Source organism: Metabacillus sp. YM-086 (assembly GCF_048059995.1).
GTDB classification, from domain to species: Bacteria; Bacillota; Bacilli; order Bacillales; family Bacillaceae; genus Metabacillus; species Metabacillus litoralis_B.
Genome location: NZ_JBLUOI010000006.1, coordinates 1 through 57,671, shown reverse-complemented (window position 1 = coordinate 57,671; position 57,671 = coordinate 1). Strand labels below are relative to the sequence as shown.

General features: G+C 35.5%; 59 protein-coding genes (1 of these 59 running past the window's edge). All 59 read right to left on the bottom strand.

The features are described 5' to 3' along the window. A protein-coding gene (locus tag ACEWK1_RS04295) for a YlzJ-like family protein (RefSeq protein ID WP_121661454.1) crosses the window boundary here: on the bottom strand, positions 1-113 show its 5' portion. The gene continues 112 nt to the left of window position 1, outside the view; 113 of the gene's 225 nt are visible here — the first part of the coding sequence; the start codon lies at positions 111-113; its stop codon lies off the left edge, out of view. Next, on the bottom strand, positions 113-847 hold the full coding sequence (locus ACEWK1_RS04290) for a ClpP family protease (protein ID WP_121661453.1): 735 nt from the start codon (positions 845-847) through the stop codon (positions 113-115). Before ACEWK1_RS04290 ends, ACEWK1_RS04295 begins: the two co-directional genes overlap by 1 nt. 128 nt (positions 848-975) lie before the next feature. Then, positions 976-2,646: a ribonuclease J gene (locus ACEWK1_RS04285; protein ID WP_396653763.1), complete on the bottom strand. Its 1,671-nt coding sequence runs from the start codon at positions 2,644-2,646 to the stop codon at positions 976-978. Positions 2,647-2,863: 217 nt separating this feature from the next. Then, a complete protein-coding gene (gene dapA / locus ACEWK1_RS04280; protein ID WP_121661451.1) occupies positions 2,864-3,742 on the bottom strand; it encodes a 4-hydroxy-tetrahydrodipicolinate synthase in 879 nt (292 codons plus the stop codon). A gap of 97 nt (positions 3,743-3,839) precedes the next feature. Continuing rightward, positions 3,840-5,057 carry an aspartate kinase gene (dapG, locus tag ACEWK1_RS04275; protein ID WP_251401729.1) on the bottom strand — a complete coding sequence of 406 codons (1,218 nt, stop codon included), beginning with the start codon at positions 5,055-5,057 and terminating at the stop codon, positions 3,840-3,842. A gap of 69 nt (positions 5,058-5,126) precedes the next feature. Continuing rightward, positions 5,127-6,170 (bottom strand): aspartate-semialdehyde dehydrogenase, encoded by a 1,044-nt coding sequence (asd, locus tag ACEWK1_RS04270; protein ID WP_121661449.1) that lies wholly within the window; start codon positions 6,168-6,170, stop codon positions 5,127-5,129. Between the two features lie 127 nt (positions 6,171-6,297). Beyond that, entirely contained in the window at positions 6,298-6,900 is a 603-nt protein-coding gene (locus tag ACEWK1_RS04265) for a dipicolinate synthase subunit B (RefSeq protein ID WP_121661448.1), read from the bottom strand. Next, a complete protein-coding gene (gene dpaA / locus ACEWK1_RS04260) occupies positions 6,897-7,799 on the bottom strand; it encodes a dipicolinic acid synthetase subunit A (RefSeq protein ID WP_121661447.1) in 903 nt (300 codons plus the stop codon). Before dpaA ends, ACEWK1_RS04265 begins: the two co-directional genes overlap by 4 nt. Before the next feature lie 219 nt (positions 7,800-8,018). Continuing rightward, positions 8,019-8,279: a YlmC/YmxH family sporulation protein gene (locus ACEWK1_RS04255; RefSeq protein ID WP_066337647.1), complete on the bottom strand. Its 261-nt coding sequence runs from the start codon at positions 8,277-8,279 to the stop codon at positions 8,019-8,021. A gap of 87 nt (positions 8,280-8,366) precedes the next feature. Then, a complete protein-coding gene (locus tag ACEWK1_RS04250; protein ID WP_121661446.1) occupies positions 8,367-9,608 on the bottom strand; it encodes a M16 family metallopeptidase in 1,242 nt (413 codons plus the stop codon). Positions 9,609-9,638: 30 nt separating this feature from the next. Continuing rightward, positions 9,639-10,619: a polysaccharide deacetylase family protein gene (locus ACEWK1_RS04245; RefSeq protein ID WP_251393916.1), complete on the bottom strand. Its 981-nt coding sequence runs from the start codon at positions 10,617-10,619 to the stop codon at positions 9,639-9,641. 132 nt (positions 10,620-10,751) lie between these two features. Continuing rightward, entirely contained in the window at positions 10,752-12,872 is a 2,121-nt protein-coding gene (gene pnp, locus ACEWK1_RS04240; protein WP_121661444.1) for a polyribonucleotide nucleotidyltransferase, read from the bottom strand. 155 nt (positions 12,873-13,027) lie between these two features. Then, positions 13,028-13,297, bottom strand: a complete 270-nt coding sequence (rpsO, locus tag ACEWK1_RS04235; protein WP_026559305.1) for a 30S ribosomal protein S15 — start codon at positions 13,295-13,297, stop codon at positions 13,028-13,030. A 122-nt stretch (positions 13,298-13,419) separates the two neighbouring features. Further along, on the bottom strand, positions 13,420-14,367 hold the full coding sequence (gene ribF / locus ACEWK1_RS04230; RefSeq protein WP_416635750.1) for a bifunctional riboflavin kinase/FAD synthetase: 948 nt from the start codon (positions 14,365-14,367) through the stop codon (positions 13,420-13,422). A 66-nt stretch (positions 14,368-14,433) separates the two neighbouring features. Continuing rightward, positions 14,434-15,354 (bottom strand): tRNA pseudouridine(55) synthase TruB, encoded by a 921-nt coding sequence (gene truB, locus ACEWK1_RS04225; protein WP_251393912.1) that lies wholly within the window; start codon positions 15,352-15,354, stop codon positions 14,434-14,436. Between the two features lie 127 nt (positions 15,355-15,481). Beyond that, positions 15,482-15,838, bottom strand: coding sequence for a 30S ribosome-binding factor RbfA (rbfA, locus tag ACEWK1_RS04220; protein ID WP_098796336.1), 357 nt, complete (start codon positions 15,836-15,838; stop codon positions 15,482-15,484). 17 nt (positions 15,839-15,855) lie between these two features. Next, positions 15,856-16,134, bottom strand: a complete 279-nt coding sequence (locus ACEWK1_RS04215; RefSeq protein WP_121661441.1) for a DUF503 domain-containing protein — start codon at positions 16,132-16,134, stop codon at positions 15,856-15,858. After that, a complete protein-coding gene (gene infB / locus ACEWK1_RS04210) occupies positions 16,131-18,314 on the bottom strand; it encodes a translation initiation factor IF-2 (protein ID WP_416635749.1) in 2,184 nt (727 codons plus the stop codon). The genes ACEWK1_RS04215 and infB overlap by 4 nt, the downstream gene beginning before the upstream one ends. Before the next feature lie 19 nt (positions 18,315-18,333). After that, on the bottom strand, positions 18,334-18,639 hold the full coding sequence (locus ACEWK1_RS04205) for a YlxQ family RNA-binding protein (RefSeq protein ID WP_098796333.1): 306 nt from the start codon (positions 18,637-18,639) through the stop codon (positions 18,334-18,336). A 4-nt stretch (positions 18,640-18,643) separates the two neighbouring features. Next, positions 18,644-18,916: an RNase P modulator RnpM gene (gene rnpM, locus ACEWK1_RS04200; protein WP_121661439.1), complete on the bottom strand. Its 273-nt coding sequence runs from the start codon at positions 18,914-18,916 to the stop codon at positions 18,644-18,646. A gap of 13 nt (positions 18,917-18,929) precedes the next feature. Continuing rightward, entirely contained in the window at positions 18,930-20,063 is a 1,134-nt protein-coding gene (nusA, locus tag ACEWK1_RS04195; RefSeq protein WP_121661438.1) for a transcription termination factor NusA, read from the bottom strand. Positions 20,064-20,197: 134 nt separating this feature from the next. Beyond that, entirely contained in the window at positions 20,198-20,668 is a 471-nt protein-coding gene (rimP, locus tag ACEWK1_RS04190; RefSeq protein WP_121661437.1) for a ribosome maturation factor RimP, read from the bottom strand. Positions 20,669-21,065: 397 nt separating this feature from the next. Continuing rightward, positions 21,066-25,379, bottom strand: a complete 4,314-nt coding sequence (locus ACEWK1_RS04185; protein WP_416635748.1) for a PolC-type DNA polymerase III — start codon at positions 25,377-25,379, stop codon at positions 21,066-21,068. A 167-nt stretch (positions 25,380-25,546) separates the two neighbouring features. Beyond that, positions 25,547-27,250: a proline--tRNA ligase gene (locus ACEWK1_RS04180; protein WP_416635747.1), complete on the bottom strand. Its 1,704-nt coding sequence runs from the start codon at positions 27,248-27,250 to the stop codon at positions 25,547-25,549. A gap of 31 nt (positions 27,251-27,281) precedes the next feature. Next, a complete protein-coding gene (gene rseP / locus ACEWK1_RS04175) occupies positions 27,282-28,541 on the bottom strand; it encodes an RIP metalloprotease RseP (RefSeq protein ID WP_121661434.1) in 1,260 nt (419 codons plus the stop codon). A gap of 15 nt (positions 28,542-28,556) precedes the next feature. Next, positions 28,557-29,708, bottom strand: a complete 1,152-nt coding sequence (dxr, locus tag ACEWK1_RS04170; protein ID WP_121661433.1) for a 1-deoxy-D-xylulose-5-phosphate reductoisomerase — start codon at positions 29,706-29,708, stop codon at positions 28,557-28,559. A gap of 68 nt (positions 29,709-29,776) precedes the next feature. Next, positions 29,777-30,568 carry a phosphatidate cytidylyltransferase gene (locus tag ACEWK1_RS04165; protein ID WP_121661432.1) on the bottom strand — a complete coding sequence of 264 codons (792 nt, stop codon included), beginning with the start codon at positions 30,566-30,568 and terminating at the stop codon, positions 29,777-29,779. A gap of 17 nt (positions 30,569-30,585) precedes the next feature. Next, positions 30,586-31,365 carry an isoprenyl transferase gene (locus tag ACEWK1_RS04160; RefSeq protein WP_121661431.1) on the bottom strand — a complete coding sequence of 260 codons (780 nt, stop codon included), beginning with the start codon at positions 31,363-31,365 and terminating at the stop codon, positions 30,586-30,588. 285 nt (positions 31,366-31,650) lie between these two features. Continuing rightward, positions 31,651-32,172: a ribosome recycling factor gene (gene frr / locus ACEWK1_RS04155; protein ID WP_373995113.1), complete on the bottom strand. Its 522-nt coding sequence runs from the start codon at positions 32,170-32,172 to the stop codon at positions 31,651-31,653. Between the two features lie 38 nt (positions 32,173-32,210). Then, positions 32,211-32,933, bottom strand: a complete 723-nt coding sequence (pyrH, locus tag ACEWK1_RS04150) for a UMP kinase (RefSeq protein WP_098796322.1) — start codon at positions 32,931-32,933, stop codon at positions 32,211-32,213. A gap of 277 nt (positions 32,934-33,210) precedes the next feature. Next, complete coding sequence (gene tsf, locus ACEWK1_RS04145; protein WP_121661430.1) at positions 33,211-34,092, bottom strand: translation elongation factor Ts; 882 nt, start codon at positions 34,090-34,092, stop codon at positions 33,211-33,213. A gap of 213 nt (positions 34,093-34,305) precedes the next feature. After that, positions 34,306-35,007, bottom strand: coding sequence for a 30S ribosomal protein S2 (rpsB, locus tag ACEWK1_RS04140; protein ID WP_066337690.1), 702 nt, complete (start codon positions 35,005-35,007; stop codon positions 34,306-34,308). Positions 35,008-35,241: 234 nt separating this feature from the next. Beyond that, positions 35,242-35,760, bottom strand: coding sequence for a helix-turn-helix domain-containing protein (locus ACEWK1_RS04135; protein WP_416635746.1), 519 nt, complete (start codon positions 35,758-35,760; stop codon positions 35,242-35,244). Between the two features lie 12 nt (positions 35,761-35,772). Continuing rightward, positions 35,773-36,075, bottom strand: a complete 303-nt coding sequence (locus ACEWK1_RS04130; RefSeq protein WP_098796319.1) for a hypothetical protein — start codon at positions 36,073-36,075, stop codon at positions 35,773-35,775. Between the two features lie 100 nt (positions 36,076-36,175). Further along, complete coding sequence (locus ACEWK1_RS04125; RefSeq protein ID WP_121661428.1) at positions 36,176-36,943, bottom strand: FliA/WhiG family RNA polymerase sigma factor; 768 nt, start codon at positions 36,941-36,943, stop codon at positions 36,176-36,178. 103 nt (positions 36,944-37,046) lie between these two features. Continuing rightward, entirely contained in the window at positions 37,047-37,547 is a 501-nt protein-coding gene (locus ACEWK1_RS04120) for a chemotaxis protein CheD (RefSeq protein WP_121661427.1), read from the bottom strand. After that, positions 37,537-38,178, bottom strand: a complete 642-nt coding sequence (locus ACEWK1_RS04115; RefSeq protein WP_121661426.1) for a chemotaxis protein CheC — start codon at positions 38,176-38,178, stop codon at positions 37,537-37,539. The genes ACEWK1_RS04120 and ACEWK1_RS04115 overlap by 11 nt, the downstream gene beginning before the upstream one ends. An 11-nt stretch (positions 38,179-38,189) precedes the next feature. Next, positions 38,190-38,654 carry a chemotaxis protein CheW gene (locus ACEWK1_RS04110; RefSeq protein WP_251393905.1) on the bottom strand — a complete coding sequence of 155 codons (465 nt, stop codon included), beginning with the start codon at positions 38,652-38,654 and terminating at the stop codon, positions 38,190-38,192. A 119-nt stretch (positions 38,655-38,773) separates the two neighbouring features. After that, a complete protein-coding gene (locus tag ACEWK1_RS04105) occupies positions 38,774-40,801 on the bottom strand; it encodes a chemotaxis protein CheA (protein ID WP_121661424.1) in 2,028 nt (675 codons plus the stop codon). 86 nt (positions 40,802-40,887) lie between these two features. After that, entirely contained in the window at positions 40,888-41,988 is a 1,101-nt protein-coding gene (locus ACEWK1_RS04100) for a protein-glutamate methylesterase/protein-glutamine glutaminase (RefSeq protein WP_121661423.1), read from the bottom strand. Between the two features lie 6 nt (positions 41,989-41,994). After that, positions 41,995-42,861, bottom strand: coding sequence for a MinD/ParA family protein (locus tag ACEWK1_RS04095; RefSeq protein WP_121661422.1), 867 nt, complete (start codon positions 42,859-42,861; stop codon positions 41,995-41,997). Positions 42,862-42,865: 4 nt separating this feature from the next. Then, positions 42,866-44,026, bottom strand: a complete 1,161-nt coding sequence (flhF, locus tag ACEWK1_RS04090; RefSeq protein WP_251401708.1) for a flagellar biosynthesis protein FlhF — start codon at positions 44,024-44,026, stop codon at positions 42,866-42,868. Further along, positions 44,023-46,059, bottom strand: a complete 2,037-nt coding sequence (flhA, locus tag ACEWK1_RS04085) for a flagellar biosynthesis protein FlhA (protein WP_416635745.1) — start codon at positions 46,057-46,059, stop codon at positions 44,023-44,025. The genes flhF and flhA overlap by 4 nt, the downstream gene beginning before the upstream one ends. A gap of 132 nt (positions 46,060-46,191) precedes the next feature. After that, the gene (flhB, locus tag ACEWK1_RS04080; RefSeq protein WP_121661419.1) at positions 46,192-47,271 is read right to left on the bottom strand and encodes a flagellar biosynthesis protein FlhB; all 1,080 of its coding nucleotides are present in this window, start codon (positions 47,269-47,271) and stop codon (positions 46,192-46,194) included. Beyond that, entirely contained in the window at positions 47,258-48,049 is a 792-nt protein-coding gene (fliR, locus tag ACEWK1_RS04075; protein ID WP_416635744.1) for a flagellar biosynthetic protein FliR, read from the bottom strand. Before fliR ends, flhB begins: the two co-directional genes overlap by 14 nt. A 1-nt stretch (position 48,050) precedes the next feature. Further along, positions 48,051-48,320 (bottom strand): flagellar biosynthesis protein FliQ, encoded by a 270-nt coding sequence (gene fliQ, locus ACEWK1_RS04070; RefSeq protein WP_098796307.1) that lies wholly within the window; start codon positions 48,318-48,320, stop codon positions 48,051-48,053. 15 nt (positions 48,321-48,335) lie between these two features. Next, the gene (gene fliP, locus ACEWK1_RS04065) at positions 48,336-49,001 is read right to left on the bottom strand and encodes a flagellar type III secretion system pore protein FliP (protein WP_098796306.1); all 666 of its coding nucleotides are present in this window, start codon (positions 48,999-49,001) and stop codon (positions 48,336-48,338) included. Beyond that, positions 48,994-49,686 (bottom strand): flagellar biosynthetic protein FliO, encoded by a 693-nt coding sequence (locus tag ACEWK1_RS04060; RefSeq protein WP_416635743.1) that lies wholly within the window; start codon positions 49,684-49,686, stop codon positions 48,994-48,996. Before ACEWK1_RS04060 ends, fliP begins: the two co-directional genes overlap by 8 nt. 13 nt (positions 49,687-49,699) lie before the next feature. Further along, positions 49,700-50,062, bottom strand: coding sequence for a response regulator (locus ACEWK1_RS04055; RefSeq protein WP_098796304.1), 363 nt, complete (start codon positions 50,060-50,062; stop codon positions 49,700-49,702). A gap of 25 nt (positions 50,063-50,087) precedes the next feature. Continuing rightward, a complete protein-coding gene (gene fliY, locus ACEWK1_RS04050) occupies positions 50,088-51,347 on the bottom strand; it encodes a flagellar motor switch phosphatase FliY (protein WP_416635742.1) in 1,260 nt (419 codons plus the stop codon). Beyond that, a complete protein-coding gene (gene fliM, locus ACEWK1_RS04045; RefSeq protein WP_121661415.1) occupies positions 51,337-52,335 on the bottom strand; it encodes a flagellar motor switch protein FliM in 999 nt (332 codons plus the stop codon). Before fliM ends, fliY begins: the two co-directional genes overlap by 11 nt. A gap of 35 nt (positions 52,336-52,370) precedes the next feature. Continuing rightward, the gene (gene fliL, locus ACEWK1_RS04040; protein ID WP_251401692.1) at positions 52,371-52,799 is read right to left on the bottom strand and encodes a flagellar basal body-associated protein FliL; all 429 of its coding nucleotides are present in this window, start codon (positions 52,797-52,799) and stop codon (positions 52,371-52,373) included. After that, on the bottom strand, positions 52,792-53,013 hold the full coding sequence (locus tag ACEWK1_RS04035) for a flagellar FlbD family protein (protein WP_121661413.1): 222 nt from the start codon (positions 53,011-53,013) through the stop codon (positions 52,792-52,794). The genes fliL and ACEWK1_RS04035 overlap by 8 nt, the downstream gene beginning before the upstream one ends. Positions 53,014-53,063: 50 nt before the next feature. Beyond that, complete coding sequence (locus tag ACEWK1_RS04030; protein WP_416635753.1) at positions 53,064-54,515, bottom strand: flagellar hook-basal body complex protein; 1,452 nt, start codon at positions 54,513-54,515, stop codon at positions 53,064-53,066. Between the two features lie 144 nt (positions 54,516-54,659). Continuing rightward, positions 54,660-55,034 carry a TIGR02530 family flagellar biosynthesis protein gene (locus ACEWK1_RS04025; RefSeq protein ID WP_416635741.1) on the bottom strand — a complete coding sequence of 125 codons (375 nt, stop codon included), beginning with the start codon at positions 55,032-55,034 and terminating at the stop codon, positions 54,660-54,662. 12 nt (positions 55,035-55,046) lie between these two features. Next, positions 55,047-55,469, bottom strand: a complete 423-nt coding sequence (gene flgD, locus ACEWK1_RS04020) for a flagellar hook assembly protein FlgD (RefSeq protein WP_416635740.1) — start codon at positions 55,467-55,469, stop codon at positions 55,047-55,049. Positions 55,470-55,480: 11 nt separating this feature from the next. Then, positions 55,481-56,872, bottom strand: a complete 1,392-nt coding sequence (locus tag ACEWK1_RS04015) for a flagellar hook-length control protein FliK (protein ID WP_251393897.1) — start codon at positions 56,870-56,872, stop codon at positions 55,481-55,483. 15 nt (positions 56,873-56,887) lie between these two features. After that, complete coding sequence (locus ACEWK1_RS04010) at positions 56,888-57,493, bottom strand: MotE family protein (protein WP_121661409.1); 606 nt, start codon at positions 57,491-57,493, stop codon at positions 56,888-56,890. Positions 57,494-57,504: 11 nt separating this feature from the next. Beyond that, positions 57,505-57,669 (bottom strand): flagellar FliJ family protein, encoded by a 165-nt coding sequence (locus tag ACEWK1_RS04005; RefSeq protein ID WP_416635752.1) that lies wholly within the window; start codon positions 57,667-57,669, stop codon positions 57,505-57,507. Positions 57,670-57,671 lie beyond the last annotated feature (2 nt).

The following is a 57,671-nucleotide window of genomic DNA, read 5'->3' as shown; positions in this document are numbered from 1 at the left end:
GATTGTTGAACAAGCAATTGTATCCCATTCATTTCAATGACTGATTGCTTTTTATATTCTTCTTCTGTATGAGGAAACATAAGTTCCTCTGGCATCATTGTGTAATATATCATTATTGAAGCACCTGATCATCGTCAGTTTTATCGAGTAAACTATTGAGCTTTTTAATTGCTTGTCCAACCCCACCTACTTCGTTTATCAAACCATATTCCACAGCATCCGCACCAACGACATTCGTTCCGATATCACGAGTTAGGTTTCCTTTCGAAAGCATAAGCTCTTTAAATTTTTCTTCACTAATATTTGAATTCTTTGTCACAAAATTAATAACACGCTCTTGCATCTTGTCTAAATATTCGAAAGTTTGCGGAACCCCAATAACAAGACCAGTTAACCTTACTGGGTGAATGGTCATTGTTGCAGACTCAGCGATGAAAGAATAATCACAAGATACTGCAATTGGAACCCCAATTGAATGACCACCACCTAAAACAATTGATACTGTAGGTTTAGATAAGGATGATAGCATTTCAGCTATCGCAAGTCCCGCTTCAACATCTCCACCAACGGTATTAAGTATAACTAATAAACCTTCAATATTTGGATTTTGTTCAATTGCAACAATTTGAGGAATAACATGTTCATACTTCGTTGTTTTGTTTTGTGGTGGTAGTTGAATATGTCCTTCAATTTGTCCCACAATTGTTAAACAGTGTATTTTTGAATCGTTTCCCATTTGAGGAACATTCGTTTGTCCTAATTGTTGAATTTTTTCTACAATAGAGGTCTCTTTTCCTTCTGGTTTTTCAGTAGCCTCATTTTTTATGTAATGATCATGATTTGTCATGCTAGCCATCCTTTCCAATTTCATTCTTTCTGTAGTATTGACAACCTCACTATTTTCATACAAATGAATAGAAAAGAACCAAAACAAAAAGCATTGAAACTACTCAATGCTTTTTAACTAACACTAGATTAAATTTCCATGATAATTGGAAGAATCATCGGTCTTCTCTTAGTTTTTTCATATAAAAATTGATTTAATGATTCACGGATGCTCAGTTTAATTGAAGACCATTCAATAGAGTGTTCTTGCATACTACGTTCTACGATGTTTGAAACTACTTTAGTTGCTTCTCCGATTAGTTCCTCAGATTCTCTTACATATACGAATCCTCTTGTGATAATCTCAGGACCTGAGGTTATCTGCTTTTTCTGCTTATTAAGTGTGACGACTACAATTAAAATGCCATCTTGTGATAATAATCGGCGGTCTCGAAGAACGATATTACCAACATCGCCAATCCCTAAACCGTCAATCAGAACGTTCCCCGAAGGAACTTTTGCACCGGTATAAACATTTTGTCCTTTGAACTCTACTACATCTCCTTTATCAACTAAGAAGATATTTTGAGGTTCAATACCAACCTGTTTTGCCAGTTTTTCATGAGCCTTTTGCATTTTAAATTCGCCATGAATTGGTATGAAATATTTTGGCTTCGTTAAATTAAGCATCATTTTTAATTCTTCCTGATGCCCATGTCCCGAAACATGTATTTGTTTTTGTCCAAAAATCACATTGGCTCCCGCTCTACTTAATAGATCAATTGTTTTAGAAAATACCAGTTCATGACCCGGTATTGGTGTTGCAGCAATTAGGACGGTATCTCCATCTGTTACATTCACCAATTTATGTGACTGCTTAGCCATTCTAGATAAAACAGCAAGTGGCTCACCATGATTACTTGTTGTTAATATGGCCACTTCATTTGATTCATGTTTATCAATTTCATTTACTGAAATGAAGAGTTCTTCCTCTTCAACAGAGATGTAGCCGAGATTTATCGCTAAATTTAATATGTTTTTCATATTTTTTCCAACAACAGCTAATTTACGATTGTTTTTCACTGCTGCATTAATGACTTGTTGGATTCGATATAAGTTTGAAGCGAAAACAGCAACTATTACTCGTCCATCTGCATTGTACATAACATCTGAAATTTCTCCACCTACTATGGCTTCTGAACCAGAATAACCTGGTCTTTCCGCATTTATACTATCAGATAGTAAGCATAAGACACCGTTTTCACCTAACTTAGCAATTTTGCCGATATCCATATGACTATCAGCTACTGGTGTTTGGTCAATCTTAAAATCTCCAGTATGAATAATCGCTCCCATAGAAGTCTCAAAACTAATTCCTACTGAATCGGGGATACTGTGATTTGTTCTAAAAAAAGATATTTCTGTACTTGGAAATGACAAAATCGTTTCATTATCAATTTCTTTGACAAACACAGATTGTCTCATACGATTTTCTTTTAACTTTTCTCCAACCATAGCCAAAGTAAGCTTTGTCCCATAAATTGGAACACTTAAATTGTTGAGTAAATAAAAGATGCCACCGATACTTTCATCATGACCGTGTGTTAAAAAGATCCCCTTTATTCTTTCCTCATTTTCCTTAAGGTAAGTAATATCCGGTATGACCATATCGATTCCTAACATACTATCTTCTGGATACATTAAGCCGGCATCAATAACAAATATGTCAGAATTAATTTCAACAACAAACATATTTTTCCCGACTTCTCCTACTCCACCTAGAGCAATTAATTTTATATTTTCTGTTTTTTCCATGAAAATCCTCCCCACTGAAGTACCCGTTCAACGTCACTTAGAAATATTATAACTGATGAAAGAAATGGAATACAAGGAAATTTTCGCCGTATAATATATGAGTGTTTTCCCAAGATGCATAAAATGATTTAATTTTTGGGATTAATCAGTTAATAAAGACAATAAAAAGAAGAGACACCTGTGTAAGTTTTTATTCTTACTTCAAGCATCCCTTCTTATATATTTATCTTAGGTTTTTATCAATAACATCCATTAATTCGTTTCGTTCTGAACTTGTTAACGGTAATAAAGGTAAGCGCACTGATCCAACATCCAAGCCTTTAACTTGTAGTGCTGTTTTTACAGGACTAGGATTTGGAGCAGCAAACAGTTGTTTCATAATTGGTAATAAAGTACGATGCTGCTCTGCTGCTGCAGCATGATCACCATTTTCAAAAGATGAGATCATTGCCTGCATTTCGTTACCAATAATATGTGAGGCAACGGATACTACACCATTCCCACCTATTGAAAGGGCTGGTAGAGTTAAACCGTCATCACCAGTATATAGTGCGAAATCAGCGTCGGTTTTTGAAATGATATCGGCCATAGCATCTAAATTACCGCTTGCTTCTTTTATAGCTACAATGTTTGGAATTTCCGATAACCTTACAATTGTATCTACAGTCATGCTGATCACACTTCTACCAGGAATATTATATAACATTACTGGCAGCTTTGTAGATTCTGCTATGGTTTTAAAGTGCTGATATAAACCTTCCTGACTTGGCTTGTTATAATAAGGAACAACAAGCATTATAGCATCTACACCAGCTTCTTCAGCTTGCTTAGTTAATTTAATGGAGGCTGCTGTATTATTGCTGCCTGTTCCAGCGATAACAGGAACTCTGCCATTAACTTCTTTAACAGAGTGTTTAATTAATGCAACTTTTTCCTCAGTACTTAAAGTTGGAGATTCCCCTGTTGTACCCGCAATAACTAATGAATCAGAACCATGATTTATAAGGTAATCAATCAATGTTGATGTTTTTTGAAAATCAATATTTCCATTTTTATCAAATGGTGTTACCATTGCTGTTGATACTTTACCAAAAAGACCCATTCTTACCTTCACTCCTTATGTTGCATTCTGACGTAAAATGCTTCAGCGCCATATTTCCTTATGAATCAAGGAAATTCCAAGCATTTTTTCTCTCTTTTTATTCTGATAGATCAAAAGCTTCATGTAAAGCATTGACCGCTTTTATCATATCATGTTCTTTTACAAGAACCCATATTGTTGTATGGCTATCTGCAGATTGTAGTATTTGTATCCCTTGTTCTGATAAAGCTGTTACGATTTTTGAAGTTACACCTGGAACCCCCATTATACCAGCTCCAACTGCAGATACTTTTGCACAATGGCGGTTAACGATAGGTTCATAACCTAACCCCTCAAGTATATCAATGGCCTGATTCGTTACTTCATCTGTAACAGTATAGATCACTGATTTAGGTGTGATGTTGAAGAAGTCAACACTTATTCCTTCTTTTGCCATTGCCTTAAATACTTCTGTCTGCACATCATAATGTCCTTCTTTTGCTGCTACTTTTATCTGAGTTACATTAGAAACATGAGCAATTCCGGTAATAAGGCTTTCATGAACATCACTGCCTTTTTTAGCGGAATGATTTGTCGTAACTAATGTTCCTGTTGATTTTGAATAAGTGGATCTAACTCGAATCGGCACCTCTGCTTGCATAGCAATTTCCACTGCACGAGGATGGACTACTTTTGCTCCTTGGTAAGCAAGGTTTACAATTTCAGTATACGTGACTTTTGTCAAAGGCTTTGCGTTCTCGACAATACGTGGATCTGCTGTCATTACCCCTTCGACATCTGTAAAAATATCCACATATTCTGCTCCTAATGCTGCACCAAGAGCTGCTGCTGAAGTGTCACTGCCTCCTCTTCCAATAGTCGTGGTATCTCCACTTTTTATGGAAGCTCCTTGGAATCCTGCCACAACCACTACATCTTGATTAGTTAGGATGTCTAACAAACGCTCACAATCCATTTCCAGTATTTTCGCATTTGTATGATCGTCATTTGTAATAAATCCAGCCTGTGCTCCAGTTAGGGAAGTAGCTTTAATCTTATTTTGATTTAGGAGGCTTGAAAAGACAATTGATGAAATAACTTCACCACATGAAAGTAACATATCTTGTTCTCTTTTGGAAATGTTACCAATATTTCCATACACCAAGTCTAAAAGTGTGTCAGTAGCATAAGGATCGCCACTTCTTCCCATGGCAGATACTACTGCCACAACTTTATAGCCATCATTTAATGCGTCTTTAATATGCCCAAGAGCCATTTGACGACCACGATCATCTTTGACGGATGTTCCTCCAAATTTTTGAACGATAATTTTCAACTGTAACACCTCTACTATAGACGTGAGAGAAGAGAGCTGGCAAACGACCATGCTCTCTTCCTATAAAGATTAAACTAATTGTAATTTAACTAAACTTTCAGCGATCTGTACAGAATTCCATGCAGCACCTTTTAATAGGTTATCAGAGACAATCCACATGTGGAAACCATTATCGCGGTCTAAATCTTTACGGATTCTGCCTACGAAAACATCATTCTTCCCAACACAATTTGCCGGCATTGGATATAACTGCTGAGACGGATCGTCTTGAAGAGTAATTCCATCTGAATTTTTTAGCAACTCTTTTAGTTGTTGTGCTGAAACGTCCTGAGAATCAACTTCAACATAAACAGACTCAGAGTGACCAGTTTCTACAGGTAACCTTACACAAGTTGCAGCAACATGCAACTTGGGCATAGTCATAATTTTCTTCGTTTCGTTTATCATTTTCATTTCTTCAAATGTAAATCCATTTTCTTGGAACTTATCAATTTGTGGAATCGCATTAAAAGCAATTTGATAATGCTTTTCATCACTACCTACAGGCAGAATTTCTGGAGTAAATTCTTCACCATTTAAAATAGCTTTTGACTGTTCCTTTAGTTCGTTAATAGCAGCTGCACCAGCTCCTGAAACTGCTTGATACGTTGACACAATTACTTTATTTAAGCCATACTGCTTACGGATTGGTTCAAGGGCTACAACCATTTGAATTGTTGAACAATTTGGATTAGCAATAATCCCGTTATGATTTTTTAAAGCTTCTTCGTTTACTTCAGGCACTACTAATGGAACATTTTCATCCATTCTATATGCACTCGTGTTGTCTACAACAATTGCTCCTCGTTTTACAGCTTCTGGAGCAAATTGCTTAGATACACTTCCACCTGCACTGAATAACGCAATTTGTACGCCTTCAAAGCTTTCAGGGGTTGCAACTTGAACAGTATATTCTTCATTCTTGAACATTACCTTTTTACCGGCAGAACGCTCAGAAGAAAGCAAAGTTAATTTTGAAATAGGAAAATTACGTTGTTCTAAAGTATGAAGCATTTGTTGCCCTACTGCTCCTGTTGCTCCGACTACTGCTACATGATAACCTCTTGCTTCCATTTAACACTAGCTCCTTCCAGCTATATCTTTATACTTTATATATAGCTTCAAATCTTTTACGTATTATTCTATCACATTAATTGTCGAATGGATTAAAAATTTATGATTCTTTCATTGAATTGTGCAATTAATTCTCTAAATCACGGAATTTTTCTACAACTACTGGTTGAAATTGTTTACCTTCTAAAGCTGCTAATACTGTATCTAACAATGATTCCATTCTTGCCACCATTGAATTTGGCTTTTTATCAGGCATATCCTGACCAAATGGAATAAAGTAGATATCTTTTGTTGCCATAAGACGCATTAAGTTTACACCATTTAATCCTAATGCATCATTTGTAGAGATTCCAAGTACTACAGGACGATGAGTCCGAAGAGTAGCCTTAGCTGCCATTAATACAGGAGAGTCTGTTAAAGCATTGGCAAATTTACTCATGGAGTTACCTGTTAATGGTGCGATAACCATACAATCAAGTGGCAATTTTGGTCCTAGTGGCTCTGCCGCCACAATTGAATCAATTACTTTATTGCCAGTTAATTCTTCAACTTTCTCTACCCATTCTCCAGCTTTACCAAAACGTGTAGTTGTATTTTTCACAGTATGAGAGACAACTGGTATAATGTCAGCTCCTTCATCCATTAATGACTTAATTTGTGGATATACCTCTTCATACGTGCAGTGAGAACCCGTCATTCCAAATCCTATTCTTTTACCTTCTAATTTCATGAAGAAGACCCCTTTCCATCTATTTTTAACTCACCCAAAAGTTGTGATAAAACATTTGCAACAATTTGCCCGGCTGATTTAGGTGCAACGATTCCAGGCAATCCTGGAGCCAATAATGCTTTAATTCCACGTTTTTCTGCATACCGGAAATCAGTTCCTCCTGGCTTTGATGCTAAGTCTACAATTAATGTGTGTGCCGGCATATTTGAGATTACCTTTGCTGTGACTAATAAAGATGGAATTGTGTTAATACAAACATCAATGTCTTTCACTTCTCGTTGAATATCGTCAATATGAAATGGCGTAAGACCCATTTCTGTAATTCTTGCTAGATCCGCTGTATCTCTGGCACCTACTTTTACTTTTGCACCTAGTGAGGCAAATGTTCTTGCTACACTCATTCCGACTCTCCCTAACCCAAGGACTGCTATGGTTGAGCCATGAATTGTGATATCAGTATGCTGAATGACCATCATAATTGTTCCTTCTACTGTAGGTATTGAGTTATATATTGCAACATCATCTCGTTCAAATAATTGAATTAATTTTCTATTTGTTGTACTTACAAGGTTATCTAGATATGAATTTGAGATGCCGGAATATATCGTACAATGAGAAGGTGTTTGTTCTAGTAATTCTTCTGATAAAATAACTTCTTCATTTGAAAATACAGTATCTACGACCCCCTCATGATTCGTACCGGGGATAGGCAAAATTATGGCATCTATTTCATTAAATTGAACCTCATCTATCTTGACTTTTGTAGCACCTGTAAAACCATGATCAAGCTGATCAAAACCGATGAGCAAAAGCTTTGCGTCAAGTTCAGTTAATTTACGGATAACTTCTAGCTGCCTTGCATCGCCACCGATTACAGCTACATTTAATCCAGTTAACATGTCGAAAGTTCACCTTCTTTTTACATGTGTTTCTAATTTCTTTTTTTAAATCCTAGGATAACTTACTTCAACATACTATGTAGAAATAGTTGTATGGGTGAATAAACAGAAGAAATTAAAGAAGAGTCTTTTGATGTGACGGAGATAGAAGAAGCTTAAACGAAATCAGTATGTTTCTCAAACAAAAAAAACGATTGGCTTAACACCAATCGTTAGCAATTAAGATTCAATTTTTTCAATTTGCTCATCTGGGATATCAAGAATAATCATATCTGTTCCAATCTTTTTAATATGCTGCCAAGGAACTCGGATTTCTTGTCCTTGCTTTCTTAAGCCAAACCATTTTAGCGAAGGAATAATTAATGTAGTAATTTGACCAGTTTGCTCATTAATTTCTAAATCAGTTTGGCCAAGTACTCCCAAGCGCTCAGCACGCTTTACATCTACAATTTCTTTTCCACTTAATTCACTTAATCTCATGTCCATTCCCCCTTACTATATCTTATCAATGGACCTTATAAAAAAATGCCTACATTTATTAAAAATAGTAGGCATTTTTCGCATCAATTAAGATTTTAAACTCTCTGGAAGTGTTCCATCAGGACTTATTAACGCTACAGAATAAGAATCTGTAAACAATTGGTTAGCTAAAGTATTTACACTTTCTTCAGAAACCTCATTTACTTTGTCAATGATTGAATCTAATGAACGATGATAGCCTAGTAAGAGCTCGTTTTTACCATTTCTGCTCATTCTACTATTCGTACTCTCAAGACTTAGCATTAGACTTCCTTTCATTTGTTCCTTGCTGTTTGCTAATTCTTTTGCAGTAATTCCATCCGCTTTTAAAGTTGATAATGTCTCCTGAATTGTTTCAAATAATACATTTAATTGATTCCTTCCTGTCCCACCATAAATTGTAAGGAGTCCATTATCTTCATAGGAAGAATGGTAGGAGAAAACAGAATACGCAAGTCCTTTTTGTTCACGTACATCCTGGAACAAGCGACTGCTCATACTTCCACCTAATATATTATTTAACACAATTAAGCTGTAAATATTATCATGACCAACTTCTAGACCATTATAGCCTAAACAAAGATGTGCTTGTTCCGTATCCTTTTGCTTGGCTAATTTTTGATCCAAGAACGTTGGTTTTCCAATTTCGTGTTTTTGAGCATTTGTTTCATAAGAACCAAAGAATTTCTCAACTTCTTTAATAAAGCCTTCAGATACATTCCCTGCAACAGAAACAACAACATTTTCAGGAGTATAGTGATTGTTCATATACTCTCTTAATGTATCACCGTTAAAAGATGCAAGAGTTTCTTCAGTTCCAAGAATAGGATAACCTAGTGGGTGATCACCATAAGTAGCTTTACTTAAAATATCATGTACAATATCATCAGGTGTATCATCGTACATTTTAATCTCTTCATAAACAACATTCTTTTCTTTTTTCAACTCTTCCTCATCAAATGTTGAGTTAAAAAACATGTCTGCTAGCACATCAAGCGCATAGTTAGCATGATCATCAAGAACTTTTGCATAATAACAAGTATATTCTTTAGAAGTAAATGCATTTACTTGGCCACCAATGCTATCGAATGATTCAGCAATTTCACGAGCTGATCTTGTTTTTGTTCCTTTAAAAAACATGTGCTCTAAAAAATGAGAAACTCCGTTAATTTTTGGCTCTTCATTACGTGAGCCTGTTCCAATCCATACACCAATTGCAACTGATCGAACCGTCGGGATATTTTCTAGTACAATTCTTACTCCATTTTGACAAGTATATTTTTTGATCAAAAAAGTTCCTCCTTCATGTTGCCATTCTTCTTATTTATCCTCATCTACATCTTTTATTGATAACCTTTCTTCGTTTACAAGCATTGATACTGATCCGAAGGAATATCCTTTTTGTTTAATGGATAATATTAACGTTTCAAGGCTCTCAGATGTAGAGGAAGTAGGATGCATTAAAATAAGTGCCCCATTATGAACTTTATTCATTACTCTTGAAACTAACACATGTGGTTCTGGACGCTGCCAATCAATTGTGTCTACGCTCCACATAACTGTTTTCATGCTCATTTCATCCGCAATTTTTACTACCTCATTTTTAAAGCTACCACTTGGGGGAGCGAACCAAGTTGGAGTAATATCAGTTACTGATTTTATCACTTCGTTTGTCTTCGAAAGTTGTTCTCTTATATTACCGCTGGATAATTGACTCATATCTGGATGTGAATAGGAATGATTTCCAATTTCATGGCCAGCATCTACAATCATCATTGCCATATCCGGATTTTCTTTTACCCATCTTCCTTCAAGAAAAAAGGTGGCCTTTACATGGTACTTATTAAGCGTCTCAAGCATATCAGGTATGTACTCATTTCCCCATGCTACGTTAATAATGAATGACACCATCGGTTTATCAGGATGTCCACGATAAATTGGCTCAGCAGGTAAATCTTCTAAATGAACAGAAGGCTTGACTTGTCGGTATACAAGAAGGCTTTCATCAAAGGTTCCCTTTGCTTTCATCTTCTTGTAGGACTCATCTATATCCACCTCTAAACCATTATAACCAGGCGTGGCCTTCCATACTTTATGTACTTCCGCATTTTGAGCAGGAATATTGTATTCCGGTGCTTTTGCTGCAATTTCTTCATATAAATCGTCTTGATGTTTAGACACTGTTACACTAGCATGCTTTATTTGATCAACATATGAAGATGTAAATGGATTTTGTAAAAATCCGATGCTAACAATTAAGATTAAGGCAAATCCCACGATATGAATCATTTTCCTTTGCATTCAATATCCCCCTTTTCACTAAAAAATATGTAAAAAGGGGACAAGGTAGAACAAAAAACGGAATACTATAGTAACATCTTAAATCTTTTAAATCGAAAAAGAAGACCGGATACCCTGGCCTCCTTTATAGAATCAACCTTGCTGTTCTGGTTGATTTTCTTTTTGTTCTTTCAATACTGCTTTTCTAGATAAATTAACACGACCTTGTTTATCAATTTCAGTTACCTTTACAAGTAGCTCATCACCAATTGAAACAACGTCTTCAACTTTTCCAACACGTTCCTCTGCAAGCTCCGATATGTGAACTAAACCATCTTTACCCGCAAAAATTTCTACAAATGCTCCGAACTTTTCAATTCGTTTTACTTTACCAAGATATAGTTGTCCAACAACAACTTCTCGTACAAGATCTTCAATAATTTTCTTCGCTTTTTGGTTCATCTCATCATTTACTGATGAAATGAAGACAGTACCATCTTGCTCGATATCAATCTTAACTCCAGTTTCTTCAATAATTTTATTAATTTGCTTTCCGCTAGGACCAATAACATCTCTAATTTTATCTGGATTAATCTTCATTGTTAAGATCTTAGGTGCATATTGAGAAAGCTCACCTTTTGGAGTGGAAATGGTAGCAAGCATCGATTTTAAGATTTCCATTCGACCCTTTTTCGCTTGTTGTAATGCTTCTTCAAGTATTTCTCTTGATAAGCCTTCTATTTTAATATCCATTTGTAAAGCCGTTACACCTTTATCAGTTCCGGCTACCTTAAAGTCCATATCACCAAGAGCATCTTCCATACCTTGGATGTCTGTTAAAACTGTATAGTGTTCCCCGGATTTTACTAGTCCCATTGCAATTCCAGCAACAGGAGCCTTAATCGGAACACCTGCATCCATCATTGCTAACGTACTTGCACAAATACTTGCTTGTGAAGTAGAACCGTTTGATTCAAGAACTTCTGATACTAAGCGAACTGTATATGGGAAGTCTTTCTCAGATGGAATAACTGGTTCTAATGCTCTTTCACCTAGCGCACCATGTCCAATTTCACGTCGTCCTGGTCCTCTCATAGGTCCAGTTTCACCAACACTAAATTGTGGGAAGTTGTAATGGTGCATAAAGCGCTTGGATTCCTCAATACCTAGTCCATCAAGAATTTGTACATCACCCAACGCTCCAAGTGTACATATACTTAATGCTTGAGTTTGTCCACGTGTAAACAAACCTGAACCATGTGTTCTAGCTAATAACCCAACTTCAGAAGACAGTGGGCGAATCTCATCAACACCACGTCCATCAGGTCTTACTTTTTCTTCCGTAATTAAGCGACGTACTTCTGCCTTTACAAGTTTTGATAAGATTTGTTTAACCATCTTAATGGTGCTCTCATCGGCTTCTTGAGCCTCAAATTTCTCTACAACATTGTTTTTCACAGCGCTGATCGCATCTTCTCGTGCATGTTTCTCTTGAACCTGAATAGCTTGTAATAAGTCACCCTCTGCAAACTCTCGAATTTCTTTTTCAAGATCGGCATCAAGATCGAATAGCTCAATTTCCATTTTTTCTTTTCCAACAGCTGCAGCTACTTCCTCTTGGAAAGAGATTAAACGTTTTATTTCTTCATGCCCAAACATGATAGCTTCTAACATTGTTTCTTCTGGAACTTCATCAGCACCAGCTTCAACCATATTAATGGCGTCTTTTGTACCAGCTACTACTAAATGGATATCACTTTGTTCTGCTTGTTCAACTGTTGGGTTAATGACAAATTCATTATTGATTCTTCCAACAGTAACACCCGCAATCGGTCCCTCAAAAGGAATGTCAGATACACAAAGTGCTAATGAAGATCCAAACATAGCAGCCATTTCAGAAGAACAGTCTTGATCAACACTCATCACAATACTAATAACCTGAACTTCATTTCTAAAACCATCAGCAAATAAAGGTCTAATCGGACGGTCAATCAGTCGGCTAGCTAATATAGCTTTTTCACTTGGTCTTCCTTCTCTCTTGATAAATCCTCCAGGAATTTTTCCTACAGCATATAAACGCTCTTCGTAATTAACTGTTAAAGGAAAAAAGTCTAAAGGTTTTGGATCTTTTGATGCGGTAGCAGTGCTTAAAACTGCCGTATCGCCATAACGAATCATTACAGACCCGTTTGCTTGTTTTGCAAGCTGGCCGATTTCAACAGTAAGGTTTCGACCTGCCCAATCTATGGAGAACGTTTGTTTATCTTGTCCCATATATGTAAAACTCCTTCTCTATTTAGTCACGTTATGTAATAGTATGAACCAATTAAATTCAACATATCAGTGTAGTTTTTATATGTAACGATTTTTTATAGGAATCAATTTTAAATACACTAAAAAAGCGGGAAAAAATCCCGCTTTTTTAGTAATTATCGACGTAAACCAAGCTTGTTGATTAACTCACGATAACGAGTAACGTCTTTATTACGTAGGTAAGTTAGTAAGTTACGACGTTTACCTACCATTTTTAAAAGACCGCGACGTGAATGGTGGTCTTTTTTGTGAACACGTAAGTGATCGTTAAGATTATTGATGTCCTCAGTAAGGATAGCAATTTGAACCTCTGGAGATCCAGTATCTGACTCATGTGTTTTATATTGAGCGATTAGTTCATTTTTACGTTCTTGTGTGATAGCCATCCTTTTCACCTCCTTATTATAAAAACCCCAATTACCGAGCAAACGTTGGTGAATCGATTTGCCAAGCAATGGTTTTAAACTACATCAATTAGAATACTATTTTTTCATAAAGAATGCAAGGCTTATACCATCTTTTTATGAAAGAATTGTTCGGCAGCAGCCTTGTCTTTAGAAATTTGCTCAATGAGCTCATCAACATTATGGAATTTTTTTTCACTTCTTATACGTTTATACCATGAAACTGAAACTTTTTGACCATAAATTTCTCTATTGAAGTCAAATATGTGAACTTCAATACTAGGTTTTGGGGATTTGTCGTTGTTAAAAGTTGGCTTATAACCAATATTACAAACCCCATCAAAGATAACAGTATCAATATCTATTGTAACAGCATAAACACCAGTTGGAGGTATTAGATAATGCTCTTCGACCTCAACATTAGCAGTTGGAAAACCAATTGTCCGTCCTCGTTTATCACCATGAACTACTATACCAGCAACTGAATGAGGTCTCCCTAAAAGTGTCTGTGCATACTCAACATCACCACTTCTAATAACCTCCCGAATCAGAGTCGAACTAACCTTCCGATCATGATCTGTTATTTTTTCCACAGTTGTATGTAAAAACTGCTCTCTTGAATGAAACGGAATAGTTTCCATTGTTCCTTTGCCCAGGTGTCCATATGTAAAATCAAAACCTGCTACAACATGCTTTACATTTAACTTAATAATATAATCATCCACAAATTGTTGTGGCAATAAAGCAGCAAACTCCTTGGTAAATTCAACTACGAACAATAAATCTACATCAAGATCTTGTATTAACTGTATTTTCTCTTCTAAGGGAGTAATATAATCAATATCTTCCTTTTTACGAAGAACAACAAGTGGGTGTGGATGAAAGGTCATTACGGCACTTTTCATTCCAGCTCCTTTTGCTATTTCTTTCGCTTTTGTTATTACTTTTTGATGACCTTTATGTACTCCGTCAAAATAGCCTAATGCCATGACCATTTCAGGAAAATCAAGTTGATTTAAGTTATGTGGTTGAGACAATCTTATTATTTTCACGGTAGCTTCACCTATTTTCACTTTTTGCTGTATGATTTAATTTGATAAGGTACTTCATCATACAACTTACGCTTCATTTAGTAGTACCTTAGTGGGTTTCATCAAATTTAATTTGTTGGGATGCTTTCCATAAATCGCTAAACAGCGGTCGTCATGATCATAGACAACAATTGGAACACCCACTTCAATGTCCTTAAATTGTGACGGTAATTCTAACACTGCACCATTTTTTACTTTCTCTGCTAGAGTATCATGGATTATCAGTTTCGGCAAATCATATAATGCTTCGCCTATAGGCAGCAATTTGCTTTGTAACTCATCATTTTCGATCGCATTTTCTATTTCTTCAAAAGTTAAACAGTCTTCAATTTTAAAATTTCCTGATTTTGTTCTAATTAAATGTGACATATGTGCTGGGTAGTCTAATTTTTCACCTATCATTACAGCCAATGTACGGACATAAGTACCTTTAGAGCAAGTAACACGGAACCGGAACTTTGTGAGATTGTCTTCGTTATGAACATCACCAAGAAGCACAAGCTCATTTATTGTAATGGTCCTAGCCGGCCTTTCGATCTCTATACCAGCTCTTGCATACTCATAAAGTTTTTTTCCGTTAACTTTAACAGCAGAATACATGGGAGGAACTTGCTCAATTGTACCAACCATTGAATTTAATACATGCTTAACTTTTTCCTCTGAAATAGGTGATTGTACACTTTGCCTTTTAACAATTTCCCCTGATGCATCCTCAGTTGTTGTTGAAAAACCAATCGTTACCTCAGCTTCATAGGTTTTTGTTGCAGCTGTTAAATATTCTACAATCTTTGTTGCTCTACCAAGGCATATAGGAAGTACCCCAGTTACATCTGGATCTAACGTGCCTGTATGACCGACTTTCCTTGTTTTTGCCAACCTTCGCATTCTTGCGACACAATCATGAGATGTCATACCAGCAGGCTTATTAAGTAAAAGAACACCTTCCATATTGTTCCTCCTTCATTCATTTATTAAGTATTTAGAAATGTTTAATAGTGTTGGAATAAAAAATGCTTTATGTTAGTATCTCAAAAAATAAAAGGGATAGACGAAATCGCCTATCCCAGAAAAGGAGTTAATCCTCCTCTTTATTTTCAACATTTAACTCATGAAGAAGAGTTTCAATACGATTACCGTAGTCAATTGACTCATCAAATTCAAATTGAATCTCCGGTGTTTTTCTAAGACGAATTCGTTGACCAATTTCAGACCTAATAAAACCTTTTGCTTTCGCTAAGCCTTTAAGAGTATTTTGTCTTTGCTCCTCATCTCCTAGGACAGAAATGAACACCTTTGCAATCTGAAGATCTCCAGATACACTTACATCAGTTACAGTAACAAAGCCAATACGCGGGTCTTTTATTTTACGACCGATAATATCGCCTAGTTCTTTTTTCATTTGTTCCCCGACACGGTTTGCTCTTAAGCTCATGTCAATCACCTCTTCATTTAAAACCATTCAAACGTTGTAACGGTTCTTTCTATTTCAGGAAACGAATCAATAAAGTTTAGGACATGATTTAATTCCTTTTCTGTTGAAACCTTTGAGGACGTAATGGCAACAATCCCAAATTTTGTATGCTGCCATGTGTCCTGAAAATCAATTTCTGAAATAGAAACATTGTACTTTTGTTTGATTCTTGTTAAAACTCTTTGTAAGACCGCTCGTTTCTCTTTTAATGACTGTGTATCATAAATCAAACATTCACAATCAACGTAGCCGATCATTTACGTTCGATTTCCTCCATCACATACGCTTCAATAATGTCGCCTTCTTTAACATCATTGTAGTTTTTAATTGTGATACCACATTCATAGTTACGTGCAACTTCTTTTACATCATCTTTAAATCGTTTAAGTGTATCAATTTCACCTTCGAAAATAACAATTCCATCTCTGATTAGGCGTATCCCACTATCACGGGTAATTTTACCTTCCGTTACATAACAACCAGCAATTGTACCAATTTTAGATACTTTGAAAGTTGTGCGGACTTCTACTTGACCGATAACTTTTTCTTCAAATTCAGGATCAAGCATACCTTTCATTGCGGATTCAATTTCTTCAATTACTTTATAAATGATACGGTGTAAACGGATATCTACTTCTTCGACGTCAGCTGTTTTCTTAGCACCAGCATCTGGACGAACGTTAAAACCGATAACAATTGCGTTCGATGCTGCAGCTAGAATAATATCAGACTCCGTTATTGCCCCTACACCTGTATGGATGATTTTAACTCGAACACCTTCAACATCAATTTTTTGTAAAGCAGCTGCCAAAGCCTCTACTGAACCCTGTACATCGGCTTTTACAATTAAATTGATATCTTTGATTTCGCCTTGCTTAATTTGTTCAAATAGGTCATCCAGACTAAGCTTAGAGCCTTCGCTTCTTTGTTCATCTAGCTTCTTCTGAGCTCTGGCTTCTCCAACTTGACGAGCAGATTTTTCATCTTCAAATACCATAAACTGGTCCCCTGCTAAAGGAACATCATTTAAGCCTGTTATCTCAACAGGAGTAGATGGAGCCGCTTCTTTTACACGTCTTCCAAGATCATTAACCATTGCACGAACACGACCAAATGTATTTCCTACAACGATTGGATCACCAACGCGTAATGTACCATTTTGAACAAGAAGTGTTGCAACAGATCCGCGACCTTTATCAAGTTGTGCCTCAATAACTGTTCCAGTTGCACGACGATTAGGGTTCGCTTTTAATTCTTCAACTTCAGTAACTAATAAAATCATTTCTAAAAGATCATCAATACCATCACCTGTTAGAGCAGAAACAGGTACAAAGATAGTATCTCCACCCCAAGCCTCTGGTACTAGTCCATGTTCTGTTAATTCTTGCATCACTCGATCTGGATTAGCTGTTGGTTTATCTACTTTGTTAACAGCTACGATAATCGGTACTTCTGCTGCTTTGGCATGGTTAATGGCTTCAATCGTTTGTGGCATAACACCATCATCAGCAGCAACAACTAAAATCGTAATATCTGTAACCTGTGCTCCACGTGCACGCATTGTTGTAAATGCAGCGTGTCCAGGAGTATCAAGGAAGGTAATCTTTTGATCATTTGCGATAATTTGGTAGGCACCAATATGTTGCGTGATTCCTCCTGCTTCACCTTCTGTTACTTTTGTGTTTCGGATTGAATCAAGTAACGTTGTTTTACCATGGTCAACGTGACCCATGATTGTAACAACTGCCGGACGAATTTTTAGATCTTCTTCGCGATCTTCTTCTTCGTATTTCTCAAATTCCGTTTTTTCAAAAACGATTTCTTCCTCTACCTCAACGCCATATTCACCAGCAATAAGCTCAATTGAATCCTTGTCAAGCTCTTGATTGATTGTAGCCATTGTTCCTAGCATTAAAAGCTTTTTAATGATTTCAGAAGGCTCTTTTCCAAGTTCAGACGCCAATTCACCAACTGATAAGCTTCCAGAGAATGTGATTTTTTCAGGTAGCTCTTTTTTCGGCTTAGGTTGTTGTTGTTGTGCAGGACCTCTGTTGTTGTTTCGTTTGTTATTATTGTTTTTCTTCCCTTTATTGTTATTAAAAGGTTTATTATTCGCTTGATTTTGCTTTTTATTATCGCGATTTTGATTATTAGGAGCTTGCTTTTTAGTTGAAGGTTTTTGTTGTTCGTTATTTGGTTTGTTGTTTTGATTCTCTTTTGTATTATCCACTTGTTTCCCCGGTTTCTTTGAAGATTCATTATCTGCTTTTTCTTCATTATTACTTTTATATTTTTGATCAAGCTTTGTAATAACATGATCCTCAATTGTTGACATATGATTATTCACTTCAACATTCATTTCTTGTAACGTAGAAATAATGTCTTTGCTTGATACATTTGTTTGTTTTGCATATTCATATACTCTCATTTTTGTCATACGTTCACCCCCAAGAATATTAATCGAGCAAGGTTTTTAACTTTGCAGCAAAGCCTGCATCATTTATCGCTACAACAACTCTCGCTTCTTTACCAATTGCCTGACCTAACTGGTAGCGATCTTCAACCATTTTAAAGGGGACCTGATAAAACTTACATTTATCTGTTACCTTTTTCATTGTATTAGCGGATGCATCTTGTGAAAGAAGAACTAACTTAGCACGTTGTTGTCTTACTTCCTTAACAACAAGCTCTTCTCCAGAAATAACTTTTCGTGCTCGATTTGCTAAGCCCAATAAGGACGTCCATTGTTGCTGCTTACTCATCTATTTATTGCTTCTCCTTCTCAGCCAATTGAAGTAACTCTTCATAAACACCTTCGTTAATATTTGCTTTTAAGTGATTGGCAAGAATATTTTTCTTTTTTGCTAAAAGAATGCATTCTTTATCAAGAGTAATATATGCACCTCGTCCATTTTTTTTACCGGTTAAGTCGACAGAAACATCGCCTTCCTTTGACCGGACAACTCGGACAAGTTCTTTTTTTGTCTTCATCTCTCCTGTTGCAACACATTTACGCAAAGGAATTTTACGATTGTTCATGTGATTTCACCTCTTATTCACTAAACTCAGGGTCTTGTACACTTGTTAAGAGCGGTTCATCATCAACATCAACATCATCAATGTCTGTTTTTTGAACAGGATAAATACCAGCCTTTTCTGCATCTGTTTCACTCTTGATGTCAATTTTCCAGCCAGTTAATTTTGCAGCTAAGCGGGCATTTTGACCACGTTTACCAATTGCTAGCGATAGTTGGTAATCTGGAACAATGACAGTTGTTGCTTTTTCTTCTTCATCAACTAAGACCTCAACTACTTTTGAAGGACTAAGTGCATTAGCAACAAATTCAATTGGATCCTGCGACCATCTAACGATGTCAATTTTTTCACCCTTTAATTCGTTAACAATTGCCTGTACACGCTGCCCCTTTGGTCCTACACATGACCCAACTGGATCCACTTCTGGATTATCAGAGTGAACGGAGATTTTTGAACGGTCTCCTGCTTCACGAGAAACTGATTTTATTTCAACTGTTCCATCATAGATTTCCGGAACCTCAATTTCAAATAACCTCTTTAATAAACCTGGATGTGTTCGTGATACAAAAATTTGTGGGCCTTTTGTTGTTTTCTCAACTTTTGTAATAAAGACCTTGATGCGATCATGTGGACGATATGTTTCATTAGGCATTTGTTCACTAACAGGGAGTAATGCCTCAATTTTACCAAGGCTAACATAAATGAATTTCGAATCTATTCGTTGAACGATTCCTGTCATAATATCTTCTTCACGATCAATAAATTCACCGTATATAACGCCACGTTCAGCCTCACGCACACGTTGTGTAACAACTTGCTTAGCTGTTTGTGCTGCAATTCTCCCGAAATCTTTTGGTGTTACTTCCATTTCAATAACATCATTAACCACATAGTTTGGGTTAATACTTTGCGCTTCACCAATTGATATTTCTAGTCTAGGATCATAAACCTCATCAACTACATCTTTACGAGCAAACACTTTCATCGTACCTGTTTCGCGATTTAAATCTACTCGCACATTTTGAGCTTGATTGAAGTTTCGCTTATAGGCAGAAATTAGTGCCGCTTCAATTGCTTCAATAATTACTTCTTTACTAATGCCTTTTTCCTTTTCTAAAATTGTTAAGGCATCTAATAATTCACTACTCATTTTAACGGCTCCCCCTTAAAAAATAAGCTACATGGAAATGTGTTGTGTACCATTCTTATCATTAACGAGAGTTAACATAAAAGAACTTCACAATTTGTAAAACAGTCATTTGGAGATATTAGTTTAAAAGTTAGCTAAAAGATTACAGCTAATCTAGCTTTAGCCACTTTATCATACGGAATCTCAATTTGTTTTTTTCTAGTTTTAATGGTAACAGTAACGAAAAGAGTTTGACCGTCAAAATCAGTTAAAACACCCTCAAAAACTTTTTCACCATTAATTGGTTCATATGTTTTGATATGAACTTGCTTACCGATTGCCTTCTTTATATCCGCTTCTTTTTTTAATGGTCTCTCAGCACCTGGTGAGGAAACCTCTAAAAAGTAATTATGCTGAATAGGATCTAAAGCATCGAGTTTTTCACTTAGCCTTTCACTTACTACTCCACATTCTTCAATATCAATGCCTGTCTCAGAATCAATAAATAATCTTAGAAACCAATTAGAGCCTTCTTTAACATATTCAATATCAACTAATTCAAGGTTCATATCCTCTAAAATTGGTGTTACTAATTGTTCAACGATTTCTGTTACTTTTTTGCTCATTCTCTTCCTCCTTGTAAGAAAAGCGCAATGCTCCTGCCCTTTAGGCATCAAGCATAAGTCAATGGTGAAATTAAGTTATTTTTTAGATAATGAACTTTTTTCTTCAAAATGAACATTCCCTCATCCATGACTACACACGGAGCTAAGCGCTCTAGCTTAACCTGAACAGAAGCAGTTTGACACCTTTAGCTGCTGAAAAACCCTGCCTTTTGAGCAGGGAATGGTATGTAGTATACTATCCGAATGACGAGGGCGATTACAATACGAAAGAGTGGGTGATTACCCCACTCTTTTCCTCTGCTTATCGTTAGCATTTCCACTAAAAGCATAACATAACCGTGTTTTTTATGCAAATTTATCCTTTGAAGGAATAAAAGATTAAATAAGAAAAGAACCTTTAAAAAAGAGACAATTGGTTTTGATCTGGTAATTCATCCAAACAACCATGATTAGTAAGGTATTCGATGATTGTTTTTGACACCTTACCTCTTTGCTGTAAATCTTCTTTTGATAAAAATTCTCCTTCTTCTCTTGCTTTAACAATGTTAATCGCAGCATTCGTTCCGAGTCCTGGTATTGAATTAAAAGGTGGAATTAGTGTATTACCATCAATTAAAAATTCATCAGCACTAGAACGATAAAGATCTACCTTTTGGAATGCAAATCCTCTTTCACACATTTCTAATGATAATTCTAAAACAGTAAGAAGGTTTTTTTCTTTTGGTGATGCATCTAAGCCTTTTAAATTAATTTCTTCTATTTTTGCTTTAATAGATGCTGACCCTTTGACCATTGTATCAATATCGAAATCATCTGCACGAACAGTAAAGTATGCAGCGTAATATAAAAGAGGTAAATGAACTTTGAAATAAGCAATACGTACCGCCATTAAAACATACGCAGCAGCATGGGCCTTAGGGAACATATATTTAATCTTTAAGCAAGAATCAATATACCAACCTGGCACTTCTTGTTTTTTCATTTCCTCCATCATCTCATCTGTTAAGCCTTTACCCTTACGAACGGATTCCATGATCTTAAATGCAAAAGAAGGCTCTAATCCTTGATAGATTAGGTATACCATAATATCATCACGACAGCCGATAACTTCACTCAATGTACAAGTCTTATTGTGGATAAGTTCCTGTGCATTTCCAAGCCAAACGTCTGTACCATGCGACAGACCTGAAATTTGAACAAGCTCAGAAAAAGTTGTCGGTTTTGTATCTTCTAACATTTGGCGAACAAATCGTGTACCGAATTCAGGAATTCCAAGTGTTCCTGTTTTACACATAATTTGTTCTTCAGTTACTCCTAATGATTCCGTTCCACTAAAGATCTTCATAACCTCTGGGTCATCGGTTGGGATTGTTTTAGGATCAATTCCACTTAAATCTTGTAGCATACGGATAACAGTTGGATCATCGTGTCCAAGAATATCAAGCTTTAATAAGTTATCGTGGATTGAATGGAAGTCAAAATGAGTAGTTCGCCATTCAGATCCAGTTGCATCAGCTGGATATTGAATTGGTGAGAAATCAAAGATATCCATGTAGTCAGGTACTACGATAATACCACCCGGGTGCTGACCGGTTGTTCTCTTTACACCTGTACACCCTTGTACAAGACGGTCAACCTCTGCTCCTCTATAAATGATGTTACGATCATTCGCATAACCTTTTACATATCCGTAAGCTGTCTTTTCTGCAACTGTACCTATTGTTCCTGCACGGAAAACATTATCTTCACCGAACAATACCTTTGTATAGTTATGTGCTGTAGGTTGATATTCACCGGAGAAATTCAAATCGATATCAGGAACTTTGTCACCTTTAAATCCTAAGAACGTTTCAAAAGGTATATCATGTCCATCTTTCGTATATTGAGCTCCACACTTTGGACATTCTTTGTTTGGCAAATCAAATCCAGAGCCAACTGATCCATCATTAAAAAACTCAGAGTGCCTACAATCAGGGCATACATAATGCGGAGGTAGGGGATTAACCTCTGTAATCTCCGTCATTGTCGCAACAAAAGAAGATCCTACAGAACCACGTGAACCTACAAGATATCCATCGTCGAGTGATTTTTTTACAAGTTTATGTGAGATCAAGTATATAACAGCGAACCCATGTCCGATAATACTTTTTAATTCCTTTTCTAAACGCGCTTCAACAAGTTCTGGTAGATTTTCACCATAAATACTTCTCGCCATCGAGTAACTCATTTCCCGAATTTCTTCATCGGCACCTTCAATTTTTGGTGTATATAGATCATCTTTTATTGGTTTAACTTCTTCAATCATATCGGCTATTTTGTTTGTATTTTCTACTACGATTTCTTTCGCCTTTTCTGTGCCAAGAAATGAAAAAGCATTTAGCATTTCATCTGTTGTGCGAAAATGAACATCCGGTAGCTCATGGCGATTTAATGGATTAGCTCCACCTTGAGAACTAACCAATATTTTGCGATAAATTTTATCAACAGGATTAAGGTAATGGGCATTCCCCGTTGCCACAACTGGTTTATTTAATTTTTCACCAAGCTTCACAATATTCGTTACAATTTCCTGTAGAGCATTGTTATCCTTTATATAATCAAGCGTGATAAGGTGTTGATAAACTTCTAAAGGATGCACTTCTAAATAATCATAAAATGCAGCGATCTCCTCAACTTCCTCAGGAGATTTTTGCATCATCCCTTCAAAAACCTCTCCTTTATCACATGCTGATCCAATAATAAGACCTTCACGGTGTTTATTAAGCTGTGAGCGCGGAATTCGTGGAACTCGATAAAAATAGTTAATATGTGAGATTGAAACTAATTTAAATAGATTTTTTAACCCTGTTTCATTCTGAGCAAGAATTGTTGCATGATATGGACGAGAACGCTGGTAGGCATTTCCTTTTCCCATATTTTCATTAAATTGATCATGATATTCGATTTCTTGTTCAGCAGCATCTTTTAACATTTTAATAAGCAAGTATCCTGTTGCTTCCGCATCATAAATAGCACGGTGATGCTGTGTTAACTCAATATCAAACTTTTTACAAAGAGTGTTCAATCGGTGGTTTTTCATTTCAGGATATAGAAATCTACCTAACTCTAATGTATCAATTACAGGATTCTTTGCTTTTTCCTCACCTAGAAGTTTTTTATACCCAACATTTAAAAACCCCATATCAAAGCTTGCGTTGTGCGCAACTAAAATGTCGTCCCCAATCCATTCTTTAAATTTCCTTAATACTACGTCTACATTTGGGGCATCCCTTACCATATCGTCCGTAATACCAGTTAAATCGATTGTTGTAGCTGACAGTGGATGGTGTGGGTTAGCAAAGGATTCAAAGCGATCAACAATTTCACCGTCACGAATCTTAACAGCTGCAAGCTCAATAATCGTATCGTAAACTGCAGAAAGCCCTGTTGTTTCAACGTCAAACACAACATAGGTTTCTGCTGACAATAAACGGTGTTCAGAATTATAAGCAATCGGAACCCCATCATCTACTAAGTTGACTTCAACACCAAATAACACTTTGATTCCATTCTTTTTCCCGGCAGAATAAGCCTCTGGAAAGGATTGTGCAACAGCATGATCTGTTAGAGCTATTGCTTTATGACCCCATTTCTTCGCTTGCTCAATATATTTGCTAACTGAAGTGACAGCATCCATTTGACTCATTGGTGAATGTAAATGTAATTCGACTCGTTTTTCATCTTCAGGTGCAGTATCTTGTCTTTCTCTAGGTGCAACTTCATTGATATCATTTGCAATCATAACTAGATCTCGGACAAAGGTGTCATTTTGGATACTACCTCTTACTTTAAGCCACATACCTTTCTTTACAGCTTGTACCAATACTGCATCTTCTTTATCTCTCGCAAACATTTTCACTAGTATTGAGCTTGTATAATCAGTAATTTTAAAGGTTAATAATGTTCTTCCACTTCGTAATTCTCTTGTTTCAGCATCAAAAACATAACCCTGTAATGCTACTCTTCTTTCTTCATCTTCAATGGAAGCCATTGTTCGAATTTCTTCATCATCTTTAATTGTATAACCGATTGTTAATGGTCCGGAAAGCTCAGGCTGAATTGAATCCTCTTTTTCTGCATTTTCCATGTCAGTTAACGCTTGGAAACCTCTTGCTTTATCTTCTTGAAGCTTCTGCTCTTGAAATTGCTTAATCTCTTCTTCTGTTACTGCTACAGTCGTATCCATTTGAAAGGTTGGAAAGCCAAACTGCTGAAAGCTTTCTTGAATAAGAGAAGCATATTTTCTTTTTATCGTCATTGCTTCTGTATCGTTTTTTGTTTTTACGATTACCTTCAGCCCTTGAAGGGTTGGCTTTTGCTCATTTAGTAAAGCAAGCATCGGAGGTGAAATACCATCCATCTCTTGAATACAAATTGACCAATAATCTTGTACTAACTTTTCATCAAAAGCTTGGTCTCTTGCTTCAAATGTAAAAGATACATCTGCAATATGTGAAAAAGCCTTTGATAGTTTTGTTTTAAATAAATGGTACACATCAAAGGGTAGAATTTTATCAAATTGAAAATGGAAATGCCATTTTTTCAATTGCTTATGAACAGTTAATCTAGCAATTGATCCATTTCTAAAATGAACAACGGCTGCATCTTCTGTTAAATTTATTTGCTGGAGCAGGAGTTGAAATCGCTCAATTTGGTTGTTTAACATGTCCATGACCTTTTATATCCCCTCTCCCAATATCATGAATATTATTTTTTCACAATTGAAGAGGCTGCCCCATTATTAGACAATTCAAAAGAAAATTGTCTAAATTTATCGAGTCAGCCTCTTCTTCTCATTTTATTATTTTAACATGGTTTTGTCTTTGCAGTAACTATTTTTTAGTTACCAAGTATTTGTTTTACTTTACCTTCTAGTTCATCAACTGAAACTTCAAAAGACTCACCTGTTTTACGAATTTTAACTTCTACAATTCCTTCTTCAGCCTTTTTACCAACTGTTACACGAACTGGTAAGCCGATTAAATCGGAATCAGCAAATTTAACCCCTGCTCGTTCTTGACGATCATCAAGAAGAACTTCATAACCAAGGTCTGTAAATATATTGTATAGCTTTTCACCTAGTTCTCTTTGAGCATCATTTTTCACATTAATAGGAATCACATGAAGTTGAAATGGTGCTAACGCTTCAGGCCAAACAATTCCATTTTCGTCGTTATTCTGCTCGATAACAGCAGCTAATGTTCTAGATACTCCAATGCCATAGCAACCCATAATCATTGGTTGCGTTCGGCCATTTTCATCAAGGAATGTAGCATTCATTGCTTCACTATATCTTGTTCCTAATTTAAAAACATGACCAACTTCTATACCTTTAGCAAATTTAATCATGCCTTCACCATCAGGAGAAAGATCACCTTCTTGAATAAAACGCAAATCAGCATATTGAGTAACAGATGCATCTCGTTCTAAATTAACACCTGTATAGTGGAACCCTTCTTCATTAGCACCGCATACTCCATTTACTATAGCTGCAACTGCATGATCCGCAATGACTTCAACATCCTCTGAAACATGAATTGGACCTACATAACCAGGAACACAATTTAATGCTTCTTTTGTTTCCTCGGCTGTTGCTAATTCAACTACTGAAGCAGAGTATAAATTTTTCACTTTAATATCATTCACTTCGTGGTCTCCACGAACGAGAACGAGTACAAACTTTTCATCTACTTTAAATAAAACTGATTTAATACAATTTTCTTTTGAGATCTTTAAAAAAGTAGAAATTTCTTCTATCGTTTTTTGGTTTGGTGTTTCTATTTTTTCTAATGATTGATGCTCTTCCGAACTCTTTTCATATGTTGAAATAACCGGAGCCATTTCAATGTTTGCTGCATATTGAGATGTGTCTGAATATGCAATTGTGTCTTCACCAATCTCTGAAAGAACCATAAATTCGTGAGTGTCAGTTCCACCCATTGCACCTGAGTCTGCGATGACCGCTCTAAAATCTAAGCCACAGCGTGTGAAAATATTTTGGTAGGCTGTAAACATTTTTTCATAACCTTCATCCAGACTCTCGTTTGTTGCGTGGAAGGTATATGCATCTTTCATAATAAATTCACGCCCTCGTAAAACACCAAATCTTGGACGTTTTTCATCGCGAAATTTTGTTTGAATTTGGTACAAACCAAGTGGGAGACGTTTGTATGACTTCACTTCATCACGAACAAGGCTTGTAATCATTTCTTCATGTGTTGCTCCTAGAGCAAATTCGCGGTTATGGCGGTCTTTTAATCTCATTAACTCAGGGCCATAGGAATACCATCGACCTGATTCCTGCCAAAGTTCACTTTGCTGTAATGCAGGCATTAATAACTCAGAAGCTCCTGCTTTATTCATTTCCTCACGTACAATTTGTTCAATTTTCTTTAGTACTTTTTGTGCTAAAGGTAAGTAGCTATATACGCCACTTGTATTTTGTCTAATAAATCCAGCTCGTAGCATGAGCTGATGGCTTTTCACTTCAGCATCAGCTGGAACTTCTCTAAGAGTAGGAATAAACGTCATACTTTGTTTCATTTACGAGCACCTCTATTTTAATTAAACTTCTTTACAGAAATAAGCGTTGAATATCATTCCATGTAACAACAAGCATTAAAAGCATAAGCAAAGAAAAACCGATAAAATGAACAATTCCTTCTTTTTGACGATCAATTGGTTTTCCTCTTAATGCCTCAATGAATAAAAATAATAAGCGACCACCATCTAAGGCTGGGATCGGCAACAGGTTAACTATTCCTAGATTAATACTTAGGAGTGCTGCCCATCTTAATAAATTCGTTGTCCCAGACTCGGCAACTTGATCTGTCATGTCATAAATACCAACAGGCCCTGATAGCATGTCAATTGAGAATTGTCCTGTTACAAGCTTTCCAAACCCGATTAAAATTTCCTTCGTCCACGTATACGTTTCAACAAAACCATATTTTAACGAACTGCCAAATGACTTATCAACAGGATTGTATGCACCAATTCGTCCAATGACAGTTTCGCCAACTTTTGTTGCTTCAGGCACCACTTCAAAGCTTAACATTTCGCCATTACGTTCAACTTCAAATGTTAATTCTTTATCCGGATTTTCTTGAATGATTGATACTACTTCACCCCAAGAAGAAGTAGATTCACCTTCAATAGAATGAATTTCATCTCCCTCTTGTAAGCCCGACTCATTTGCAGCACCATCAGAAGTCAATTTCCCTAATCTTGGTTCATCTACTGGTGCACCCTGAATAAAACCTAGGGAAAATAAAATAACAAAAGCAAGAAGAAAATTCATAAACGGTCCAGCAAAAATAGCCGCAATCCTTTGACCTACAGTTTTTGATTGGAACTGTCGGTTATAAGGAGCAATTTGTGTTTCTTGACCATCTACAATAAAATAAGATGTTTCACTCACATCAAATCTTTTAATAAAATCCTCTTCTCCGTGTTCATAGCCTGAGATAAACATGTTATGCTCAAGATCAACATTTTCTACCTCTATAACACGAGCTTGAGGGTATTTTTCTTTATTGTTAAGAATGATTTTTTCAACTTTGTCTTCATTGTTAAATAATAATCCTACATTATGTCCAGGTTTAACCTCGATAACCTCGGGATCTTCACCAGCCATTCGTACGAATCCCCCAATAGGAAGGAGTCGAATCGTATACACTGTTTCATTCTTTTTAAACGATAAAATTTTCGGACCAAACCCTATAGCAAATTCGCGGCAAAGTATGCCAGCTCTATTTGCTAACATTAAATGACCTAGCTCATGAAAAAATACTAGAGCACCGAAAATAAGGACAAACGCTATCACTGTATTCACTTTGAATGACCACCTTTATGAGATTAATGTTTGTACAAAATTTCGCGTTAGTTGATCAACTTCTTGAATTTGCTCCAAATCTGGATGCGCGATGCTCTCATGCTTATCCATAGCTCTTTCAATTAAGTCTTCAATTTGAAGGAATTTTATCTTACCCTTCAAAAAAGCTTCAACCGCTTCTTCATTTGCAGCATTTAGTACAGTTGGCATTGTCCCACCTATTTTACCTGAATCAAAAGCATATTGTAAGCATTTGTACCTATCGAAGTTGATTTTTTCAAAATGAAGTTTCCCATGTTCCCACAATTCAAGTCTTTTAGCATTTTCAAGCGGAAGTCTGTCTGGGTAAGTTAATGCATATTGAATAGGAACTCTCATATCAGGTGTTCCTAACTGTGCAATCACACTACGATCGTGGAACTCCACTAAAGAATGTATAATACTTTCTTTATGTAATAGTACATCAATTCTTTGATAAGGAATGTTAAATAACCAATGTGCCTCAATGACCTCGAGCCCTTTGTTCATCATTGTTGCAGAATCTATTGTAATTTTCGCACCCATAGACCAATTTGGATGATTTAAAGCCTGCTCTACTGTAACGTTTGTCAATTCGTCTCTCGTTTTATCCCGAAAACTCCCACCAGATGCAGTTATGATTAGACGGTCTATATTTTTTGATTTTTCACCTTGTAAACATTGAAAAATCGCAGAATGTTCACTATCAACAGGTAACAAGTCAACTTGGTGTTTCCTTGCATATTCTGTAACTAAATGACCGGCTGTTACGAGTGTTTCTTTATTAGCAATTGCAATTGTGATTTTGTTTTCGATTGCTTTTAACGTTGGAACAAGTCCTACACTACCAACAACTGCATTAACTAAACAATCAACATCATCAAATATAGCTGCCTCTATTAATGCTTCTTGTCCGTAACCAATTTTTATTTTATCGATTTCAAGCTCAAGTTTCAATTTTTCATATGTTTCTTTATCTTGAACCGCAACAAACCTAGGGTTAAATTTTCTAATGATCTCAATTCCAGATTTTATATTTCTTCCAAAAGACATGGAGACTAGTTCAAACTCATCAGGATGTGCTTCTATTACTGATAAAGTTTGGATTCCTATTGAACCAGTCGCTCCAAGTAAACTTATTTTCTTCACATAGTCACTTCCAATCAGAATGCGTAATACTCGTATCCACCACATAATGTTATGGACTTAAACACTTTTTAAAAAAGAATATTTAAAAAGTGAAGTAAAGGTAATACAAATAATAGGCTATCGAATCGATCTAAAATACCACCATGTCCCGGAAGAATTGAACCAGAATCCTTTACTTGATAATGGCGTTTGAATGCAGATTCAACCAAGTCTCCAATTTGTCCAAAAATAGAGAGAAAGATCGTCATAACCGTAATGATAAGGAAAGAATCTAAAACTCCAGTAAACATGTGGTACACCCAAGCGAAAATAACAGCAAATAAAACTCCACCCACTGCACCTTCTACTGTTTTATTCGGACTTATTTCAGGCCAAAGCTTGTTTTTCCCCATTGCCCGACCGACAAAATAAGCACCTGAATCAGTTACCCATATTAAAAATAATGCATAAAATACTTCTGCTAACCCAGAATGCCTTGTTTCAATAAAAAAGTAAAAACCGATTCCAAGATAAAATACGGAAATGACAACAAAACCAACATCATCAAATGTAAACTTATTTTTCGTGATAACCGTGTAAGTTAGCAAAAATAACAAAGCTAGTAATGCTAATTCCGCCTTAGAAAAATTAATATCGTTTAATATTGTTATATAAGAATTTGGAATTAATAGAACCCATAAAATTAATAAGCTTATTAATCCAGGAAAACTTACTAACGATATTTTTTTCATTCTTAGCAATTCATACAAGCCAATTGACGCTAGTAAATAAACAAATATTGTAAACGGAAGATTTCCGTAAATGACAAATGGAAGAAAAACTGCTGCAGCTAATATTGCAGTTAGAATTCGTTGCTTCATTTAAAATTTCATCACCTTTATACGCCACCAAATCTGCGTCCTCTTTGTTGATATGTGTGTATTGCTTGTAAAAAACATTGTTCATTAAAATCTGGCCATAATACTTCAGTAAACCAAAATTCTGTATAAGCTAGTTGCCATAACATAAAATTACTTAACCGGATTTCACCACTAGTACGTATTAATAGGTCAGGATCATCAAGTGATTGAGACATTAAATAATTGGAGAAAAGCGATTCATCAATTGAATCACCGTTTATTTTACCACTCTCAATATCTTTAGCAATCTGTTGAACCGCAGTAATAATTTCAGCACGACTGCCATAATTCAAAGCAAAATTTAAAACAAGACCGTCATTTTCTCTTGTTTCATTTATAGCCTTTTCAACAGCACTTAATGTATGCACCGGGAGTCTGTTTTTATCCCCCATTATACGTACCTGCACATTTTCTTCAATAAGCTCAGGTAAATAAGTATTTAAGAATTCTTCAGGTAACTTCATTAAATAATCTACTTCTACCTTAGGTCGTTTCCAGTTTTCAGTTGAAAAAGCATACAAAGTAAGAGTTTTAACACCGAGTGAATTAGCCTGTTTCGTTATCTTTCTGACAACTTTCATGCCCTCATGATGTCCAGCTATTCGAGGTAAGGCACGTTTTTTTGCCCACCTTCCATTTCCATCCATAATAATGGCAATATGATTTGGAATTTCTCCTTTTAAAATGTCCTCTTTACTTAATGTTTGTTTATTGGAAGGTCGAGGGTTTCCTTTCCATTTCTTTAATATGTTGAGCATGTGATTCCTCCATCACCCAATAATTCATGATCTCTTTCTACCATGATGACGTTAAACTATAAGAAAAACGTAAACGCCTTTCTCAGCCCCCCACAAGCATAAGAAACAAATGAATAGAAGAGGCTCTATTCTTCAATTCATTTGTGGCTTATAACCCCTCAAGGGGCTAGGCGCTTCAGCCAGACACCAATATTTAGTAAAGATATCATATTCTCTTATCTTTAACAAAAAAACCCCCTGTAAACATTAGAGGGTCTTTCCATTCCTATTGTACAGATTTTTCACTTAAACTTCCATGATTTCTTTTTCTTTATCTTTAGCAACTTGGTCAACTTTCACAATATAATCATCAGTTAACTTTTGTACTTCTTCAGTGTTGCCACGTAACTCATCTTCAGTAATATCGCCGTTTTTCTCCAATTTCTTCAGGTCGTCATTACCATCACGTCGAATATTACGCACTGCAACTTTTGCCTCTTCTGCATATTTTTTAACTAACTTCACAAGTTCCTTACGTCTTTCCTCTGTTAGCGCTGGGATAGAAAGTCGAATAAGAGAACCATCATTTGAAGGTGTTAAACCCAAGTCAGATTTTAGAATTGCCTTTTCGATATCACCTAAAACAGTTTTATCATAAGGTTGGATAACTAGAAGTCTTGCTTCTGGCACACTAATAGATGCAAGTTGATTAACAGGTGTTGGAGCCCCATAATAGTCAACAGAAATTTTATCTAATAAATTTGCACTAGCACGTCCGGCTCTAACTGAAGCTAACTCACGAGTTAAAGAAGCAACAGCTTTTTCCATTTTTTCTTTTGTGTTTGCTAAAATTTGTTTAGCCAAGATTATTTCCCCCTTACAATTGTTCCGATATTTTCGCCGATCACGGCACGCTTAATATTACCTTCTTCCATAATTGAGAAGACAATTAGTGGAATATCATTATCCATGCATAAAGAAGACGCAGTTGAATCCATTACAGCAAGACCTTCTTTAAGTACATCTAAGTATGAAAGAGTTTCATATTTAACAGCATCTTTGTCAATTCTAGGGTCGGCGTTATAGACACCATCCACATTATTTTTTGCCATAAGAATAACATCTGCTTCAATTTCTGCAGCACGTAATGCCGCAGTCGTATCTGTAGAGAAATATGGATTTCCGGTACCAGCAGCAAAGATCACAACGCGTTTCTTTTCAAGGTGACGAATTGCTTTTCTTCTTATGTATGGCTCGGCAACCTGTCTCATTTCAATAGAAGTTTGGACACGTGTTTGAATTCCTTGTGTTTCAAGACTATCTTGTAAAGCAAGTGAGTTCATGACAGTTGCAAGCATTCCCATGTAGTCGGCAGTTGCTCGGTCCATTCCCATTTCACTACCGATTTTACCGCGCCAGATGTTTCCGCCTCCAACAACAACAGCTACCTCAACATCTAGTTCAGCAATTTCCTTCACTTGTTTAGCAATTGATTGTATAACAGAAGGGTTAATTCCAAATCCATTATCACCCGCAAGTGCTTCACCACTTAATTTTAGTACGATACGTTGATATTTAGGTTTACTCATGATTACCTCCAACTCTCTGTTCCGCATGAATAAATACTAAGCTTTTTTCATGGATATTAATGTGTAATTAACATCATCTGATGTATTTACTCTCAATTCTATTTTATCCGTGTTATTCGGCTTAGATTATTTTTAATCCTACATAGCTTTCTTTAGATAGGTCCCATCTCTCTAAAAAGAAGGGAACACACGCTGTGTTCCCTTTTTCCATTATAAGAAAAACATGTATCTGTACACAACATCGATTATGAAATCTTATTTGTGTACATATTAATAGTTATTTTTTTACTTGACTCATAACTTCTTCAGCAAAGTTATCTTGGCGCTTTTCAATACCTTCTCCAACTTCATAGCGGATGAAAGTTTTTACAGTTGCACCTTTAGATTGAACAAATTCTTTAACTTTTTGATCTGGATTCTTAACAAAGCTTTGGTCAAGTAAACAGATGTCTTCGAAATATTTACCAAGACGACCTTCAACCATTTTTGCAACGATATTTTCTGGCTTACCTTCGTTTAAAGCTTGTTCAGTTAGGATTTTACGCTCGTGCTCAGCTTCTTCAGCAGACACTTGATCACGTGATACATACTTAGGATTTACAGCAGCAGCATGCATTGCAACATCTTTTGCAGCATCTGCATCTGTTGTACCTTCAAGTAATGTTAGAACGCCGATACGTCCTCCCATATGTAGGTATGCACCAAATGCATCATTGTCAGTTTTTGATAAAACTGTAAAACGACGAAGAGTGATTTTTTCTCCGATTTTAGCAATTGCAGAATTGATGTAATCAGCAACAGTTGTGCCGTTGCTCATTGTTTCAGATAATGCTGCTTCTGCATCTGCAGGCTTCTTCTCAAGTAAGAAATCAGCTAAACCGTTAATTAATTCTTTGAAACCTTCGTTTTTCGCTACGAAGTCAGTCTCAGAGTTTACTTCTAAGATTACCGCTTCATTACCGTTTACTTTCACTAATGTAGAACCTTCAGCAGCAATACGGTCAGCCTTTTTAGCTGCTTTAGCAATACCTTTTTCACGAAGATAGTCGATTGCTTGATCCATATCTCCATTAGTTTCAGTTAACGCTTTTTTACAATCCATCATTCCAGCGCCTGTTTTTTCACGTAATTCTTTTACCATTTGTGCAGTTACTGCCATTACGGTATTCCTCCTTAAAGTCATATGGGTTTTTAAATGATTCTAACCATCCATTATTTTAAATAAGTGGATATGATAACAATAGGCAGTTTATTAAAGAGACCTAAGGTTTCTCCTTATGGTTTCCAAGATGCCCAGATTTAGTTATTTCTTATGTAACTTACTTTAAAAAAAGGTGATAAAAGGTCATTCCCCCTTATCACCTTTTGCACATTAAGCAGGTGTAGTTTCTTCACCTTGTTTAGATTCTAAAATTGCATCTGCAATTTTTGCAGTTAGAAGCTTAACAGCGCGGATTGCATCATCATTTGCAGGGATTACATAATCAATTTCATCTGGATCACAGTTCGTATCAACGATACCTACGATCGGGATGTTTAATTTACGAGCTTCTGCAACAGCGATACGCTCTTTACGAGGATCAATAATGAATAATGCATCTGGTAATTGCTTCATGTCTTTAATTCCACCAAGGAATTTTTCAAGACGCTCAAGCTCTTTGTTAAGTTGTACTACTTCTTTCTTTGGTAGTACTTCAAAAGTGCCATCTTCTTGCATTCTTTGAATATCTTTTAAACGTTTGATACGCTTTTGGATTGTTTCAAAGTTTGTTAATGTACCACCTAACCAACGTTGGTTTACAAAGTACATTCCAGAACGTTCTGCTTCTTCTTTAACTGAATCTTGTGCTTGTTTTTTTGTACCTACGAAAAGGATAGTACCACCTTCAGCTCCAAGTTCTTTAACGAATTTGTAAGCTTCTTCAACCTTTTTAACTGTTTTTTGAAGGTCGATGATGTAGATACCGTTACGCTCAGTGAAGATGTAACGTTTCATTTTTGGGTTCCAACGGCGTGTTTGGTGACCGAAGTGAACACCAGCTTCAAGCAATTGTTTCATAGAAATTACTGACATTAATTTGTTCCTCCTAATGGTTTTGATCTCCTCCGCTTATATCATCTTTAAGCATAACTGTTATCTTTAAGCATATACTATTATGATAAGGTTAACAGCACCAATACTTAAATCTATAAGCGTGTGTAATAACACCAAAAATTAATATACCATATTAAATTACCAGATTCAAGAGTAAAGTAAAACTTCTTAACAATATTGTTTGATCAGTCATTAAACAACGCTATGATTCATTTATAACTGACGAAATTTTAAAAGAAGCTCGATTTCTGTTTTACCAACGTTTAACCGTTTTGCAATTTGTTCAATAGTATGCCCCTCTTTATAAAGATTTATAGCTCTTTCTTCAAAAGAAGGATTTTTTTGTTGTTTAGGTTGATTAATTTCAACAATATCTTCCACTTGATCGACATTTAATAAGTGATCTGGAAGTTCAAGTTCATCAACTTGTTTATCAGGTTTTTGTATCTCAACATGACTAGCTATTTGATCTTGATTAATTGGATTGAAATGAAGTTCTTCTCTTTTTTGAGGAATTGAATTAGAAGTTTTCAATAACTTTTCAATAAGTCTGTCATTCTCATCCTTAATATCAATAAGAAAACTAGTCATAGAATTTTCTGTTTCTTCAAGTAACTGACGCTGTGTATCGGATATATTTTTTATTGTAGAATATTTCATATAAAGAACAACGATAAAATAAAAAGCTACTACATGAAGTAGTAAACTTATGAAAAGTAATATAGTCGGCATAGGCATCCTCTCTTAACCAAAAAAATCAATTGTTTTCCCCTTATAGGGGTGGTCAGGATTCTCCTCTTGTTTTTGTTCTTCTTTTTTCTTTTTCTTCTGATTATGATGTTGCTCTGATTGATCCTTTTTTAATTGTAACTTTTCACTTTCTTGATTTTCCTGAACCTGCGATCTTTTTAAGTCTACTTCCTTTTGTATAGAATGTGCAAGTTGATCATGATTAATTTGATTTCTTTGATTGAGCTGTTCTTGAATCTTCCCAGCATCATGTGTGCGAGGCAGAGCAATTTGCATTTCTATATTTTTTAAGCTCATATCATCCTCACCTTTACGAAGCACAATACTGATGTTTGGTTGTAGAGTCCTGTTGGCTTATCTCAAGTTTGTGCTAATGAAATGATTCATAACAAAAATATTAATGTATTACATTTTCTAATATTTTTCTTAGTTTAAACAACGCTTTAGAATGAATTTGTGAGATTCTTGAAGTCGATAGGTTCATAACTTGACCAATTTCTGTTAAAGTTAATTCTTCTTTGTAAAAGAAGCTTATTACAAGCTGCTCCTTTTCACTTAATTGAGTAATAACCTCAGATAACTGATTGATTAATTCATCATTAATCATCTTTTCTTCCGGTGTTACCTGGTTATCATCTTTCACAGTAAACCCAATACTTTCACCATCATCTTGGTCAAACAATTGATCATCAATAGACAATACATTTGCAAAGAAACCTTCATTCATCACACCAATAACTTCATCTTCTGTTAAGCCTAGTTCATTTGCAATTTCTTTCGCGGAAATATTTCGCAAATGTTTTTGCTCTAATTTATCAATCGCCGCTTCTACACGTTTAGCCTTTTCACGTGAACTCCGTGGTAGCCAGTCTTCTTTTCTTAAGCCATCTATGATTGCTCCTCGTACACGGAAAGAAGCATACGTGTCGAACTTTAAATCACGATTTGGATCAAATTTCTCTAATGCATCATATAACCCAAACAAGCCTAAGCTCATTAAATCATCTTTATTTACATTCTTTGGGAGTCCAATAGAAATTCTTTGAACATGATAAGAAACAAGGGGCATATATTTCTTGATGAGCGCATCACCAGCATGAGTATCTCGTACATCTATCCATTTTTGCCAAATTACTTGTTCATCGGTTAGTGTCATTAGTGTCATTTTTATCCCCCTGATAAAAAAGATATGTTTCATTGAAAAGCAAAGTTTATTTTTTAAAAAAATTTCACACTTAGTAATAAATAACAGGCTAGGTTTTTATAAGTTAAATAATTTTCACACCTTGATTTACCGTTCTAATCATTAATTCACATGTTATCGGATCAAACTCGATTGTTCTTCCACTATTACCACCAACATCTTCTTTTAGTAAAGGTATGTTATATGTTTGAAGTACCTCTTTTACAGCATCTACATTTCTTGGGCCGATTCTCATCATGTCACTCGTTGTTTGAAATTGAAACATTTGAGCACCACCAGCCATTTTAGCTTGCAAAGACCTCATTTTTGCTCCTGCCTCTAATAGTTTGTCGATCAGGAGTGGAACAGCAGTGTCTGCATATTTTGCCTGATTAATAGTAGATTGATTTGCTAATGTTGAATCTGGAAGCATAACATGAGCCAGTCCTGCTATTTGATAGATCCTATCGAATAAAATAAGACCTACACAAGATCCTAATCCTGAGGTGCGAATTCGCTGTGGTGATTTCACTATGTTTAAATCTGCTATTCCAACTTTTACAATTTCAATTGACTCATTCTTCATCATTTACCCCAAGTGCATCAAATAACTTTTTAAAGGAATCAGGATCTGGTAAGAGAAAGAAATGCCCTTTTACTGAATCTTCTTCTAACTGATCCTCTTCCTTAATGGCAGTGTCAATGATAATTGCAAAATCACCGGCATGTGATAACTCAATTAAGCCATGACTCATAACAGCACCAAACATATCAATTGTAAGAGCAGGAACTGAAGGGTAAATTGTTAAATCTGTCAAATCAGATAATGATGATAAATATGATCCTGTTAAAATATTACCGAGCTCTTGAAATGCAGATAATCCCAATTCATTATATGGTGTTTCTTTTAATGTAAATTGATCATCGCCTATAAGCTGTTTGATAAAACGTTCCGCTTGTTCAATGCTCAATACAAAGAATAAGGAGCCTGGGATATCACCTTCAATCCTTAAGAAAACGCTAGCTATGACAACGTCAGGACCGCCTACCCATTCCATTAGATCATTAAAGGAAACAATCTTAACATCTGGAACATTCATATCTATCTTTTTTTCCAGCAACTTCGATAATGAAGTTGCTGAATGGCCAGCACCTATATTCCCTACTTCTTTTAATATATCGATATGTGTTGATGAAATAAAATTAATATAATCCATTTAAATTCCCTCTATACACCGAGAAGAGACCGCTCGTCATTACTTTTCAGGACTTGTTCCAAATCAATCATAACAATTAATCTTTTATCTAATTTGGCTACTCCTTGTATATACTCAACTTCCACAGCCCCAACAACTTCAGGTGCAGGCTCTATAATGTCTTGATGAATATCAATAACATCATTTGCTGCATCTACAATAAACCCAACTTCCATATCTTCTTTGGAAACAATAATCATTCTTGTACTCTCTGTATCATCAAGTACTTTTAATCCAAATCTTTTTCGTAAATCAATAATAGGTGTAACAACTCCACGTAAATTTATTACTCCTTTAATATATGAAGCTGTTCTTGGTACTCTCGTAATATGTTGAACTTTTTCAATAGAACGAACTTGTTGTACAGGAATTCCGTATTCCTCGTCTTGTAATTGAAAAACGATAACTTTTAAGTCACCAGATATATGTTCACTCATCGTTTAATCCCCTTTCAAAAGAAAATATCATCATCTTGGTTTTAATAACAAAAGAATAAAAAGCCAACGTCTACTACCGGAAAAGTCAATTCCATTTTCCACTCTTATAATTAATGGCTCTATTTTATTAAAGAATTACAATCAACGATTAACGCTACTTGACCATCACCTAAAATAGTAGCACCTGAGATGGCAAATACTGAGTTCAAGTAATTTCCAAGGGATTTTAAAACGATTTCCTGCTGACCAATGAAAGAGTCAACGACAAGTGCTGCCATTTTGTCACCTTTACGTACAATAATTAACGAAACAAAATCTTCATTTTCACTTTCTTCTGGTACTTCGAAGATTTCAGATAAAAAGACTAACGGCACAATTTTCCCACGGAAATCAATTACTTTTTGATTATGTGCTTGTAGAATTTCATCCTTTTTAATAACAGCTGTTTCAATGATTGAAGATAGCGGAATTGCATATTTTTCTTTACGTAATTCAACTAACATAACTGAAATAATCGATAATGTAAGAGGAAGCTGGATAGAGAAAAGTGAACCTTTTCCTTCCTGAGCATCTACTGATACTGTTCCACCTAATGATTCAATCGTGCTCTTTACAACATCCAGACCTACTCCACGACCAGAGATATCTGAAATTTGGTCAGCAGTAGAGAATCCAGAGGAGAAAATTAATTCATAAACTTGTTTATCGGTTAGTGTAGAAGCAATTTGCTCTGTTACTACTCCTCTATCTAACGCTTTCTTCAAAACGCGTTCACGATTAATTCCAGCCCCATCATCCTCAATTTCAATGAAAACATGGTTTCCGCTATGATAAGCTCTTAAAACAACATTACCTTCTTCACTTTTACCATTTTTAACACGAACATCTGGCATTTCTACACCGTGGTCAATCGCATTTCGAAGTAAGTGAACTAATGGGTCTCCGATCTCATCAATAACTGTGCGGTCAAGCTCTGTTTCTGCACCGATAATTTCAAGATTTATTTTTTTGTTTAAATCTTTAGCAAGTTGTCTAATCATTCGTGGGAATCGGTTAAACACAGTTTCTACTGGTACCATTCGCATATTTAGGATAATATTCTGTAAATCCCCAGAGATACGAGACATTCTTTCTACAGTTTCATTAAGCTCATTATTATTTAAATCTTTAGAAATTTGCTCTAATCTACCTCGGTCAATAACCAACTCTTCGAAAAGGTTCATTAAAATATCCAAACGCTCAATATTAACACGTATCGTCTTTGTGCTTGTAGCAGCAACCTGCTTTGAAGCTGTTTTAACTTGCTCCTTGGCTTGTACATGTTTTGGTACTTCTTCCTCAGCTACTGTTAATTGTTGTTGAGAAGTTTCTTCATGAGCTTGTTTCATATTTCTTTCAGATACTACGATTGGTTGAACATTTACACTATCAATTTCAGAAACTTTCATTACTTTATTTTGAATATCTTCAGAAGAATCCTTTGTTACAATTGCAACAGTGAATTGATGATCAAATTTTTCTTCCTCTAACTGATCAACTGATGGAACGGACTTAATAACTTCACCAGCCTGCTCTAGAATTTCAAATACCATAAATACTCGAGCAGCTTTTAACAAACAATCTTCTCTTAAAGTAATCGTTAATTCATATGCTGAAAATCCTTGTTCTTTTGATTGCTGAATAACGGCATTTTCATAATCATCATAATCTTGAATTGATTGTGAAAGAGTTACCTCGTTTGAAGGGGATGACTCTTCAGCAACGGCTTCACCATTTTCAATTTTCTTTAACATTTCAACTACTCTTGAAACATCCTTCTTACCATCTCCACCTTCTGCTATAGAGAAAACCATTTCCTCTAGATCATCAACAGAAGCAAAAACAACATCAAGAATCTCAGCAGAAACAGATAGCTTTTCATTTCGAATAGCATCTAAGACATTTTCCATTTGATGTGTTAAACTAGCCAAATCTTCGTAACCCATTGTTGCACTCATTCCTTTGAGTGTATGTGCCGAACGGAAAATATCATTGACAATTGATAGATCAGTTGGGTTTTTCTCTAATTCTAGTAATTTCTCATTACAAGCTTGTAGATGCTCTTTACTTTCTTCAATAAAGACTTCTAGGTATTGATTCATTTCCATACGGTAACACCCCTAAGTATCAAGTTAAGTAATTTATTTATATTTGGAAAAATGATTATGGTACACATCAAAACGAAAAATGTTCTTTAACGCTGATTTGTCAAAAAGTTCATAATAGCCGCTGCTATATTTTCAACATTTTCAACTTTATCTACCAGATTTGTTGCTACTGCTGCTTTAGGCATCCCGTATACAACAGATGTCTGCTCAGATTCGGAAATAGCTTTTACAGCTCCCGTTGACTTTAGCTTCTTCAAACCTTCTGAACCATCCGATCCCATTCCAGTCATGATTACAGCTACTTTGCGGTAATCTTTTAGTTCGCTAATAGATTCAAACATTACATCTACAGAAGGACGATGTCCATTTCTTATGTCAGACTGGTCAATTTTAATAGTAAGTGATGTACCGGTTTTTACTATTTTCAGATGAGATCCACCCGGTGCAATATAAGCTGTACCTTTCTTGACTAATTCACCATTAACTGCTTCCTTCACTTCAATGGAAGAAATCGAGTTCAATCGACTAGCCAGTGAATGCGTGAAACCAGGTGGCATATGCTGAACAATAAAAATTGGAGCATCAATGTTTGCTGGTATTTTTGTTAATACATGTTGCAAAGCCCTAGGTCCTCCAGTTGATGTTCCTATGCAAACAATTGATGACTTAAGATGGTTTTTGTCGAAGGAAGTAGGGCTTTTGTAATCCATTGAGTCTATTTTACTATATTCATTCACTGTAAGTGGAGTCTTTTTTTCCCTAAATCGACTTATTGTTTTATTTCGGTTTGAAGAATGAGCTAAAATTACTTTTTCCTTTAACTCTTCCTTTACTTTGTGAAGATCTAAAGAAATGGCTCCAGAAGGTTTTGTGATGAAATCAAATGCTCCGTATTGCAGAGATAAAATCGTATTTTCAGCACCTTCTTTTGTCGTACTAGAAAGCATAATGACAGGACGAGGATATTTATTCATAATAACTTTTAGAGCTTCAAGTCCATTCAAAACAGGCATCTCAACATCAAGGGTTATAACATCAGGATTTTTCTCTTCAATTTTTGCTAGCGCATCTTCACCATTTCTAGCCGTTCCTACGACTTCAATGCTCTCATGTTCAACTAGAAAATCTGTAATTAGCTTTCTCATAAAAGCTGAATCATCCACTACCAGCACTCGAATTTTCCCCATTATTGTTTACCTACCCTTCATGAAGAAATTTTTTAATTTCGATATAAAAGGTGTTGAATCAACTACTTCTACATCATTTGACTTTATTTGTATAAAGTCCTTTGAAATTGTCATTAAAGCCTTACTAGCTTGACAATTAGGTTGATATAACAATACTGGTTTTTGATCAATAACAGCTTTCATGATCGTTGAATCGTCGGGTATGATACCTAATAATGAAACCTGACGCCCCAAAAATTGTGTAATCGTTTGTGCGAATCTCCTATAAGTAGAGTCACCAACCTTTTTGTTGAAGGCCCTATTTACCACAATTGAAAAAGGTATTGTTGGGTGGTTCAGACACACATGTTTAATAGCTGAATAAGCATCTGTCATTGATGTTGGCTCTGGGGTTGTAATAACAATAATTTCATCAACAGAAAGTAAAAAGCGCAAACTATCTTCTGAAATTCCGGCCCCCATATCAAAGATAATATAATCGTATACTTTAAATAAAAGATCTAACTGCTGTAGAAATCGTTGGAATTTTGTCTCATCAAGTTTGAAAATAGTTCCTAGCCCACTACCACCAGAAATATACTCCAATCCATCTGGTCCAGTTGAAATAATATCAGTAAGTGATAAATCTTTTTGGAAAAAGTCAACAATTGAATATTTAGAACTTTCTCCAATTAAGATATCAATGTTACCCATACCTATATCTAAATCAAATAATAAAACTCGTTTATTTTCTTTTTGTAAAGCTAGTGAAAAATTAAGGGAAAAATTTGACTTACCAACCCCGCCTTTTCCACTCATTACCGCAATTGACTTGGCTTGAGATTTTAGGCTATTTAGTCTTTGTCTTAAACGTTCTGCTTGATCATTTACCATTTGATTACCTCAACATTTGTTCGACTATACGTTCTCGTGTAGCTGCTTCAATATCATCTGGGACATCTTGACCATGGGTCGTATAGGCAATACCTTTTTTTGTCTTTATCATGACATCAAACAATGTTCCTCTTGTTGCTGTTTCGTCTAACTTTGTAAAGATAAGTTTACTTATTGGAATGACAGAAAATTGTTCATATACAGCTAACATATCAGAAGATTTTGCTGTAGCAGCAAGAACAAGATACGTTTCCATTTCCTCATTAAAATCAATAATCTTTTCTAAATCAGAAACATACTTTTCTTCTAAAAAATTTCGTCCTGCAGTATCGATAAATACATAATCATACATAGAAAGTTTCTTTTTAGCTTCTTTAAAATCTTCAATTGTATAACAAACTTCCATTGGAACGTCTAAAATTTTCGCATATGTTTTTAACTGTTCAATTGCTGCAATTCTATAGGTGTCAGTTGTGATAAAGGCAACTTTTTTCTTCTTTTGTAACACACATTCAGCAGCTAATTTCGCTAATGTAGTTGTTTTACCTACTCCTGTTGGGCCAATAACATTAATGTATTTCTTTTTATAAGAAATTCCACCAAATTCAAGATTGGAAATACGGCTAGCAAAGAGTTCCTGTTGTTTCTTAATTAGCTGTTCAACTGTAACGTTACCCTTTTCGTTATACCAATATTCCAAAAGTTCACCCATAATTTGAGTTCTTAAAGATGAACTAATGTCTTGTTTGATCATCTTTTGTAAAAGCAGTTGAAGCGGTTCAGGATATAGTTCCATTTTTTCATCGCTGGAAATGGTTTGAACAAGACGCTTCAACTCATTTATTTCGTCTAAAAGGGGCTTGTGATCAGCTACTTTTTCAACTGGTTTTGGTGTATTTTGATTTGCTAGCTCGGAATTGAACTTCGTTTGTGATACCGTGTTTTCTTGAACAAATGCTTTTGTTTCTTTCTTTGGTTGCTGATCTACTTGTGTATCCGGGTCCATAGCAGCAATCACTTCGATCTTTTTTTTAGTAAAAAGACCTAAAAACCCACCTGTTTGAATACTTTTGGAATTCAAAATAACTGCATCATTACCCATTTCAGCACGGATTTTTTTCATTGCTTCTTGCATAGATGGTGCAACATATTTTTTTACCTTCATTCGACGTTTACCACCCCGATACTCTGTACTTCGACATTTGCTTCTAATTCATTATATGACAATATAGGTACCTGAGGGAAATAACGATCTGTTAGCTGTCTAACATACATTCTCACTGCAGGTGAACATAATACAATTGGTGTTTGTTGTTGAAGTGATAGCATTTCAATTTCTTTTGCAATGGCTTCAATTAGTTGTTGTGAAACATCCGGGCTTAATGATAAGTAATTTCCATGCTCAGTTTGTTGGACACCTTCTGCTATAAGCTTTTCTACCCTACCTGATAAGGTGACAACCTTCATCATTTGTTCCTGATCAGCATATTGAGAGGTAATTTGTTTAGCCAACGCTTGTCTAACATATTCTCCTAATAGTTCAGTATCTGAAGTCATTTTTCCAAAATCCGCTAATGTTTCAAAGATAATAGGTAGGTTTCGAATAGATACCTTTTCTCTTAAAAGCTTTGCAAGAACTTTTTGAATATCCCCAATACCAAGTGGTGATGGTGTTACTTCTTCCACTAAAATTGGGTAAGATTCTTTTAAGTGATCTATTAATTGTTTAGTTTCTTGTCGACCTAATAGCTCATGTGCGTGTTGTTTGATAATCTCTGTAATGTGTGTAGAAACAACAGATGGTGGATCTACAACCGTATATCCATACATTTCTGCCGTGTCCTTCATTTCTTCTGTAATCCATTTTGCAGGCAAACCAAACGATGGCTCAATGGTATCAATTCCTTCAATTGAATCATCTTCAATTCCAGGTGCCATCGCTAAATAATGATCAAGAAGAATCTCGCCTTTGGCTAATTCATTTCCTTTTATCTTTAATCGGTACTCATTAGGTTGCAACTGAATGTTATCCCGTATACGTACAACAGGAATAACGATACCTAATTCAATTGCTAATTGTCTACGAATCATAACTACACGGTCTAAAAGATCCCCACCTTGATTTGTATCAGCAAGAGGAATTAATCCATATCCGAATTCAAATTCAATTGGATCAATATTCAATAGATTTACCACACTCTCAGGGCTTTTCATTTCATCCATTTCTATTTCCTGTTCCAACTCTTCTTCATCCGGAATGTCTTGAGCTTTTGATCTTGTAATCATATAGCCACCAAAAGCTAACAAACCAGCAATCGGTAATGTTAGTAAAATACCAATTGGAGTAAAGATTCCTAATAAAAAGATCGTCCCTGCCGCTACGTAAAGCATTTTCGGATAAGCAAAAAGCTGTGAAGTAATGTCAGTACCTAGATTACCTTCCGAAGCTGCTCGTGTAACAACAATACCTGTTGCAGTTGAGATTAGTAGTGCAGGTATTTGACTCACTATTCCATCTCCAACTGTTAACATTGTAAAATGAGAAGCCGCTTCACCAATCGGCATTCCTAATTGCATCATACCGATTATGATTCCAAATAACATATTTATAAGAACCATGATAATACCAGCAATCGCATCACCTTTAACGAATTTACTAGCACCATCCATTGCCCCGTAAAAATCTGCTTCATTAGCAATTTTATCTCGTCGCTCACGTGCCTGTTGTTCAGAGATCATTCCTGCATTTAAATCAGCGTCAATACTCATTTGTTTACCTGGCATTGCATCGAGTGTAAAACGAGCAGCAACCTCTGATACACGTTCAGATCCCTTTGTAATGACAACAAATTGGATAACAATTAAGATCGTAAAAACAACAAAACCTACAAGAACATTCCCACCAGTTACAAAGGTACCAAATGTTTCAACAACCTTACCTGCATCTCCTTCGGCAAGAATGGCTCTTGTTGTTGAAACATTTAACCCTAAACGGAAAAGTGTTAAAAGTAGTATTAAAGATGGAAAAATTGAAAACTGTAAAGGCTCGTTCATATTCATTGACGTAAGAATGACCAATAATGCAAGAGAAATATTAATAATAATTAAAAAGCTCAATAACCAGCCCGGGAACGGAATGATCAGCATTGCTACTATTAAGATAACACTAAGTAATACAGATAAATCTTTTCCGGACATGTTGTTTATCTCTCCTTAAAACCCATTCTATCTATCTTTAGCTGTGTTAACACACCTTCTAAGATTTCTACTCCAAGCATTCTACATTAAGTTTCTAGATAGCCTTTTATATCAGAAACGATCAATTTATGACTAAATTGACTTAGCTTGATAAACATAAGCAATAATTTCTGCAACCGCCTGGAAAAACTCATCAGGGATTGCTTGTCCAATATCAACTTGGGCATATAAGGCCCTTGCCAATGGTCGATTTTCCACCATGACAACATCATTTGCTTTTGCAATTTCTTTTATTTTCTGTGCAACAAGATCCACGCCCATTGCTACAACAAAGGGGGCATCCATTTTTGTTTCATCATATTTTAAAGCAATCGCATAGTGAGTGGGATTCGTAATGACTACATCGGCATTTGGAACATCCTGCATCATACGTCTCATTGCCATCTCACGTTGTCTTTGCTTAATTTTCGATTTAATAAGAGGGTCACCTTCAGATTTTTTATATTCATCCTTGATGTCTTGCTTCGACATTTTTAGGTTTTTTTCATAATCATAACGCTGATAAAGATAGTCTAATAGTGACAATAGCAATAAAGCTGCTGAGGCAAACAACCCCATTTTTACTGTTAAAGTAGCAATATATACTAAAGATTGTTCAACTGTCATTTGCGACAATCGTAAAACATTCTCAATATCTAACCAAAGAACAGAAAAAGTAACAAATCCCACAAATGAAATCTTCAATAATGATTTTAATAATTCAACAATGGCACGCATTGAATAAATACGCTTAAAGCCTTGAATTGGATCTAATTTATTTAACTTCATTTGTATAGCTTCAGTTGAAAATAAAAACCCTACTTGTAAATAATTAGCCAAAACACCAGCAACTAAAGCAACCCCCATTACAGGTGCCAGAATAATAGCAGACTGATAAGATAATGTAATAAATAAGTCATGAACATTTTGATCTGATAATTCAATAAGCAAATAATCTTGAAAAGTTCCTCTCATCATAAGCAAGATACGATCTCTCATAAATGCGCCAATGAATAAAAACGATAAAAATATGGCTAAAAGTGATATTGCTGTATTAACATCTGCACTTTTCGCTACTTGCCCTTTTTTCCTTGCATCTTGCTTTTTTCGTGGTGTGGCTTTTTCCGTTTTCTCTCCTGCAAAAAACTGTAGATCTAATCTAAGAAGATTCATTGCCTCCACCTCCGAACAACTCCATAAGTCCTCTCATTGTATAAGTCATTGTTTCAAATAACTGCTGCATCAGCATAAATAAAGCTCCCATAACTAAAATTAACATGATAAAACTTACACCAATTTTCAATGGCAAGCCAACAACGAAAATGTTTAACTGAGGCACCGTTCTAGCTACTATCCCTAAAGCAATGTCAACTAAAAATAGTGAGCCTACCACCGGGATAGACATTTGAAACGCAATGATAAACATTGAATTAAATGACTCAACAATAAATTCAATAACACTTTCTTCACCCATTGGAAGAAAAGGTTGATCAATAGGAACAAATTGGTAGCTATAAAAAACTCCGTCAAGCAATAAATGATGAGCATTTGTCGTAATCATAAATAAGAGGACAAATGTGTATAAAAATTGACCAACAAGAGGACTTTGTGCACCTGTTTGCGGATCAATAACATTCGCTATCGCAAAACCCATCTGGAAATCAATAAAACTTCCGGCAATTTGTATTGCAGCAAGGATAAAATACGCTGAAAATCCAATTGTTAATCCCAAAAGCACTTCTTTTACTATCAGCATAATAAATTGCCCATCTACTTCAATAGCAGGAGGATCTAATGAGAAAAACATAATCCACGCTAAAAAGAAGGAAAAACCAATTTTATGAGTATTAGGAATATTACGGTATGAGAAGAAAGGCATTGTAACGAAAAATGCTGTTATCCTCATAAAAATTAAAAGAAAAGCCGGATAATTCTCTAGTATTGTGATCATTCTAGCCCACAAACCTATTTAAGTTTCCGAATATATCTTGTGCATAGGATACTAGAGTAGAAAGCATCCAAGGCCCAAAAAAGATAAGCCCCACCAAAACGGCCACGATTTTCGGGATAAACGCAAGAGTTTGCTCTTGAATTTGAGTTGTAGCCTGAAAAATACTAACAACAAGACCGATAACCAAGGCTAATAGTAATAATGGTCCACAAATAATTAACGTTGTGTATACGGCTTTTTCTGCTAAGGAAATAACAAATTCTGAACTCATTCGTTCACACCCATTCTAAAAACTTTGTAACAATGATTTAATAATCAAATACCAACCATCAACTAAAACAAATAATAATATTTTAAAAGGTAATGAAATCATTACTGGAGGAAGCATCATCATCCCCATTGACATAAGAATACTTGCGACAACCATATCAATAACTAAGAAAGGAATAAATATCATAAATCCAATTTGAAATGCTGTCTTAATCTCACTAATAGCAAATGCAGGCACAAGTGCTGTTAAAGGAATATCCTCTACTGATTCCGGTTGTTCAATTCCAGCATAGTTTAAAAATAACGCCAAATCTTTCTGCCTTGTATGTTTACTCATAAACTCTTTAAATGGAATTGCAGCTCGATCATAAGCTTCTTCTAACGTAATTTCCTCATTAAAAAGAGGCGTTAACGCCTGTTCGTTTACCTGTGAAAAGGTTGGTGCCATTATAAAAAATGTTAGAAATAGCGCGATTCCGATCAAAATTTGATTTGGTGGCATAGATTGTGTTGCAAGTGACGTTCGAACAAAGGATAAAACTATTATTATTCTAGTAAAACAAGTCATTAAGATTAAAATACTAGGTGCTATCGATAAAACTGTTAATAATAAAAGGAGCTTTACAGAGGTGCTGACATCTTCAGGGTTGCTATTGTTAAAAAACTCCATAAACTCATTCATGCTTGTCTAAACCCTTTCTTTCAATATCCTCAATCTGTTTTGTCCGCTCTTTTTTCATTTTTTCCAATTGCTCACTTAACTTTGTTGAAAATGTCATTGGTGACTCATTATGTTTCTGTCCTTTTGCACCTTGCTGAATAAATGAGAACACTTTTTGTATGAAGTCTTTTGATTCAACAACTCGTTCATGCTTTTGCTCAAACTCCTGAATAATCTTCTTACTTTCTTCTTCATCATTAATTTCCGTTAACAAAGAAATAGACTCACCTACACCAACTACTAAAACTCTGTCACCTATTTTCACCATTTGTACTGATTTGTTTTGTCCTACATTTGTACCGCCAAGATTAATAATTGCTTGTCCTTGCTGAAATACTCTGTTTCGTTTTGTTACAAACTTTAATAAAAAATAGATAAGAAAAAGGACTATACCAAGTGCAAAGAACATTTTAATAAAATCAAATGCAGTGACAGATAAAGCATCACCTTGGACATTTGCATCCGGACTTACTTGATCGTCTTCAACAATGTTTGTCTCGTCAGGATTCTGAGTTTGTTCTTCATCATTGATATTTTCATATACGCTTTTGTTTGAAGAATCCTCCGCAAGCACATGAAACGCAGCTTGCGGAGAGAATAAAATAAGAGCTAATAAAATCAAGATGACGTAGTTTCTACGAAGCAATGTCACTCCACCTTTAGCTTAAAGTTTTTCCAATCGCCTCTAATACACGGTCTGCTTGGAATGGCTTAACAATAAAATCCTTTGCTCCAGCTTGGATTGCATCAATAACCATTGCTTGCTGCCCCATCGCTGAGCACATAATAACTTTTGCATTGCTGTTTAATTTCTTTATTTCTTTTAACGCTGCGATTCCATCCATTTCAGGCATTGTAATATCCATTGTTACCAAGTCTGGTTGAAGTTCTTTGTATTTTTCAACAGCTTGAGCTCCATCTGCTGCTTCAGCAACTACTTCATATCCATTTTTAGTTAATATATCTTTAATCATCATTCTCATAAAAGCTGCATCGTCTACAATCATAATCTTGTGTGCCATAGTTTCCCCACTCCTACTATATTAATTATTTAAGTTTGTTTAAACGTTCAGATTGACTAATAATATCTGTAACACGGACTCCAAAATTCTCATCAATGACAACTACTTCACCTTTAGCCACAATTTTATTATTCACTAAAATATCAACATGCTCTCCAGCTAACTTGTCCAATTCAATAATAGAACCAGATGATAATTCAAGAATTTCTTTTACAGAACGTTTTGTTCTACCAAGTTCAACTGTTACTTTTAGAGGGATGTCTAAAAGCATATCAAGATTTTGTATGTCTTGTTGCTGATATTGCACAGGCTCAAAACTCGCAAATTCAGCTGGCTTCACATTAACTGTCGGCTGAGGTCTCTGTGGTTGAGCATATTGTGGTGGTGGAGCATGCATCTGATGATTAGGTTGCCCCATATATGGTTGTTGCTGTTGTTGATACATTGGTTGTTCATATTGTTGTTGCTGCTGTTGATACATTGGTTGTTGAGGAACAGGTTCTTCGTATTGTTGGTGCTGAACTGTTGGCTGAGGAATAGTCTCTTCCTCTTTCACTGCTTCAGCTGTAACAGCAACCTCTTGTGATGGGTTAATTAATTGATCAATTAAATCTTTAGCAAAATATAAAGGTAATAATTGCATGATATTCGAATCAATTAATGTACCGATTTTTAGTCTAAACGATACCTGAACTAACAAGTCTTCATTAGGTATAGTATTAGCATCCTCAGTCTCATTTACATCTAGGAGCTCAACTGTTGGTGGTGAAATATCTACTTTTTTATTGAAGATAGTAGACATTGATGTAGCCGCTGAACCCATCATTTGGTTCATTGCTTCCTGAACAGCACTTACTTGAATGTCTCCAAGCATATCATCAGGATTTGTTCCATCTCCACCCATCATTAAATCAGCAATAATGGCTGCATCACTTTGTTTAATGACTAAAATGTTACTTCCAGAAAAGCCCTCTGTATAATTCACTTCAATTGCCACATAAGGATGTTGGAACTGATCTCCAAGTTTATTTTTATGAACAATTGAAACACTCGGTGTTGTAATTTCAACCTTTTGTTGAAGTAGTGTCGATAAAGCTGTTGCAGAACTACCGAACGAAATATTACCAATTTCCCCAATCGCATCTTCTTCCATTTCACTGAAGTAATCCTCGTTCTTTAATTGCTCTTCTTCATTTGTATCTGCAGGAGTTTCTTCTTCATCAACGCTTGATCCTTTTAACAAAGCATCAATTTCATCCTGAGATAACATATCATTACTCACCATCTTCGTCACCTCTCGATAAGTGGTCAATAATTTGAACCGCTAATTTTTTGTTTAATTTCCCTGGTTGTCCAGTAAACTTTGGCTTGTCACCTATTTTAACCACCAATGGTTGATCGATCGTACGATCTAATGGAATGACATCTCCAGGTTGTAATTGAAGAAAATCCTGAATAGATAATTCAGATGACCCCAATTCTGCAGACACTGTAAGATCAGCAAGATTAATTTGCTTTTTCAAGGCATCAATCTCGTTTTGCTTAGGCTCTTTACGATCAGATTGCATCCAATAATGTACAGAAAGCTTTGGGATGATTGGCTCCAAAACAACATGTGGGATACACAAATTTATCATCCCGCTCGTTTCTCCCACTTGGATATTCAATGATATAACAACAACTGTTTCATTCGGAGAAACCATCTGTAAAAACTGAGGGTTCACTTCAAAATCTGCCATTACAGGATCAATTTCAACTAAAGAATCCCAAGCTTCTTGGTAGTTTTCTAATGATTTTTCAAAAATATTTGAAATAATTTTCGTTTCAATTTCTGTTAAATTTTCAATTTTGTTAACACTTGCACCAATACCACCCATAATTCGATCCATCATAGCGTATGCTATATTAGGATTAACTTCCATTAACACTCTACCTTCCAAAGGGTGTACTTCAAATATATTTAATACGGTCATCTTTGGAATAGATCGAATAAATTCTTCGTATGGTAATTGGTCAACAGAACCAACAGTTATTTGTATATATGTTCTTAATTGAGCTGAAAAGTGTGTTGTTAATAGTCTCGCAAAGTTATCGTGAATTCTGGTCAAACTTCGAATTTGATCTTTTGAGAATCGCAAAGCACGTTTAAAATCATAAACCTTTACTTTTTTATTGGATTCTTCTTTCTTTAATTCATCTGCATCCATTTCACCTGTTGAAATGGCAGATAGCAAGGCATCAATTTCACTTTGTGATAAAATATCACCTGCCAAAGTTTTCACCTCCCATTAAAATTTGTCAGTATTTTCTATTGAAGGATATAGGAAGTGGTATAAACCTTATTGACCTTGCCTTCTTGCATCAACTCGTTTACTTTCACTGTAATTGTTTCTTTTAGTTTATTCATACCTTCAGCACCATCAAGCTGATCCGCGTTCATATTAGCCAATTCGGAAATGATTATATCGCGAACCTGAAACTCACGTTGTGTTAATTCCTCTTTGGCCTTTTTTGAGTCTGTTTCAATTTTAAATGATAGTCGTACTATATTACCACTGGATAAATTTGTGGTTATTTCCGGTATGTCTACAGATGCCTCGACCACCTCTTTAATTGGAGGTGCTTTATGCTCATCTTCATCTCCAAGAAATTTTGTAACAACAACTAAGGCTGTAACCCCAATCAATGTTATAGAACTTATAATGACAAGCATTATCGTTAAAAGCTTCTTATTCATCTCCCAAGACCTCCGAGTCTTTTCTCAGCGACAATACATTTATATTTCTATAGAAGGAAGAGATCTTTGATCGAACCTCTTGTTCATTCTCCTTCACAACATATTTGTGACCATTTGTTAGAGTAATTGTTGTGTCAGGAAATGATTCAATTACCTCAATATATAATGCATTCAAGGTAAATGATTTACCATTCAACCTAGTAACTTGAATCATATTTACAGGAGCTGAGTAGCCGAGCTATATATCAGCCCCTTCCCCCCTTATTAACGTTTTAGGTTCACTAGTTCTTGTAGTATTTCGTCTGAAGTTGTAATTATTTTTGTATTTGATTGGAATCCACGTTGAGCTACAATCATTTCAGTAAATTCTTCTGATAAGTCAACATTTGACATTTCAAGTGCGCCGGCAACAATAGAAGCAACTCCATCAGTACCCGGTGCGAAAAGCTCGTCTAATTGAATTCCATTAGCATTTTTGTCAACAGAGCCTGAGTTGGAAGATTCTCTGAATAAGTTTCCACCAGCTTTTTCAAGACCACCTGCGTTAGCAAAGTTTGCTAAACGAATTTGACCAGCTACATTTAATTGACCACTGCTGTTAACGAATGAAACTGTTCCGTCTGGGCCGATTGAGAAGCTTTGAGCGTCAAGTGGGATTTGAATAAGACCCGCTTCTCCACTTAGGGCGTCTGACCATTTCGGAGTAGTAAGGTTTTCAGCTGAGTTTTCAAATGTAACGACTGATTGTGCAACTTGATCCAAGTCAACCTTTGAATTTGTGATTTTGTCTAACAAAGCCTTAATCTTACTGATGTCATCAGTAATAGAATCTGCTGTCGGGTTATTTTGTGGATATTCGGCTGTAGGTAGTACAGCAACATTTGAACTTACTGGTGTAATAATATCTGAAACGGGAGCTTTACCGTTATAAGTAGTGATTTTATCATTTAAAACCTTTACAGCTCCTGTAGAAGCATCATTAAATTGTTTTGCTGCGTTATCGTAACCCACTCCATTATAGCCACCATTTACATCACCTGTTACATATTCCTTAAAGTCTTTAAGAGCATTGTCTGCTGCTGTTTTAGCAGATGTAATTTTAGTATTGTTCCCTGTAGCTATGGCATCTTCGTATTCATTATAAGCAGTTAAAAGAGTGTTAGACTTATTTTCAAGTACTTTCACTGCATCAAGTACTTTTTTATAAGAATCTTCAAAAGTATTAATAGCAGTTAAAGCTTCATTTGCTTTTGTAATAGCCGCATCAGTTGGAAGAGTTTTTTCCCCAGTTTCACCAACTAAGAACAACCCATCAGAAGTTACTAAATATCCTCTATCATCCATATAAAAGTTCCCGGCTCTTGTGTAACTAAGGTTCATTGCACGGTCAATTGCACCTGTAATCACGTTGTTCCCCATCTGGTTTCCACGGTCAACTCCAACACGGGCTAGATCTGAAATAGTTGCAACTGGAAAGAACCCATCACCTGATAATGCCAAATCAAGTGTTCTAGCTGTTGTTTGTGTCGCACCTGTTGTATGAATTACGTCTATAGATGAAGTCTGTGTACCTAAACCAACTTGCTGTGCGTTTGTTCCACCACGGGCACCGTTTGCTGCACCTGCACCTGAGATCTGCTGACTGATTAAATCTTTAAATGTTGTACGTGATTTTTTATAACCATACGTATTAACGTTTGCGATGTTATTTCCGATAACATCTAGCTTCATTTGAAAGTTTTTCATACCACTGATACCTGAGTACATTGAACGTAACATTTACTTTTCTCTCCCTCATTTTTTGGATTTCGTTGTTTCAGTCGATCCACAACATAAGCTTCCTCTAGCAGGGCCAGCTTTTTAATCCATAATAATTGTTCCATTTATATTGGTGAAAATTTGAGATTTCGCTTCTTCAATATTCATTGCCGTAACAACTGTTTTGTTCTTTGCACTAACGATAAGAGCAGCATCCTGCAAGATAACGAGTGAATCCGTCACACCTTTATAGCTTGCCTCCTGCACTTTTTCTTCGATCAAATTCCAATCATTGTCAGAGATATGTATATCTCTTTGCTGAATTCTTTCTTGTGCATGTTTACTAATCTTTAAAGTTGGGTTTTGCAACTCACTCAGAACTTCTTTAAATAAAGTTTGAGATTTTAAAACATTAGTTCTGGATTTCATTGCATCTAATGTTTGTGAAGTAACAGGTTTAATAGGTAACGTCATCATCAACACACCCCCTTACTCAGGCTGGCTGATTTTTGTTACTAAATCACTCGTAATTTCTTTCCCATTATCAAGTTCAAGAATTATGCTATTGTTTTTTTGTTTGATTGCTTTTACAACTCCAGTTTGTTCAGCACCTGAATCTGACCATTCAATAGATTTACCAATCATCTCTGAATATTTTAAAATAGAATCGGTTGTTTTTTGTGTATCTAAAAACTTTTGCATTAAGGAATTCATATTGGTAATCTGTTCAAGTGATGAAAAGTTAGCCATCTGTGAAATAAATTCTTTATCTTCCATCGGATTTAATGGATCTTGGTTTTGAAGTTGTGTCATAAGTATTTTTAAAAATTCATCTTTTCCAAGATTGGATCCAGAATTACGAGTTTTTGTATTGTTCGACAATAATAAGCTCGGATCTATAGATACAGACATAAGCAGCCCCCTTAAATTGAAATGTTTAATGCATCATTTAGTGAATCTTTAAAGTTCACATTATTTTGTTCTTCTTGATCGGAATTTGCATTTTGATTGTTTTGTTCTTTTCCTTGTTTAGGGTCTTTATTTTCTCTTAGGAATTTAGAGGAATCATCAGTAAAAACTTCAAATCTCTCAAACTCTATATTTACATTTGGTAATGCCTGCCTTAGCTGAGATCCACTATGTTCTAACAATTCTTTTGCTGATTGTGTGGCAGCAATGATTTTCGCAACCATTTCACCATTCTGCTGTTGAACAATTCTAATTGTAATGGACCCAAGATGCTCTGGAGTCAAATTTATAACCAAACGGCTTGTACCATTGTTAAATTGAGAGAGTCTACTATTTTTCAGCAACTCGATCATTTTATTTGTGAATTCTTCTTTAGTCGAAGTTAATATATTTGTATTTTTATTTTCAGCAACGGTCATAAACTGATCTTTTTGTACGAATTTGTCTAATTGAATTGTAAAGGTTTCTTCTGGAACAGAAACTGAATTTAATGAAAGACCTGAGTTATGTTGACTAGCAACTAACTCTTTATTAAATGAATTATTTTGATCCGTATTTTCTGCTGAATCGACTACAGTCATTAGCTTTGTCAGTAGTTCTTTAACTTTAGATAAATCATCTGATGTGAGTATCTGTTTTAAGTGATCAGCTACATCAGAATCAGCTAATAGAGAGTCTTTAAGCAAATTTTTGGAATAATTTGCCTCGGAAGGGTTTTCCATTAAGCTTAGGAGTTTACTATAATAGCGTAAATCATCTAAAACTTGTTCACTTGCTTTGCTAATAATCATTTGACCTTCCAATAAAGCTTTATCTTCCTTACTCATATTTTCTAGTGCAAAAAACAAATTATCGACGTTAAGGTCATCCGCTGGAGAAAAGCTTGGGAACTCACTTTCTAATAGTGCATGTAGCTTTTCCATTATATTAGACATGTCAACGGAACCGTCCGTTTTAGCGATATCTTCTATTCTAATAGCCAAGGCTAAGATACTAATCCCAAAAGGAAGTTTATCTGTTGAGTTTAGTAAGTCTTCTAATGATGTAAACTGATTTAACAGCTCATTCATACTTGTTTGTATACTTGAAAGATCTTCTTCAGATAGATCTTTAATGGTTGTGTCTTCACCTAGCTGATTCCCTAGAATTTCTTTTATCTCATTCTTAACTTCTGTTAATAACTCCTTTTGTTGTACATCTTGTTTAGGGGTTACAGCAGTGGGCTGTTCATGTCGAGATTGTTGTTGTACAGAACCTATAAAATCTTTAAAGCTACTTCCAGTACTGCTCTGATTCGTCTTTTTTTGTGAAAAGCTTTGAACATCAAACAAATTTGCAATTTTCACTTTTCCACCTCCCTTCTACTCTTCGTTAGAAGACAATAACCCGGTATATTTCACTGCATCTTCAACGGTCATTTTTGCTAATATATCAGCAACTTGCTTATCATCTAATGAAGTAAGAATTAACAAAGCATCTTCTTGAGATAAATTTGGAATAATCTCCGCTGCTTTCTTACTGCTCATATTGTCGTATAAGCTAGAAATATCCTTTTTTTGATTGTTTGTTTCTGCTTCTGTATTTTTAATTTCTTCAAGTTGTTTTTCCAATGAGCTTATTTCTTGTGTGAGGGTTTGAACTTCTTTTTCTTTATTCGTTAAATCCTTTTCAAGAGCGGTAATCATCACTGATTGTTCCTCAACCGTTTCTTCAAGCTTCTTTATTTCCTTTTTCTGAGCTTCTTCTTTCATAACTTGAGAAGTAGCGGGTGTTTCTTCTTCTTCTTTGAATAATTTTTCAACGACAGGTATTTCCTTTAATGTTGATTTGGCTTTTCCTAGTACATCAAAGCCTGCTACGGATAAAATAACACCGACTAACGTTAAAGTGAAAATCATCGGAATAAATATAACAAAGAAAAACCATTGAAATTTACCGAATTCTTGTTTTTCAGTTTCAGTTTCCACTTTGGCTTCACCTAACTTCCACGATACATATAAGATTGGATAGAAAGATCATCCATTTGCTTGTTTTCAGAATGTTTTGTTGCCAAAATATACTGTTCCAGCTGTTTTTCTTTCAGCTTTTCGTATTTTTTCACTTCAATATTTTTCTGCATAAGCTTTATCTGTTTTTCATTCATTC

Bases quoted from the DNA above. Each gene is read 5' to 3' on its own strand.
- ACEWK1_RS04290 (WP_121661453.1), bottom strand. From the start codon at position 847: ATGACAAATCATGATCATTACATAAAAAATGAGGCTACTGAAAAACCA.
- dapA (WP_121661451.1), bottom strand. From the start codon at position 3,742: ATGGGTCTTTTTGGTAAAGTATCAACAGCAATGGTAACACCATTTGAT.
- asd (WP_121661449.1), bottom strand. From the start codon at position 6,170: ATGGAAGCAAGAGGTTATCATGTAGCAGTAGTCGGAGCAACAGGAGCA.
- ACEWK1_RS04265 (WP_121661448.1), bottom strand. From the start codon at position 6,900: ATGAAATTAGAAGGTAAAAGAATAGGATTTGGAATGACGGGTTCTCAC.
- dpaA (WP_121661447.1), bottom strand. From the start codon at position 7,799: ATGTTAACTGGATTAAATGTAGCTGTAATCGGTGGCGATGCAAGGCAG.
- ACEWK1_RS04255 (WP_066337647.1), bottom strand. From the start codon at position 8,279: ATGAGATTAAGTGAATTAAGTGGAAAAGAAATTGTAGATGTAAAGCGT.
- ACEWK1_RS04245 (WP_251393916.1), bottom strand. From the start codon at position 10,619: ATGCAAAGGAAAATGATTCATATCGTGGGATTTGCCTTAATCTTAATT.
- pnp (WP_121661444.1), bottom strand. From the start codon at position 12,872: ATGGGACAAGATAAACAAACGTTCTCCATAGATTGGGCAGGTCGAAAC.
- rpsO (WP_026559305.1), bottom strand. From the start codon at position 13,297: ATGGCTATCACACAAGAACGTAAAAATGAACTAATCGCTCAATATAAA.
- truB (WP_251393912.1), bottom strand. From the start codon at position 15,354: ATGGAAGGTGTTCTTTTACTTAATAAGCCTGCTGGTATGACATCTCAT.
- rbfA (WP_098796336.1), bottom strand. From the start codon at position 15,838: ATGAGCTTAAGAGCAAACCGTGTCGGGGAACAAATGAAAAAAGAACTA.
- ACEWK1_RS04215 (WP_121661441.1), bottom strand. From the start codon at position 16,134: ATGATCGGCTACGTTGATTGTGAATGTTTGATTTATGATACACAGTCA.
- infB (WP_416635749.1), bottom strand. From the start codon at position 18,314: ATGACAAAAATGAGAGTATATGAATATGCAAAACAAACAAATGTATCA.
- ACEWK1_RS04205 (WP_098796333.1), bottom strand. From the start codon at position 18,639: ATGAGTAAGCAGCAACAATGGACGTCCTTATTGGGCTTAGCAAATCGA.
- rnpM (WP_121661439.1), bottom strand. From the start codon at position 18,916: ATGAACAATCGTAAAATTCCTTTGCGTAAATGTGTTGCAACAGGAGAG.
- nusA (WP_121661438.1), bottom strand. From the start codon at position 20,063: ATGAGTAGTGAATTATTAGATGCCTTAACAATTTTAGAAAAGGAAAAA.
- rimP (WP_121661437.1), bottom strand. From the start codon at position 20,668: ATGAGCAAAAAAGTAACAGAAATCGTTGAACAATTAGTAACACCAATT.
- ACEWK1_RS04185 (WP_416635748.1), bottom strand. From the start codon at position 25,379: ATGGACATGTTAAACAACCAAATTGAGCGATTTCAACTCCTGCTCCAG.
- ACEWK1_RS04180 (WP_416635747.1), bottom strand. From the start codon at position 27,250: ATGAAACAAAGTATGACGTTTATTCCTACTCTTAGAGAAGTTCCAGCT.
- ACEWK1_RS04165 (WP_121661432.1), bottom strand. From the start codon at position 30,568: ATGAAGCAACGAATTCTAACTGCAATATTAGCTGCAGCAGTTTTTCTT.
- ACEWK1_RS04160 (WP_121661431.1), bottom strand. From the start codon at position 31,365: ATGCTCAACATATTAAAGAAATGGAAAGGAAACCCTCGACCTTCCAAT.
- frr (WP_373995113.1), bottom strand. From the start codon at position 32,172: ATGGAAAAAGCTGTTGCTTCTTTAACTCGTGAGTTAGCTTCAGTTAGA.
- pyrH (WP_098796322.1), bottom strand. From the start codon at position 32,933: ATGAGTAAACCTAAATATCAACGTATCGTACTAAAATTAAGTGGTGAA.
- tsf (WP_121661430.1), bottom strand. From the start codon at position 34,092: ATGGCAGTAACTGCACAAATGGTAAAAGAATTACGTGAAAAAACAGGC.
- rpsB (WP_066337690.1), bottom strand. From the start codon at position 35,007: ATGTCAGTAATTTCTATGAAACAATTGCTTGAAGCTGGTGTTCACTTC.
- ACEWK1_RS04135 (WP_416635746.1), bottom strand. From the start codon at position 35,760: ATGCCGACTATATTACTTTTCATAAGTTTACTACTTCATGTAGTAGCT.
- ACEWK1_RS04130 (WP_098796319.1), bottom strand. From the start codon at position 36,075: ATGAGCTTAAAAAATATAGAAATGCAAATTGCTCTGCCTCGCACACAT.
- ACEWK1_RS04125 (WP_121661428.1), bottom strand. From the start codon at position 36,943: ATGACACTAATGACACTAACCGATGAACAAGTAATTTGGCAAAAATGG.
- ACEWK1_RS04120 (WP_121661427.1), bottom strand. From the start codon at position 37,547: ATGAAGAATGAGTCAATTGAAATTGTAAAAGTTGGAATAGCAGATTTA.
- ACEWK1_RS04115 (WP_121661426.1), bottom strand. From the start codon at position 38,178: ATGGATTATATTAATTTTATTTCATCAACACATATCGATATATTAAAA.
- ACEWK1_RS04110 (WP_251393905.1), bottom strand. From the start codon at position 38,654: ATGAGTGAACATATATCTGGTGACTTAAAAGTTATCGTTTTTCAATTA.
- ACEWK1_RS04105 (WP_121661424.1), bottom strand. From the start codon at position 40,801: ATGGAAATGAATCAATACCTAGAAGTCTTTATTGAAGAAAGTAAAGAG.
- ACEWK1_RS04100 (WP_121661423.1), bottom strand. From the start codon at position 41,988: ATGGGGAAAATTCGAGTGCTGGTAGTGGATGATTCAGCTTTTATGAGA.
- ACEWK1_RS04095 (WP_121661422.1), bottom strand. From the start codon at position 42,861: ATGGTAAATGATCAAGCAGAACGTTTAAGACAAAGACTAAATAGCCTA.
- flhF (WP_251401708.1), bottom strand. From the start codon at position 44,026: ATGAAGGTAAAAAAATATGTTGCACCATCTATGCAAGAAGCAATGAAA.
- flhA (WP_416635745.1), bottom strand. From the start codon at position 46,059: ATGTCCGGAAAAGATTTATCTGTATTACTTAGTGTTATCTTAATAGTA.
- flhB (WP_121661419.1), bottom strand. From the start codon at position 47,271: ATGAATCTTCTTAGATTAGATCTACAGTTTTTTGCAGGAGAGAAAACG.
- fliR (WP_416635744.1), bottom strand. From the start codon at position 48,049: ATGATCACAATACTAGAGAATTATCCGGCTTTTCTTTTAATTTTTATG.
- fliQ (WP_098796307.1), bottom strand. From the start codon at position 48,320: ATGAGTTCAGAATTTGTTATTTCCTTAGCAGAAAAAGCCGTATACACA.
- fliP (WP_098796306.1), bottom strand. From the start codon at position 49,001: ATGAATGAGTTTATGGAGTTTTTTAACAATAGCAACCCTGAAGATGTC.
- ACEWK1_RS04055 (WP_098796304.1), bottom strand. From the start codon at position 50,062: ATGGCACACAAGATTATGATTGTAGACGATGCAGCTTTTATGAGAATG.
- fliY (WP_416635742.1), bottom strand. From the start codon at position 51,347: ATGGTGAGTAATGATATGTTATCTCAGGATGAAATTGATGCTTTGTTA.
- fliL (WP_251401692.1), bottom strand. From the start codon at position 52,799: ATGAATAAGAAGCTTTTAACGATAATGCTTGTCATTATAAGTTCTATA.
- ACEWK1_RS04035 (WP_121661413.1), bottom strand. From the start codon at position 53,013: ATGATTCAAGTTACTAGGTTGAATGGTAAATCATTTACCTTGAATGCA.
- ACEWK1_RS04025 (WP_416635741.1), bottom strand. From the start codon at position 55,034: ATGATGACGTTACCTATTAAACCTGTTACTTCACAAACATTAGATGCA.
- flgD (WP_416635740.1), bottom strand. From the start codon at position 55,469: ATGTCTGTATCTATAGATCCGAGCTTATTATTGTCGAACAATACAAAA.
- ACEWK1_RS04005 (WP_416635752.1), bottom strand. From the start codon at position 57,669: ATGAATGAAAAACAGATAAAGCTTATGCAGAAAAATATTGAAGTGAAA.